40 protein-coding genes (1 of these 40 running past the window's edge) are annotated in these 57,671 nt (G+C 58.6%); 24 read left to right on the top strand and 16 right to left on the bottom strand.

Features of this window, described 5'->3' with window-relative positions; all coding sequences use genetic code 11:
• The 14 genes from pheA to G7Z99_RS17055 all read left to right on the top strand — a co-directional run.
• On the top strand, window positions 1-364 hold the end of the coding sequence (gene pheA / locus G7Z99_RS17120; protein ID WP_181095863.1) for a prephenate dehydratase. Its footprint begins 731 nt before the window's first position; only the last 364 of its 1,095 coding nucleotides appear in the window; the start codon falls outside the window, past its left edge; it ends in the stop codon at window positions 362-364.
• 203 nt (window positions 365-567) lie between these two features.
• Complete coding sequence (locus tag G7Z99_RS17115; RefSeq protein ID WP_181095861.1) at window positions 568-2,808, top strand: bifunctional prephenate dehydrogenase/3-phosphoshikimate 1-carboxyvinyltransferase; 2,241 nt, start codon at window positions 568-570, stop codon at window positions 2,806-2,808.
• Window positions 2,805-3,491 (top strand): (d)CMP kinase, encoded by a 687-nt coding sequence (cmk, locus tag G7Z99_RS17110; protein WP_181095859.1) that lies wholly within the window; start codon window positions 2,805-2,807, stop codon window positions 3,489-3,491. Before G7Z99_RS17115 ends, cmk begins: the two co-directional genes overlap by 4 nt.
• Before the next feature lie 126 nt (window positions 3,492-3,617).
• Entirely contained in the window at window positions 3,618-5,297 is a 1,680-nt protein-coding gene (rpsA, locus tag G7Z99_RS17105; protein WP_060394634.1) for a 30S ribosomal protein S1, read from the top strand.
• Between the two features lie 904 nt (window positions 5,298-6,201).
• Window positions 6,202-6,501, top strand: coding sequence for an integration host factor subunit beta (ihfB, locus tag G7Z99_RS17100; protein WP_181095857.1), 300 nt, complete (start codon window positions 6,202-6,204; stop codon window positions 6,499-6,501).
• Window positions 6,502-6,522: 21 nt separating this feature from the next.
• On the top strand, window positions 6,523-6,786 hold the full coding sequence (locus G7Z99_RS17095; protein WP_181095855.1) for a LapA family protein: 264 nt from the start codon (window positions 6,523-6,525) through the stop codon (window positions 6,784-6,786).
• A 93-nt stretch (window positions 6,787-6,879) separates the two neighbouring features.
• Window positions 6,880-8,310, top strand: coding sequence for an MBL fold metallo-hydrolase RNA specificity domain-containing protein (locus G7Z99_RS17090; RefSeq protein WP_181095853.1), 1,431 nt, complete (start codon window positions 6,880-6,882; stop codon window positions 8,308-8,310).
• 249 nt (window positions 8,311-8,559) lie between these two features.
• Window positions 8,560-10,002, top strand: a complete 1,443-nt coding sequence (locus tag G7Z99_RS17085; RefSeq protein ID WP_181095851.1) for a mannose-1-phosphate guanylyltransferase/mannose-6-phosphate isomerase — start codon at window positions 8,560-8,562, stop codon at window positions 10,000-10,002.
• Window positions 10,003-10,132: 130 nt separating this feature from the next.
• Window positions 10,133-11,494, top strand: coding sequence for a phosphomannomutase (locus G7Z99_RS17080; protein ID WP_181095849.1), 1,362 nt, complete (start codon window positions 10,133-10,135; stop codon window positions 11,492-11,494).
• A gap of 2 nt (window positions 11,495-11,496) precedes the next feature.
• The gene (locus G7Z99_RS17075) at window positions 11,497-12,291 is read left to right on the top strand and encodes an ABC transporter permease (protein WP_181095847.1); all 795 of its coding nucleotides are present in this window, start codon (window positions 11,497-11,499) and stop codon (window positions 12,289-12,291) included.
• Entirely contained in the window at window positions 12,288-13,502 is a 1,215-nt protein-coding gene (locus G7Z99_RS17070; protein ID WP_181095845.1) for an ABC transporter ATP-binding protein, read from the top strand. Before G7Z99_RS17075 ends, G7Z99_RS17070 begins: the two co-directional genes overlap by 4 nt.
• Entirely contained in the window at window positions 13,499-14,908 is a 1,410-nt protein-coding gene (locus tag G7Z99_RS17065; protein ID WP_258197066.1) for a methyltransferase domain-containing protein, read from the top strand. Before G7Z99_RS17070 ends, G7Z99_RS17065 begins: the two co-directional genes overlap by 4 nt.
• Window positions 14,908-17,430: a glycosyltransferase family 4 protein gene (locus tag G7Z99_RS17060; protein WP_181095844.1), complete on the top strand. Its 2,523-nt coding sequence runs from the start codon at window positions 14,908-14,910 to the stop codon at window positions 17,428-17,430. Before G7Z99_RS17065 ends, G7Z99_RS17060 begins: the two co-directional genes overlap by 1 nt.
• A 110-nt stretch (window positions 17,431-17,540) precedes the next feature.
• Entirely contained in the window at window positions 17,541-18,608 is a 1,068-nt protein-coding gene (locus tag G7Z99_RS17055; protein WP_308812299.1) for an acyltransferase family protein, read from the top strand.
• Between the two features lie 27 nt (window positions 18,609-18,635).
• Here the strand turns inward: G7Z99_RS17055 and G7Z99_RS17050 are convergent, their stop codons facing one another.
• The 16 genes from G7Z99_RS17050 to G7Z99_RS16975 form a co-directional block, all read right to left on the bottom strand.
• Window positions 18,636-19,778, bottom strand: a complete 1,143-nt coding sequence (locus G7Z99_RS17050) for an acyltransferase family protein (protein ID WP_181095840.1) — start codon at window positions 19,776-19,778, stop codon at window positions 18,636-18,638.
• A gap of 540 nt (window positions 19,779-20,318) precedes the next feature.
• The gene (locus G7Z99_RS17045) at window positions 20,319-21,428 is read right to left on the bottom strand and encodes an acyltransferase family protein (protein WP_181095838.1); all 1,110 of its coding nucleotides are present in this window, start codon (window positions 21,426-21,428) and stop codon (window positions 20,319-20,321) included.
• Window positions 21,429-21,577: 149 nt separating this feature from the next.
• Window positions 21,578-22,126 carry a dTDP-4-dehydrorhamnose 3,5-epimerase gene (rfbC, locus tag G7Z99_RS17040; protein WP_181095837.1) on the bottom strand — a complete coding sequence of 183 codons (549 nt, stop codon included), beginning with the start codon at window positions 22,124-22,126 and terminating at the stop codon, window positions 21,578-21,580.
• The gene (gene rfbA, locus G7Z99_RS17035) at window positions 22,126-23,007 is read right to left on the bottom strand and encodes a glucose-1-phosphate thymidylyltransferase RfbA (RefSeq protein WP_181095836.1); all 882 of its coding nucleotides are present in this window, start codon (window positions 23,005-23,007) and stop codon (window positions 22,126-22,128) included. The genes rfbC and rfbA overlap by 1 nt, the downstream gene beginning before the upstream one ends.
• A gap of 198 nt (window positions 23,008-23,205) precedes the next feature.
• Window positions 23,206-24,237, bottom strand: a complete 1,032-nt coding sequence (locus G7Z99_RS17030; RefSeq protein ID WP_181095835.1) for a hypothetical protein — start codon at window positions 24,235-24,237, stop codon at window positions 23,206-23,208.
• Window positions 24,238-24,464: 227 nt separating this feature from the next.
• Entirely contained in the window at window positions 24,465-25,070 is a 606-nt protein-coding gene (locus tag G7Z99_RS17025; protein WP_258197064.1) for a capsular biosynthesis protein, read from the bottom strand.
• Between the two features lie 107 nt (window positions 25,071-25,177).
• On the bottom strand, window positions 25,178-26,743 hold the full coding sequence (locus G7Z99_RS17020; RefSeq protein ID WP_181095833.1) for a hypothetical protein: 1,566 nt from the start codon (window positions 26,741-26,743) through the stop codon (window positions 25,178-25,180).
• Window positions 26,740-27,117, bottom strand: a complete 378-nt coding sequence (locus G7Z99_RS17015) for an HAD-IIIC family phosphatase (RefSeq protein ID WP_181095832.1) — start codon at window positions 27,115-27,117, stop codon at window positions 26,740-26,742. The genes G7Z99_RS17020 and G7Z99_RS17015 overlap by 4 nt, the downstream gene beginning before the upstream one ends.
• A complete protein-coding gene (locus G7Z99_RS17010; protein WP_181095831.1) occupies window positions 27,114-28,814 on the bottom strand; it encodes a hypothetical protein in 1,701 nt (566 codons plus the stop codon). The genes G7Z99_RS17015 and G7Z99_RS17010 overlap by 4 nt, the downstream gene beginning before the upstream one ends.
• Window positions 28,815-28,829: 15 nt before the next feature.
• Window positions 28,830-32,756 (bottom strand): CDP-glycerol glycerophosphotransferase family protein, encoded by a 3,927-nt coding sequence (locus G7Z99_RS17005; RefSeq protein ID WP_181095829.1) that lies wholly within the window; start codon window positions 32,754-32,756, stop codon window positions 28,830-28,832.
• 29 nt (window positions 32,757-32,785) lie between these two features.
• A complete protein-coding gene (gene tagD / locus G7Z99_RS17000; RefSeq protein WP_144939136.1) occupies window positions 32,786-33,193 on the bottom strand; it encodes a glycerol-3-phosphate cytidylyltransferase in 408 nt (135 codons plus the stop codon).
• Window positions 33,194-33,203: 10 nt separating this feature from the next.
• Window positions 33,204-35,762 carry a CDP-glycerol glycerophosphotransferase family protein gene (locus G7Z99_RS16995; protein ID WP_181095827.1) on the bottom strand — a complete coding sequence of 853 codons (2,559 nt, stop codon included), beginning with the start codon at window positions 35,760-35,762 and terminating at the stop codon, window positions 33,204-33,206.
• Window positions 35,752-38,244, bottom strand: coding sequence for a glycosyltransferase family 2 protein (locus G7Z99_RS16990; RefSeq protein ID WP_181095825.1), 2,493 nt, complete (start codon window positions 38,242-38,244; stop codon window positions 35,752-35,754). The genes G7Z99_RS16995 and G7Z99_RS16990 overlap by 11 nt, the downstream gene beginning before the upstream one ends.
• On the bottom strand, window positions 38,244-40,697 hold the full coding sequence (locus G7Z99_RS16985; protein ID WP_181095823.1) for a glycosyltransferase family 2 protein: 2,454 nt from the start codon (window positions 40,695-40,697) through the stop codon (window positions 38,244-38,246). The genes G7Z99_RS16990 and G7Z99_RS16985 overlap by 1 nt, the downstream gene beginning before the upstream one ends.
• Before the next feature lie 147 nt (window positions 40,698-40,844).
• Window positions 40,845-42,296 (bottom strand): DUF4214 domain-containing protein, encoded by a 1,452-nt coding sequence (locus tag G7Z99_RS16980; protein WP_181095821.1) that lies wholly within the window; start codon window positions 42,294-42,296, stop codon window positions 40,845-40,847.
• Between the two features lie 17 nt (window positions 42,297-42,313).
• Window positions 42,314-43,132, bottom strand: a complete 819-nt coding sequence (locus G7Z99_RS16975; RefSeq protein WP_181095871.1) for a hypothetical protein — start codon at window positions 43,130-43,132, stop codon at window positions 42,314-42,316.
• 642 nt (window positions 43,133-43,774) lie between these two features.
• Here G7Z99_RS16975 and G7Z99_RS16970 point away from each other — a divergent pair.
• From G7Z99_RS16970 to G7Z99_RS16925, 10 genes are all read left to right on the top strand, one after another.
• The gene (locus tag G7Z99_RS16970) at window positions 43,775-45,601 is read left to right on the top strand and encodes a type I secretion system permease/ATPase (RefSeq protein WP_181095819.1); all 1,827 of its coding nucleotides are present in this window, start codon (window positions 43,775-43,777) and stop codon (window positions 45,599-45,601) included.
• A 13-nt stretch (window positions 45,602-45,614) separates the two neighbouring features.
• Window positions 45,615-46,940 carry an HlyD family type I secretion periplasmic adaptor subunit gene (locus G7Z99_RS16965; protein WP_181095816.1) on the top strand — a complete coding sequence of 442 codons (1,326 nt, stop codon included), beginning with the start codon at window positions 45,615-45,617 and terminating at the stop codon, window positions 46,938-46,940.
• Entirely contained in the window at window positions 46,937-48,352 is a 1,416-nt protein-coding gene (locus G7Z99_RS16960; protein ID WP_181095814.1) for a TolC family outer membrane protein, read from the top strand. Before G7Z99_RS16965 ends, G7Z99_RS16960 begins: the two co-directional genes overlap by 4 nt.
• A gap of 700 nt (window positions 48,353-49,052) precedes the next feature.
• Window positions 49,053-50,084, top strand: coding sequence for a GDP-mannose 4,6-dehydratase (gene gmd / locus G7Z99_RS16955; protein WP_181095812.1), 1,032 nt, complete (start codon window positions 49,053-49,055; stop codon window positions 50,082-50,084).
• On the top strand, window positions 50,084-50,980 hold the full coding sequence (locus tag G7Z99_RS16950) for a GDP-mannose 4,6-dehydratase (RefSeq protein WP_181095810.1): 897 nt from the start codon (window positions 50,084-50,086) through the stop codon (window positions 50,978-50,980). Before gmd ends, G7Z99_RS16950 begins: the two co-directional genes overlap by 1 nt.
• Window positions 50,980-52,125: a glycosyltransferase family 4 protein gene (locus G7Z99_RS16945; RefSeq protein WP_181095808.1), complete on the top strand. Its 1,146-nt coding sequence runs from the start codon at window positions 50,980-50,982 to the stop codon at window positions 52,123-52,125. The genes G7Z99_RS16950 and G7Z99_RS16945 overlap by 1 nt, the downstream gene beginning before the upstream one ends.
• Window positions 52,122-53,243 carry a glycosyltransferase family 4 protein gene (locus G7Z99_RS16940; RefSeq protein ID WP_181095806.1) on the top strand — a complete coding sequence of 374 codons (1,122 nt, stop codon included), beginning with the start codon at window positions 52,122-52,124 and terminating at the stop codon, window positions 53,241-53,243. The genes G7Z99_RS16945 and G7Z99_RS16940 overlap by 4 nt, the downstream gene beginning before the upstream one ends.
• On the top strand, window positions 53,240-54,220 hold the full coding sequence (locus G7Z99_RS16935; RefSeq protein WP_181095804.1) for a UDP-glucose 4-epimerase family protein: 981 nt from the start codon (window positions 53,240-53,242) through the stop codon (window positions 54,218-54,220). The genes G7Z99_RS16940 and G7Z99_RS16935 overlap by 4 nt, the downstream gene beginning before the upstream one ends.
• Entirely contained in the window at window positions 54,220-55,233 is a 1,014-nt protein-coding gene (locus tag G7Z99_RS16930) for an MraY family glycosyltransferase (RefSeq protein ID WP_181095802.1), read from the top strand. The genes G7Z99_RS16935 and G7Z99_RS16930 overlap by 1 nt, the downstream gene beginning before the upstream one ends.
• 141 nt (window positions 55,234-55,374) lie before the next feature.
• Complete coding sequence (locus G7Z99_RS16925; protein WP_181095869.1) at window positions 55,375-57,369, top strand: polysaccharide biosynthesis protein; 1,995 nt, start codon at window positions 55,375-55,377, stop codon at window positions 57,367-57,369.
• Window positions 57,370-57,671: the final 302 nt, after the last annotated feature.

Raw genomic sequence — 57,671 nt, 5'->3', positions numbered from 1 at the left:
CAACCTGTACGGGCTGGAGCGCCTGGCCGAGAAGATCGAGGACCGTCCGGACAACTCCACGCGGTTCCTGATGATCGGCAGCCAGGAAGTGCCCCCGACCGGCGACGACAAGACCTCGATCATCGTCTCCATGAGCAACAAGCCCGGGGCCCTGCACGAGCTGCTGGTGCCGTTCCACCAGAACGACATCGACCTGACCCGCATCGAGACCCGGCCTTCGCGCAGCGGCAAGTGGACCTACGTGTTCTTCATCGACTTCGTCGGCCACCACCGCGACCCGCTGATCAAGGCCGTGCTCGAGCAGATCAGCCAGGAAGCCGTGGGGCTGAAGGTGTTGGGGTCGTATCCGAAGGCGGTGCTTTGATCGCTTGAATGTTGGGAGGTTGTTGGGGCCGCGTCGCGGCCTATCGCGGCACAGGGGCCGCTCCTACAGGGGGATCGCGTTCACAGTCGAAAAACGTGTCGCGGGCTCGACCTGTGGGAGCGGCCCCCGTGCCGCGATGGGCCGCAACGCGGCCCCACCCAACCCCCCGCAAAAACCCGCCGTACTACACAGGGCCCACACTTGTGGTTGATGCAGTCACGAACAAACCCACCCCGCCCATCGGCCGCCTGGTGGTCATCGGCCTTGGCCTGATCGGCGGCTCCTTCGCCAAGGGCATCCGCCAGAGCGGCCTGTGCCGCGAGGTGGTCGGCGTCGATCTCGACCCGCGCTCGCGGCACCTGGCCGTCGAGCTGGGCGTGGTCGACCGCTGCGAGGACGACCTGGCCGCGGCCTGCGTCGGTGCCGACGTGATCCAGCTCGCCGTGCCGATCCTGGCCATGGAAACCCTCCTGGCCAGGCTCGCCACGCTCGACCTGGGCACGGCCGTGCTCACCGACGCCGGCAGCGCCAAGGGCAACGTGGTGCGCGCCGCGCGTGCCGTGCTCGGCGATCACCTGCCGCGCTTCGTGCCCGGGCACCCGATCGCCGGTTCCGAACAGAGTGGCGTGGAGGCCTCCAACGCCGAGCTGTATCGCCGTCACAAGGTGATCCTCACGCCGCTGCCGGAGACCGACGCCGACGCCCTGGCCCTCGTGGACCGCCTCTGGCGCGCCCTCGACGCCGACGTCGAGCACATGGCCGTGGAGCGCCACGACGAAGTCCTGGCCGCGACCAGCCACCTGCCGCACCTGCTGGCCTTCGGCCTGGTCGATTCGTTGGCCAAGCGCGACGAAAACCTGGAGATCTTCCGCTACGCTGCGGGAGGTTTCCGCGACTTCACCCGGATCGCGGGCAGCGATCCGACCATGTGGCACGATATCTTCCTCGCCAACCGCGAGGCCGTGCTGCGCACGCTGGACACTTATCGCAGTGACCTCGACGCCTTGCGCGACGCGGTCGATGCAGGGGACGGGCACCAGTTGCTGGGTGTATTCACCCGCGCACAGGTGGCCCGCGAGCACTTCAGCACAATCCTGGCCCGCCGGGCCTATGTGGACGCTATGAACGCCAACGACTTGATTTTCCTGGCCCAACCGGGTGGCCGCCTGACCGGACGGATCCGCGTACCGGGCGACAAATCGATTTCTCACCGCTCGATCATGCTGGGCTCGCTGGCCGAAGGCACGACCGAAGTCGAAGGGTTTCTCGAGGGCGAGGATGCCCTGGCCACGCTGCAAGCCTTCCGCGACATGGGCGTGGTGATCGAAGGCCCCAGCCAAGGGCGCGTGACCATTCACGGCGTCGGCCTGCACGGCCTGAAGCCACCGCCTGGCCCGATCTACCTGGGCAACTCGGGCACCTCGATGCGCCTGCTGTCCGGCCTGCTGGCCGCGCAGCCCTTCGACGTGACCATGACCGGCGACGCCTCGCTGTCCAAGCGCCCGATGAACCGCGTCGCCAACCCGCTGCGCGACATGGGCGCGGTGATCGAGACCGGCCCGGACGGTCGTCCGCCGCTGACCATCCGTGGCGGGCAGTCGCTCAAGGCGCTCGACTACACGCTGCCGATGGCCAGTGCCCAGGTCAAATCCTGCCTGCTGCTGGCCGGCCTGTACGCCGAGGGCGTCACCACCGTGACCGAGCCCGCACCGACCCGCGACCACACCGAGCGCATGCTGCGCGGCTTCGGCTACAGCGTGGCGTCCAACGGCCCGGTGGCCTCGCTGCGCGCCGGTGGCAAACTGACCGCCACCCGCATCGAAGTGCCCGCCGACATCTCGTCGGCAGCGTTCTTCCTGGTCGCGGCCTCGATCGCCGAAGGCTCGGAGCTGGTCCTCGAACACGTCGGCATCAACCCGACCCGCACCGGCGTCATCGACATCCTGCGCCTGATGGGCGGCGACATCACCCTGGAAAACCAGCGTGAAGTCGGCGGCGAGCCAGTGGCCGACCTGCGCGTGCGCGGCGCCCGCCTGAAGGGCATCGACATTCCCGAGCACCTCGTGCCCCTGGCCATCGACGAGTTCCCGGTGCTGTTCGTCGCCGCCGCCTGCGCCGAGGGCCGCACCGTGCTGCGCGGTGCCGAAGAGCTGCGGGTCAAGGAATCCGACCGCATCCAGGTCATGGCCGACGGCCTGAAGGTCCTGGGCGTGCAGTGCGAGCCGACCCCCGACGGCATCGTCATCGACGGTGGCCAGATCGGTGGCGGCGAAGTGCATGGTCACGGTGACCACCGCATCGCCATGGCCTTCAGCGTCGCCTCGCTGCGCGCCAGCGCGCCGATCCGCATTCACGACTGCGCCAACGTCGCGACCTCGTTCCCCAACTTCCTCGCCCTGTGCGCGCAGGTCGGCATCCGCGTGGCGGAAGAGGGCAAGTCGTGAGCGCCCTGGCACCGGTCATCACCATCGACGGGCCGAGCGGCTCGGGCAAGGGCACCGTGGCGGGCCTGCTGGCACGCGAGCTGGGCTGGCGGCTGCTCGACTCCGGTGCGCTGTACCGCCTGCTGGCGTTCAACGCCAGCAACCACGGCGTGGACCTGACCAACGAAGAGTTGCTCAAGGCGCTGGCCGCTCATCTGGACGTGCAGTTCATCGCGGCCGAACCCGGTAAACTCCAGCAGATCATTCTCGAAGGCGAGGACGTCAGCAACGTCATCCGTACCGAAACGGTCGGGGCCGGTGCGTCCATGGTTGCCTCGCTGCCGGCGGTGCGCGAAGCCTTGCTGCAGCGCCAGCGTGCGTTTCGCGAGGCTCCCGGGCTGATCGCCGACGGTCGGGACATGGGCACCGTGGTGTTCCCGGACGCGCCGCTGAAGGTCTTCCTGACCGCCAGCGCCGAGGAACGTGCACGTCGTCGCTTCCTGCAGTTGAAGGGGAAGGGCGAAGCTGTTAGTCTGTCGAGTCTGCTGGAAGAGATACGGGCACGCGACGAGCGTGATACCCAGCGTGCAGTGGCCCCGCTCAAACCGGCGGCCGATGCCATTCAGCTGGACTCTACCGAGTTGTCCATCGAGCAGGTGTTGCAACGGATCAGAAGCGAGCTCGCCCAGCGCGATCTGCTCTGATCATCAGGAATGGCAGGCAGGGGCTCCAGTCACTGTCCTGTCCGCCTTCCTTTACATGAACGAAACCCACATTGTCTGGAATGTGGCTGATGGGCGTCTGTTTCGCCCTAATCTACAGGAATTAAAATGAGCGAAAGCTTTGCAGAACTCTTTGAAGAAAGCCTGAAAACCCTCAATCTTCAGCCGGGTGCGATCATCACCGGTATCGTTGTCGACATCGACGGCGACTGGGTTACCGTACACGCTGGCCTGAAGTCCGAGGGCGTCATCCCGCTCGAGCAGTTCTACAACGAAGCTGGCGAGCTGACCATCAAGGTCGGTGACGAAGTTCACGTTGCGCTGGACGCGGTCGAAGACGGCTTTGGCGAAACCAAGCTGTCCCGTGAAAAAGCCAAGCGCGCCGAGTGCTGGATCGTTCTGGAAGCTGCTTTCGCTGCCGAAGAAGTCGTCAAGGGCGTTATCAACGGTAAGGTTAAGGGCGGCTTCACGGTCGACGTTAACGGCATCCGTGCGTTCCTGCCGGGCTCCCTGGTTGATGTCCGCCCAGTGCGCGACACCACCCACCTCGAAGGCAAAGAGCTGGAATTCAAGGTCATCAAGCTGGACCAGAAGCGCAACAACGTTGTCGTTTCCCGTCGCAGCGTCCTGGAAGCCGAGAACAGTGCAGAGCGCGAAGCGCTGCTGGAATCGCTGCAGGAAGGCCAGCAGGTCAAGGGTATCGTCAAGAACCTCACCGACTACGGCGCCTTCGTGGACCTGGGCGGCGTGGACGGCCTGCTGCACATCACCGACATGGCCTGGAAGCGTATCAAGCACCCGTCCGAGATCGTCAACGTTGGCGACGAGATCGACGTCAAGGTCCTGAAGTACGATCGCGAGCGTAACCGTGTTTCCCTGGGCCTGAAGCAACTGGGCGAAGACCCATGGGTTGCTATCAAGGCACGTTATCCAGAAGGCACCCGCGTCACCGCACGCGTCACCAACCTGACCGACTACGGCTGCTTCGCAGAGCTGGAAGAAGGCGTGGAAGGCCTGGTGCACGTGTCCGAAATGGACTGGACCAACAAGAACATCCACCCGTCGAAAGTCGTTCAGGTTGGCGACGAAGTGGAAGTCATGGTTCTGGACATCGACGAAGAGCGTCGTCGTATCTCCCTGGGCATCAAGCAGTGCAAGTCGAACCCATGGGAAGACTTCTCTGGCCAGTTCAACAAGGGCGACAAGATCTCCGGCACCATCAAGTCGATCACCGATTTCGGTATCTTCATTGGTCTGGAAGGCGGCATCGACGGTCTGGTTCACCTGTCCGACATCTCCTGGAACGAAGCCGGCGAAGAAGCCGTGCGTCGCTTCAAGAAGGGCGACGAGCTGGAAACCGTCATCCTGTCGGTTGACCCGGAGCGCGAGCGCATCTCCCTGGGCATCAAGCAGCTGGAAGACGATCCGTTCTCCAACTTCGTGTCCCTGAACGACAAGGGTGCCATCGTCAAGGGTATCGTCAAGGAAGTTGACGCCAAAGGCGCCATCGTTACCTTGGCCGACGACATCGAAGCGACCCTCAAAGCCTCCGAAATCAGCCGCGACCGCGTTGAAGACGCCCGCAACGTGCTGAAAGAAGGCGAAGAGATCGAAGCCAAGATCATCAGCGTCGACCGCAAGAGCCGCGTCATCAGCCTGTCCATCAAGTCGAAGGACGATGCTGACGAGCGCGAAGCGATCCAGAGCCTGAAAACCAACGCTCCGGAAAGCACTGGCGACACCACCATGGCTGCGCTGCTGCGCGAAGCGATGGCCAAGCAGAACTAAGTTCGGCTTGCGAAAGAAAAGGGCGACTTCGGTCGCCCTTTTTTTCGTCTATCGATTATCCCTAGGCCTTTCAATGTCTTCGCCTAACCCGATGTAGACCACATCGCTGATCCGGCAGAGCGGTTCATCCCCTCTGTGGGAGCGGGCTTGCCCGCGATGCAGACGGTGATGGGCTGAACGCTATCGCGGGCAAGCCCGCTCCCACAGAAAATAAATTATCTTGTTGATTTAAAAGGAAATAGTTTCAGGGTCCTGTGAGCCCCGCAGGCCCAATCGCGTACGGTCCGGCGTTCCGGCAGGGGCCGCCCATATCCGCCGCAGTGGTACAGGCAATCGCGGTCCCGTGTGGGAGATTCTATGGTTTCTGCCAAGTGCTAATGTGGGCCCTGGCGGGCCCAATCGCGGCACTAGGGTCGCTCCAACACCCGTAGCCCCACTGCGGCATGGCAGGCCATCGCGGTCCCTGTGGGAGTGGCCCCTGTGCCGCGATGGACCGCAAAGCGGTCCCAGAAATCGATCAGCAACACAGCATCTGAGCACTGCCAGCTACCGCTATGTTCTGCACGCGACAGCGCGGCGCCGGGGCGCCGGGCGAACTCCCACAAAAGGACTGCGCTTGCTTGTATCAGACCGGTGAACCTGCGGATGCAGCAGTGACCCTACGTGGACAAAGACGTGCCGGACGACACCGTGGTCTACACCGAGCACCGAGCGATCTACAAGACCCGACCCAGACGCGATCCGGAGGAGGGGACGGCCTGACCAAGCGTGCCCCCGACGCGATCCTGAAATCCTCTCAAACTCGAATTGTCCCCGAAGTCAAGCGCCGCCCTGTTCAAATCCAGCGCGACGTGCTACAACCAATTGAGCAATGATCTAGCTGCTTGATAACGAAGGGAAAAACATGACGAAGTCGGAGCTGATCGATCGGATTGTCAACCACCAGGGTCTGCTGTCCCCCAAGGACGTGGAACTGGCCATCAAGACCATGCTTGAACAGATGTCACAATGCCTGGCCACCGGCGATCGCATCGAAATCCGGGGGTTCGGCAGCTTTTCCCTCCATTATCGTGCCCCTCGCGTGGGGCGTAACCCCAAGACTGGCCAGTCGGTCAGCCTGGAAGGCAAGTTCGTGCCGCACTTCAAGCCTGGCAAGGAACTGCGCGACCGGGTCAACGAAGACGAGCACGAGGCGCAGGCCTGACGTGCCCCAAGGAACTGTCTGATGCGTAATCTCAAACGTGCCCTCGTGGCGCTGCTGGTGCTGCTGTTGGCCGCCGTGGTCCTGTTCTTCGTGCTGGAAAACCAGCAGGACGTGTCCCTGGTCCTGTTCGGGTGGGCTGCGCCTGCCATGCCGGTGGCATTGCCAGTGCTCGCCGCCTTGATCCTGGGCCTGGCCGTAGGTCCGGTGCTGGGCAGCTACGCCGTGCTGCGTTCGCGCCGCCGCATTCGCCTGAAGGCCCGCGAAGCCGCCCTGGCCGAGCGCTAAGAAAATTCCTACGCAATGAACGCTGTGGCCTGATATCCCCGGCGCTCACGCTCTGCCGTAATACCGCGCCCTGTCGCCACAGAGCGCGTATCCATGCCTTATCCCTGCCTCACTCACCACGGCGGAGCCCAGACCGTCACGGGCTCGTGCCACCAACTGCACCTCGACGCCGACACCAGCGTGCTGATCGACTGCGGTCTGGCGCAGGGCGCCGATGCAGCGCTCGGCCAGTCCGCGCTCGGCGCCGCCCTCGACACCCTCCAGGCGCTCATCGTCACCCACGTGCACCTGGACCATGTCGGCCGGCTGCCGGCGTTGTTCGCGGCCGGTTACCGCGGGCCCATCCTGTGCAGCGAGCCCTCTGCCCAGCTGTTGCCGCTGGTGCTCGAAGACGCCTACAAGCTGACCATCAGCAGCGACCCTGCCGAGGTGGCCCGCTACCTGGCCTTCGTGCAGGCCCTCGTGCGCCCGTTGCCCTTTGCGCAGTGGCACACGCTGGTCGAGCGTCAGGGCCTGACGTGCCGCGTACGCCTGCAACGCGCCGGGCACGTGCTCGGGTCGGCCTACGTCGAGTGCGACGTGCATCACCACGCGACCGGGCAGCGCACGCGCGTCGTGTTCTCCGGTGACCTGGGCGCGCCGGCCCGCGGCCTGCTGCGTGCGGTCGAGCCGCCCGAGCACGCCGACCTGCTGGTCCTCGAAAGCACCTACGGTGATCGCCTGCACGCGCCTGGCGATCGGCAGCAGGCGCTCGAAGCCGTGGTGGAGCGCGCGCTCGCCGATCACGGCACCGTGTTCATCCCGGCGTTCAGCCTGGGGCGCACGCAGGAGGTGCTGTTCGACCTGGAAGCGATCCTGCACCGCAAGGCCCTGTGCCCGTCGACCCGAACCGCGCTGCCCGACGATCCGCTGTCCAGGCTGGACTGGTCGCAGCTGCCGATCATCCTCGACTCACCCCTGGCCCAGCGCATCACCCAGGTCTACCGCGAGCTGCACCACCACTGGCATGACGACGCCAGCCAGCGCCTACGCGACGGGCGCGCGCCCCTCGGGTTCGGGCAGCTGATCTCCATCGACAGCCATGCCGACCATGCCCGGGTGGTGAACTACCTCAAGAGCACGGGCAAGCCGGCCATCGTCATCGCGGGTAACGGGATGTGCTCGGGCGGGCGCATCGTGGCGTACCTCAAGGCGATGCTGGGCGACCCGCGCCACGAGGTCGTGTTCGTCGGGCACCAGGTGCCGGGCACGCCGGGTGCGGTAATTCAGGCGAGTGCGGGGGTGGCAGGGTTCGTCAGGATCGACCTGGATGGGCAGTTGTACGACGTGCGCGCCAAGGTGTTCAGTGTACCGGGGTATTCGGCCCATGCGGATCAGGCGGGGTTGGTGGAGTTCGTGACGGGCATGAGCCGTTGGCCATCGCGTATCCGTCTGGTGCACGGTGAGCAGCCCGCTCGCCACGCCCTGGCAGAGCGTCTGCGGGACGTCTATGCAAAAAAAGGCCTGCCTGTGGAGATCGAATGAATCTCATTGTTGTCCAAGGGGGCGGCAACGGATGGCCCGGTACTGCGCCTGTAGGCGAGCCTCGTGGAATGTTCTCTGATATTCTTGGGCGCTCGAATTTAGGGGTAAGCCTGCCTTCACGCGTCGTTGAAGCCAGGCAGCTGGATCAGCAAGGAATTTGAACGTTAAAGGTGCGAAGTGGCAAATCGTTGCTGTAGTACTTTGCGTTTCGTCTACGTGCCATGCAAATGGTGAGCAGGATTATAAGATATGGACTTGATACCCGTAATTTTGTCAGGCGGTGTTGGCAGCCGGTTGTGGCCCGTGTCTCGCGAGGCCCATCCCAAGCCCTTCATGACCCTGCCTGACGGTCAGAATCTGATTCAAAAGACCTTCCTGCGTGCCTCGAACCTGGCCGGTGTTTCGGAAGTGCTCACCGTGACCAACCGGGAGCTGCTGTTCAAGACCGAAGACGAATACCGCGCCGTTCAGCAGTCCGGCCCCGCTCAAGCCTTCATCCTCGAGCCGTTCGGCCGCAACACGGCCGCAGCCGTCGCGCTGGCGGCCCTGCAACTGCGCGACAGCCATGGCGACGACGCCCACATGCTGGTGCTGGCGGCCGACCACCTGATCCAGGATGAGCAGGCCTTCGCCGAGGCCGTGAGCAAGGCCGTCGAGCTGTCCGGCAGCGGCTGGCTGGTGACCTTCGGCATCAAGCCTCAGTACCCCGAGACCGGCTTCGGCTACATCGAGGCGGGCGAGGCCGGCGAGCTGCAGCATGGCCTGAAGGTCGCGCGGTTCGTCGAGAAGCCCACCCTGGAGGTGGCCGAGTCCTACGTGGCCGCTGGCAACTACTTCTGGAACTCCGGCATGTTCTGCTTCCGCGTCGGCACGGTGCTGGAAGAGTTCGAAAAGCATTCGCCCGACGTCCTGCAGGCCGCCGCCCACGCCAAGCGCCAGTCGCGTCTGGCCGAAGGCAAGGGCTACAGCTGCCTGAGCATCGACCCCGACAGCTTCGCCCAGGTCCCGGACATTTCCATCGACTATGCCCTGATGGAACGCTCCGAGCGCGTCGCCACCGTGCCGTGCGACATCGGCTGGAGCGACATCGGCTCGTGGAACGCCGTCAGCGAGCTGACCCCGGCGGATGCCGACGGTAACCGCTTCGAAGGCGAAGTGCTGGCGCATGCGTCGCGCAACAACTACGTCAACAGCGAAGACCGCCTCACCGCCCTGGTCGGCGTCGAGGACCTGCTGGTGATCGACACTCCCGATGCGGTGATGATCGCCCACAAGGACCACGCCCAGGACGTCAAGCACATCGTCGGCCAGCTCAAGAGCAAGGGCCATACCCTGCACCAGCTGCACCGCACCGTGCACCGCCCCTGGGGCACCTACACCACCCTGGAAAACGGCGAGCGCTTCAAGATCAAGCGCATCGTGGTCAAGCCCAAGGCGTCGCTGTCGCTGCAGATGCACCATCACCGCAGCGAACACTGGATCGTGGTCAGCGGCACGGCCGTGGTGGTCAACGACGACAAGGAAATGATGCTGCACACCAATGAATCCACGTTCATTCGTGCAGGCCACACGCACCGACTGGAAAACCCGGGCGTCATCGACCTGGTCCTGATCGAAGTGCAGAGCGGCGACTACCTCGGCGAAGACGACATCGTCCGCTTCGAGGACAAGTACGGTCGCTGCACCGGCTGATCCCCGGCACTTCCCGCGCGGCCCGTGATGCTCGTCTCGAGTGCCACGGGCCGTTCGCCATTGGCTGCCCCCTGCGCAGCCAGCGTCTACATCGATCTCTGCCTGCGGGCGGCTCGTCAAAGTGAGAACCATGTACCCATCTATCCAGACCCGTTGCTTCAAGGCCTACGACATCCGTGGGCAAGTACCTGCCGACCTCAACGAAGACGTCGCCTACCGAATCGGCCGCGCGCTGGTCGCCGAACTGGGCGGCAAGCGCTACGTGGTCGGCCGTGACATGCGTCTGGAGAGCCCCATGCTGGCCCAGGCACTGACCCGCGGCCTGACCGAGGCGGGCGCCGACGTGCTGGACATCGGCCTGTGCGGCACCGAGGAAGTCTACTTCGCCACCAGCCACCTGCAGGCCGACGGCGGGATCATGATCACCGCCAGCCACAACCCCAAGGGCTACAACGGCATGAAGCTGGTGCGCGAGCACTCCAAGCCGATCAGTGGTGATTCGGGGCTGTTCGCCATCCGCGACCGCGTCGAGGCCGGCCACCTGGGTGAGCGGGCCTCGACGCCAGGGCAGGTGCAGGACGCCTTCGACAAGACCGCCTACATCGACCACCTGCTGACCTACGTCGACGTGGCGGCGCTCAAGCCGCTCAAGATCCTGGCCGACCCTGGCAATGGCGCCGTGGGCCCGGTGATCGAGCTGCTCAAGGCACGCCTGCCGCTGCACATCGACGTCATCAACGGCGAGCCGGATGGCGAGTTCCCCAACGGCGTACCCAACCCGCTGCTGCCGGAAAACCGCGAGCTGACCCGCAACGCCGTGCTCGAGCGCCAGGCCGATCTGGGCCTGGCCTGGGACGGTGACTTCGACCGCTGCTTCTTCTTCGACGGTCAGGGCCGCTTCATCGAGGGCTACTACCTGGTCGGCCTGCTCGCCGAAATGCTGCTGCGCAAACACCCCGGCAGCAAGATCATCCACGACCCGCGCCTGACCTGGAACACCATCGAGCAGGTACAGGCCGCAGGCGGCGAAGCCATCCAGAGCAAGACCGGCCACGCCTTCATCAAGGAGCGCATGCGCGCCGAAGATGCGGTCTACGGCGGCGAGATGAGCGCCCACCACTACTTCCGTGACTTCGCCTACTGCGACAGCGGCAACATCCCGTGGCTGCTGGTGGCCGAGCTGATGAGCGTCAGCGGCAAGACCCTGGCACAGCTGGTGGACGAGCGTATTGCGGCGTTCCCGTGCAGTGGCGAGATCAACTACCAAGTGGACGACGTCAAGGCGTCGGTGGAGAAGGTACTGGCCTTCTACCTGCCTCAGGCCCCTGAGGTCGACCGGACCGACGGCATCAGCGTGGCCTTCGCCGACTGGCGCTTCAGCCTGCGCGGCTCCAACACCGAGCCGCTGCTGCGCCTGAACGTCGAAAGCCGCGGTGACGAGGCCCTGGTGACCCAGCGCGTCGCTGAAATCGAACGTCTGATTCAAGGATAACTATGTTTGGCATGATCCGAGGCGTCTGGGACTACCGGGGCTTCATCCTCACTTCCATCAAGAACGAGTTCATCTCACGGTTCGCGCGCAGCAAGCTCGGTGGCCTGTGGATGATCATTCACCCACTGGCTCAAGTCGCGATCTATGCGCTGGTGCTGTCCAACGTGCTTGGCGCGCGCTTGCCGGGTATCGAGAACAAGTACGCCTACGCGCTTTACCTGATCGCAGGCATCCTGGCCTGGAACCTGTTTGCCGAAATCGTCGGTCGCTGCCTGACGATCTTCATCGATCAAGGCAACCTGATGAAGAAGATGCGCTTCCCGCGCATTGCCCTTCCAGTGATCGTGGTCGGCTCGTGTCTGCTGAACAATGTCTTGTTGTTCCTGGCGGTACTGGTCATCTTCACGGCGCTGGGTCATTCGCCCAACATACAGATGCTCTGGCTGTTACCACTGACGCTCGTGATCGTCGCCCTGGGCATCGGGATCGGGCTGGTGATCGGTGTGTTGAACGTGTTCCTGCGCGACATCGGGCAAGTGATACCGATCATCATGCAGGTCTGGTTCTGGTTCACACCGATCGTCTATTCGGTGAACATCATTCCTGAGTATCTGAAGGGCACGATCGGCCTCAACCCGATGTACCCCATCGTCACCGCCTACCACAACGTGATGGTGTACAAGGCAGCGCCAGACCTGCAACAGGTCGGCACGGTGTTTCTGATCGCTGTCGGCCTCATGCTGGTGGGGCTGTTCCTGTTCCGTCGGGCCTCGGCTGAAATGGTGGATTCGCTATGAGCCTTCTTCGCGTCAACAACGTCGGCAAGGCCTACCGCTCCTACCGTTCCGAGTGGCAGCGCATCGCGCGCTGGTTCTACTTGCCGGTCAAGCCGAGCCAGGAGCACTGGGTACTCAAGCACATCAGCTTCGACATCGAGGCCGGTGAAGCCATTGGCCTGGTCGGCCAGAATGGCGCCGGTAAGTCCACGCTGCTGAAAATGATCACGGGCACCTTGCAGCCAACCGAAGGCACGGTGCAGGTCAATGGGCGTATCGCGGCGATTCTCGAGCTCGGCATGGGCTTCAACGGCGAGCTCACCGGGCGTCAGAACGTCTACCATGCCGCTGGCCTGATGGGGTTCAACACCGAACAGATCGACGGTGTGATCGACGACATCGAAGCGTTCGCTGAAATCGGCGAGTACTTCGATCAGGCCGTACGAACGTATTCGAGCGGCATGCAGATGCGCGTGGCGTTCTCGGTGGCCACGGCCTTCCGCCCGGAAATCCTGATCATTGACGAAGCATTATCGGTAGGCGACAGCTACTTCCAGCACAAGAGCTTCGGGCGTATCAAGGAATTCCAGAAGGCAGGCACGACGTTGCTGATCGTGTCTCACGATCGCAGCTCGATCCAGGCCCTGTGCAATCGTGCCATCCTGATCGATGGCGGTACCGTGATCCGCGACGGCGCGCCAGAGGAGGTCATGGACTATTACAATGCCATCCTCGCTCAAAAGGAAAACGCCACCGTCGAAGTGACGACACTGGCCGATGGTGGCGTGCAGACCCGTTCAGGGAATGGCCATGCCAGCCTCGAGCGCATCGCGCTGCACAACAAGGACGGCGCGCCCGTCGAGTACGTGGCGGTGGGCGAAGACGTCTGTCTGGCCATCGATGTCCGGGTCAATGCGCCGCTGCCAGAACTGGTGGTGGGCTACGTCATCAAGGACCGGCTCGGCCAGGATGTGTTCGGCACCAACACCCACCACCTCAAGTGCAGTCGCAGCGACCTCGAAGGCGGCGAGCAGCTGTCCTATCGGTTCCACTTCCCGGCCAACCTGGGGGTGGGATCGTATTCGGTCGCCGTGGCGCTGCATGCAAGCGATAACCACATCGCCAACAACTACGAGTGGCGCGACCTGGCGCTGCTCTTCAACGTCGTGAACATGTCGGAGCAGACCTTCGTGGGCCTGGCGTGGATCCCTCCGACCGTGGAGTGCAAATGATGGATGATGGTTTCTACAGAGGCTTCGAGGACCGCTATCGCGGTTCTCGCGAACTGATCAGCCAACGTCTCGAGGCGTACCTGCCGTTCCTCGCACCGCTCAAGGAGCTGTATACGGATTACCCGGTACTCGACCTGGGCTGTGGGCGAGGAGAGTGGCTCGAGCTGCTGACCCGCGAAGGCTACGCGCCCACGGGCGTCGATCTCGACGAAGGCATGCTCGAAGCCTGCCGCGCCCTGGGCTTGCCAGCGCGCAACCTCGACGCGGTCAGCGCCCTGCGCGAGCTGCCTGACGCCAGCCTGGTGGCGGTCACCGGTTTCCACATCGCCGAACACGTACCCTTCCCGGTCCTGCAAGAGCTGGTGGCCGAAGCCTTGCGTGTCCTGCGTCCGGCTGGCCTGCTGATCCTCGAGACGCCCAACGCCGAAAGCCTGGTCGTCGGCACCAACAGTTTCTACCTGGACCCGACCCATGAGCGGCCGCTGCCCAGCCTGCTGCTGTCGTTCCTGGCCGAGTACAGCGGTTTCGAGCGGGCGAAGATCGTACGCCTGCAAGAACCCGCCGAGCTGCATGACCAGAGCCGACGCCTGGGTGTGCTCGACGTGCTCACCGGCACCAGCCCCGATTACGCCGTGGTTGCGCAGAAGCGTGCCGAGCCCGCGTCCCTCAGTGGTTTCGACGAGACGTTCGACGCTGCCTACGGGATGGCCCTGGACCAACTCGCAGCGCGCTATGACCATGCACTGGAGCACCGATTGGCAGGTATCGAGAACGAAGTGGCCACGGCCCGTGACCAGCTCATGACGCGCGAGCAGTTCAGCGAGGCGCTGGACAGCATTCATCGCCAGCAGACCGAGCAGCTGCGCATGATCCAGGAGCGCCATGCGCTCGACATGGAGGCCCTGCGTCAGCAAGCCGCCCTCATGCAGCAACAGAATGCCGAGCTTGCGACACAGGCCGCCAGCTTGCAGGCCGACCTTGATCAGTCGCTGAACAATGCCCATACCTGGTACCTGCGGGCGAGCCAGCACGAACAATATGCGCAGGCGCTGTACCAGAGCACGTCCTGGCGCATCACCGGCCCGCTGCGTGTCCTAGGCCGCGCTGCACGTACCCCCAAACAGACGGCGCGCTCGGTGATCGGTCGCAGCTTGCCCCATGCCCGCCTTTGGCTGGCCCGTCGTCCAGTGCTGGATCGAAAGGTCATGGCGCTCCTGAATCGTTGCCCACGCCTGACAGAAAAGCTCTACAACCTTTATCGAAGCAATCAAGTGGCTCAGCCTGTACCGATGGCCAACGGCGACGTCGCGCCCATGTCGCCGACGATCGACCAGGCACCTCTCACAGTCAGAGGCCGCGCCATTGAGCAGGCGCTCCAAGCCGCCATCAAGAAGAGCCAGAACTAATGCGTATCGTGATTGACATGCAAGGCGCTCAGACCGAGAGCCGCTTCCGAGGCATTGGCCGCTACAGCATTTCGCTTGCCCAAGGCATCGTGCGCAACAGCGCTGGCCATGAGGTGTATCTGGTGCTCAACGGCATGCTTCCAGAGGGCATCAAAAACATCCGTGCCGCCTTCGCCGGCTTGATGCCACAGAGCCACATCCGTGTGTGGTACGCCGAAAAGCCCGTCGCCAACATCCATGCTGAAAACATTCCACGCAGTGACGTCGCCCAACGCATACGCCAAGCCTGCATCGACGAGCTGCAACCGGATGTGATTCACATCACGAGCCCATTGGAAGGGTTCGTCGACGATGCCGTGATCGGCGACCCTCTGCTCGCCAATGGCGCGCTGGTCAGCGCAACGCTCTACGACCTGATCCCGCTCGTCAGCCCCAACCAGTATCTGACGCATGCTGGCTTCAAGACCTACTACATGAACAAGGTCGAGGCCTTCAAGCACTACGACCTGCTGCTGCCGATCTCGGAAGCGGCCCGTGAAGAGGCGTTGTCGCTGCTCTCGCTGGACGAAGCCACTGTCGTCAATGTATCGAGCGCTGCAGACGAGATCTTCCATCCGATCCCGCTGGGGAGCGAAGAGCGTGATGCGCTGGTTGCCAAGTTCAATCTGCGCGATGCCTTCGTGATGTATTCCGGCGGTGCCGACGAGCGCAAAAACCTGACGCGCCTAATCAAGGCATTCAGTCAGATCAAGCGCGACCTGCCGGATATCCAGTTGGTGTTCGCTGGCAAGTTGTCCGAGCACGTCATCGAACGGTACAGCGCAGAAGCCCGAAGCGAGGGGCTGAGCGATACCGATCTGGTCTTCACCGGGTTCATCACCGACGAGGAGTTGGTGGCGCTGTACAACCTGTGCCAACTGTACGTATTCCCGTCCTGGCACGAGGGCTTCGGTCTGCCGCCATTGGAAGCCATGAAGTGCGGGGCGCCGGTGATCGGGGCCAACACCTCAAGCGTCCCAGAAGTCATTGGCTGGGAAGAAGCGACGTTCGACCCCATGAGCGTCGAGGCGATCGCCGCCAAGATGAAGCAGGCGCTGACGGACGACGAATTCCGTGCAGCATTGACGGTCCACGGTCTGCAGCGTGCCAAGCTGTTCTCCTGGGATCGGACAGGCAAGATTGCCGTGAAAGCGTTCGAAGAGGCAGTGGCTCGCCGAGAGGCGCAGCGTGCCGACGTGCAGCCGGCGACCGACCGCCTGCAAGCGTTGCTCGACTCGCTGGTGGCCACGGGGCACCTGGCCAATGGGGCCATGGATCTCACGCAGGTGTCCAAGGCCATCGATTACTCCCTGCAGGGGCCTACGGGCAAGCCACGGCTATTGGTCGACATCTCGCAACTGTGCCGACACGACGGAAAGAGCGGCATCCAGCGCGTCGTGCGTAGCATTCTGCTGGAATGGTTGAGCCATCCACCAGAGGGATACGACGTTGAGCCGATCTACACGAAAGTAGAAGAACCTTTCTACCGGTACGCGACCGAGTTTGTCGCCAAGTTCCTCGATCAGGCGCCTGCCAAGGATCAGGATGAAGCGCTCGACTATCGGGCTGGCGACGTTTATATCTGCCTGGACCTGCTGCTGGATGTCCTGCCGCAGCGTCAGCCTTATTTCGACACGCTCCATGCCCACGGCGTCAGCATCTTCTTCGTGGTGTATGACCTGCTGATCCTGCAAATGCGTCATTGTTTCTCCGATCACCTGTATGAGCATTACGTGAACTGGATCAACGCCATTGCGCGCTATGACGGCGCATTGTGCATTTCGCAGGCAGTGGCCGACGAGTTGAGCGAGTGGATGGTCGAGCACGGGCCAACGCGTCAACGCCCCTTGCGTATTGGTGCCTTCCACCTGGGCGCCGATATCGAACAGTCAGTCCCTTCCACAGGTATCCCCAAGGATCCGGCACTGCGTATCGAAGTACTGGAAGCCAACCCGAATTTCCTCATGGTCGGGACCCTGGAGCCTCGCAAGGGCCATGCCCAGGCCTTTGCTGCCTTCGAACAGCTCTGGGAAGCCGACGCGAAGGTCAATTTGATCATCGTCGGCAAGCACGGCTGGCTGGTGGACGACCTGGCGACCCGCATCAAGAAACATCCGCAGTTCGGCAAAAGGCTGCTGTGGCTTGACGGAATCAGCGACGAATACCTCGAGCATGTCTACAAGCACAGCCAATGCCTGGTTGCAGCCTCGATCGGCGAAGGGTTCGGCCTGCCCCTGATCGAAGCTGCGCAACATGGCATGCCGATCATCGCACGTGATCTGCCGGTGTTCCGCGAAGTGGCAGGCGAGCATGCCTTGTACTTCAAGGGCGATGAGCCACAGGTACTGGCCGAGACGGTAAACCAGTGGCTCGAGCTGTTCGCCAAGGGTGAACACCCGACGTCGACCGACATGCCCTGGTTGACCTGGAAGCAGAGCGCAGCCCAGTTGGTCGATGAGATCAGCCGCTTGCAGCACATCTGACGGCGCATAGGCAGAGCCTGCCCCAAGGCTGGGGCAGGCTTTATGCTCGTCGTACGGGCTTACCGTCCGAGATCCTCTTCAGATGCCAGCCCCCTCACAATGTCAGTAGAATGCCGCCCTGTGGAAATTTCCTACAAGGCTGCGTGAAAATGGGGTTATTGAGGTTGCTGCTGGCGAGCTTGGTGGCTATAAGCCACATGGGCATCGACTTCAAAGGCTGGAACGTCGGCGTAGGATCGGTAGTGATCTTCTACATGCTGGCCGGGCATGTGGTCGCGAAACTCTGGGCGCGCCGCCCGCATGACCGACTGTTGCCTTCCCTGGGCTGGTTCTACAAGGACCGCGCCTTGCGTATCTTCCCGTTGTACCTGTGCGCACTGCTGGTCAGTGGGTCGCTGTGGGCAATGGGTACGCAGTCCCACTTTCTCAGCAAGACGCCAGGGTTTGCGCAGTGGGTCAGCAACCTGACGATCATCCCCTTGAACTACTACATGTGGACAGGCATCGACCGCTTCATGTTGATTCCGCCTGCATGGTCACTGGGCGCAGAGCTGCAGTTCTACCTCCTTCTGCCCCTGCTCATGCTATTGCCCTGGCTAGGCATCCTGGCAGCAGCCGGGAGTGTCGTGGTGTTCGCGCTCGCGCAATACGAATATTTGAACATCGACATCTACGGTTATCGGCTCTTGTTCGGCGTGCTGTTCATCTTCCTGAGCGGCGTGGCGATCGAAAAACGCTCGCGCCTGGGCAACCTGGCCCTGGTCGCGCTCTGGATCGCCTTGCTGACGTATGTCGTGGTCTTGCAGATGAAGGGTATTCGGCGCCCCTTCGACCATGAGGTGGCGGTGGGTTACCTCATAGGGCTGCCGCTTACCATATGGCTGTCCGGCTTTCGGTTCACGGGGCGACTGAATACGCTTCAACGGCATGCCGGCACCCTGTCGTACGGTGTGTTCGTGTTCCACTTCTCGATGATCTGGTTGTTGGAGCCCTATGCGCTATCGAGCAGCGCGAGGGTAGGGCTGGTGTTGCTGGGATCATTACTGCTGGCCGGTGCGTTCCACTATGGGATCGAGCGGCCTGTGTGGGAGCGCTTCAGGACAAAACTGCCCAGCCAGGCGACGCCCTCGTCGAGCAAGGAAGACAGCTATCCACGTGCCATGGCCGACGAGAAGTAAGCTACGACACGCGGAACGCATGCGAGGCTATGTGGCCGACGTCGTGTGCTCTTGCGACGGTGTGCTAGGCGCAATTGGCTGACGGAAGAGACGTTTGCCCCAATGCATCGTAGGGACCTCCACGAAGCGATGCAGCCCATAGGCCAGTACCAGCACGAAGGCCAGCGTCAGAAGCGCAGACATGAGGAACGACAGACCTTGGTCCATCAGCACGCGCATCGACAGATAGCCAATGATCGAATGCAGCACATAGATGGAATAGCTGATGTTGGCAATGAAATCGAGCGGTGCGATCGGTCGGAAGTGGCGACGGAACATGTAGCTCACCGTGAACACGACGAGCCCGTATACATAGTTCTGCGGAACGTTGGGGATCTGAGCCAGCCATTGGGTATGAGGCCAGCAGATGAGGAACACGGTAAGCAGGATCGCAACGTATGTGGCGAGCTGGCGGTTCGTGTAGGTGCCGGTGTAGTGATGGTAGAACCCGGTGCCGATGAACATGAAGATCACGCACATCAGCTCGGTCTTCAGTGATTCGATCAGGACGACGGGGATCGCCCCCCCGGTTACCAGGTGAGGCAGCGCCTCGCAGGCGGCCAGCACGAATACCGAGAACAGAAAGATGGGGTAGCTGTTGCCGGCTTTGATCGATCGATAAAGCAGCGCGGCGATGAGGTAGAACTTGATTTCGATGGACAGCGTCCAGTTCACCAGGTCGATCGAGGGTGAAGACACGTTGTCCTGAATGAGCAGCAGGTTGGCCAACAGACGATCCAGTGGCATCGAGAAGGCTTGGCCCCAGTAGCGGCTCGACAGGTAGACCAGCGCCAGCATGATCAGTGAGGCGGCGATGTAGGTCGGGTAGATCCTCAACAGGCGCGCTACCAGAAAAGGCCCAGGCGCCAATCGATTGAGCGAGAAGGGGATGACGAAACCACTGATCAAAAAGAATATGGAAACGCCAAAGGGACCATAGTTGAAGGTCGGTGGCGTGAGCCAGAAGATCATGCTCGGAGGCGCGCCTTCCAAGAGAGGTGCATGGATATAGGAGGCCACCGTGTCCCTGGCGAACCAGTAGACGCCGCACCAATGCACGACCAAGACGGCAATTACCGCCAATCCCCTAAGCTGATTGGCGAAGAGAGCCCGGTTCGAAGCGTGTGGCATGGATGTTCCCCCTGAAGTGATGCGATTGTAACATCACCTCAGGACATGGCCTGTTGACTTGGCCGACCATGACCAGGGTTTAATCCGAGTGTGCCCTGCGATAAGACGTAAGCGAGCCACGAAAAACCCGTAGCGTCACTGGGTCTTACAGAAGAACGCGATTGCCTGTGGGAGTCCGCCCGCCGCCTTGGCGCCGCGCTGTCGCGCAGAGAACATGGCGATAGCTGGCAGGATTCGGAGCTTCATTGCTAACCGATTTCAGGGCCGCTCACACCCGTAGCCCCACTGCGGGGTTGCAGGCTATCGCAGTCACCTGTAGGAGCGGCCCCTGCCGGGGCGCCGGACCGGCCGCGATGGGCCGCAAAGCGGCCCCAGAATTCGATCATCAACATAACTTCTGAGCCCTAACGACTATTACCACGTTCTCTGCACGAAAGCGCAGCCCCTGAGCGACAGGAGCTTCTCATCGAGCAAGGTTATGGCTCGCACCCAGGCCACACCAGCGCGACCTCGATGACAGGGCCGCCATGCACCCCAGAACTAGACAGCGCCCTGGGCTGGTCGATGTACACCCGCCAGGCGACTGTTGCGTAACCAGCGTTGCGCCGGACGCTCGACCCACCGATGGCAGGCCAGGCTCATGGGCACGAGCACCATGAAGAACGACAGCATCACCCAAGGCTGATAGAAGACCGCACGATCGAAGCCCAGACGGTCGAAGACCAACGCAAACACGATCTGCAGTGGAAAGTGCAGCAGGTAGGAGGAGTAGCTCACATCACCGATCCAGCCGGTACTGCGCCACAGCCCGGGCCAATGCAGCCCGGCACCTGCCAGCGTGGCCAGGGTGGCAGGAAAGCACAGGCCCATCACTAGGTAGACGTTGAGCGTATCGCACAGCCAGAGTTGCGAGGCCCACGCACCTGACGCGATGCAGCCACACACCAGCAACGCAAGGCCCGAACCGCATCCGCATCGCAGTTGCCAGAGCACGCCATAGGCCAGCCCGCCGGCGAAGAAGCACAGCAACCCACTGCCGATCTTGTAGCTGCCTGGGTACAGCATGAACCCTGCACCACAGGCAATGGCCGCCAGCAGCCAACGCCAACGGCCGGCCAGGCAGATGATGAAGAACAAGGCATACAGCAGGACCTCGATCGAGACCGACCAGATGGGCGCATTGTACGACCAGCCCTGCTCAAAGCCCCAGGCGGGTGCGAGCAGCAGGTTGAGCACGGCATGGTAGGCGTCGTTGAACGGGTAGACGAAATAACTGCCATGGCCTGTGGAGTAGAGGCCTTGGAGCACGGCGACCCCGCCCAGGGTGAGCAGGTGCAGCGGATAGAGGCGGCTGAACCGGTCCACGACGAAGCTGCGCACGCTGATGCGTCTGGCCGCCACGCGCTGGGCGAACAGCCAGAAGAACACGAACCCCGAGATGGAGAAGAACAGCTGCACCGCCAGCCCTCCGTAATGGTAGAGCGGTGTGAGCAGGCTGAAAAAAGGCTGGCGCGCGACCTCGAAGGCGGCCGGGCTGTCACCTATGTAGAAAAAGTGTTGCCAATGCCAGAACACGACACTGAGCGCAGCGAGACCGCGCAGGGTATCCAGGGTATACAGCCGTTCGTTCGAGGGGGATGCAGCAGGCATGTGCGGGGTCACTGGCGGGTACAAAGAGGGAAATGCTGGCACCCTGCGCAAGACCCTGTCAATGCGAGCCCTGAGTTTGTGAAACGGCATAAAAAAGGAGCGTCGCTGATGAAGCAGGGCTGCGACAGATGCCACAGCCCCGCTGCTCGTCACTCGAAGACGTCGGCCTCGGTCAACGCCACGCCCAGTTGGTCCTTGCCGGACAGGCTGGGGGCGTAATCGATGGGCCAGTCGATGGCGATGGTCGGATCATCCCAGGCGATGCAGCGTTCGCATTCGGGCGAGTAGACGTCCGTGGTCTTGTAGAGGAACTCTGCAGTGTCGCTCAGGGTGACGAAGCCGTGTGCGAACCCTGGCGGGATCCACAGCTGGTTCTTGTTCTCGGCAGACAGCACGGCCCCGACCCATTGGCCGAAGGTCGGCGAGGAGCGGCGGATGTCCACTGCCACGTCGAAGACCTCGCCCTGGACCACGCGCACGAGCTTGCCCTGGGCGTGGGGTGCCAGTTGGTAGTGCAGGCCACGCAGGACGCCCTTGACCGAGCGGGAGTGGTTGTCCTGCACGAAGTCCGGGTTCAGGCCCGTGGCGGCTTCGAAGGCGCGTGCGTTGAAGCTTTCGTAGAAGAAGCCGCGGTCGTCGCCGAAGACCTTCGGGGTGAGCAGCACGACATCGGGGATCGCCAAGCGAACGGCCTGCATCAGAACACCTTCTCTTTCAAGATACTTTGCAGGTATTGACCGTAGCCATTCTTGATCAACGGCTGGGCCAGGCGCTCGAGCTGTTCGGCATCGATCCAGCCAGCGCGATAGCAGATCTCTTCCGGGCAAGCGACCTTGAGGCCCTGACGGCGTTCGAGGGTGGCGATGTACTGGCCGGCCTCCAGAAGACTGTCATGCGTGCCCGTATCCAGCCAGGCGTAGCCACGGCCCATGATCTCGACGTGAAGCTTCTGCTGCTGCAGGTAGAGCATGTTCAGATCGGTGATCTCCAGCTCACCCCGTGCCGAGGGGCGCAGGCTGCGTGCCAAGTCGACGACCTGATTGTCATAGAAGTACAAACCCGTGACCGCGTAGTTGGACTTCGGGTGGGCGGGCTTTTCTTCCAGCGACAGAACACGACCGTGTTGATCGAAGTCAGCAACACCGTACCGTTCAGGGTCGTGAACGTGGTAGGCAAACACCGAGGCGCCTTGTTCGCGCGCGTTGGCATTGCGCAGCAGGGATTGGAAGTCATGGCCGTAGAAGATGTTGTCGCCCAGGACCAGCGCGGAAGGATCATTGCCGATGAAGTCAGCACCGATTGTGAATGCCTGGGCCAGGCCGTCTGGGCTGGGCTGTACGGCGTAGGCAAGGTTTAGGCCCCAGTGGCTGCCGTCTCCGAGGAGTTGCTGGAAGCGAGGTGTGTCTTGAGGGGTAGAGATGATCAGGATGTCGCGGATACCGGCGAGCAGCAGGGTGCTGAGCGGGTAGTAGATCATCGGTTTGTCGTATACAGGCAGCAGCTGTTTGGAGACGGAGAGGGTCGCGGGGTGGAGGCGGGTGCCGGAGCCACCGGCTAAAATTAGGCCTTTGCGGCTCATATGGCGTCCTATGTAAAGTGAAAAATGATAACCGTAAGTTATAGTTTGGATGCAGTTTAGCCTATTGAAGGCAAAGGTTTCTAGCACTGAGATCGATGAAAGGTACAAATCTGCTAGCTGGAAATCACGTAATAAGCTTAGTCGATCTCTGCGACGTGCCTTCTATACGAAAGGCACGCCTCCAAATAGATAGAGGAACTAAATTTTAAAGTTGATGAAGAGAATCTCCCCTCCGGGCTTTCCTTTTATCTGAGCAATTTGCATGACTACTAAGCTTCCATCACTAAGACCTTGGATCCCCTCATTTTCAGTTGTATCGGCCTTGATGCCCCATTCCTTGAACTTACTAAACAATTTTTCGGGGGCGACATAATTTGAACTCTGAATGTTTCCTGCCTTGTCAAAGAAATTTATGCCGTAATAATGATAAGGAGTAGCCTTCGAGGTGTCTGACCAATGCCCGCCCATGGACATAACAAAACCGTCATTGACAGCGGCAAAGCCTTGATGTTTAGGGATATTTAGCTTTTGAGATTCTCTATAGCCTGAATACTCTGCTGGGAAGGTAATATCGCCAACATATTTGAATTCATTATCCAAAATAGTGTATTCGCCACGACTCTGTCCTAGTGAATCACTACGGGTCTTGTATTTTTCCAGATACCAGTGTTGATTCAGTCTGGAAAAGCTCTGTGCGACGTTATCGTATAGAGATCTAATTTTCCGTGTGCTGCCTATATGGCTTGAGTCTTTGATGAGTTCATACTGCGCAAGTTTGTTCTCCGATCTTATATATGCAATGAGTTGATCGCCCACATGGTCGACAATTATTGATTCAGAGACTGAATTCTGTGGCTCAGGGATTACATAAGTGTTAATTAATTTGCTAGAGCTCCACTGATATTCTTCAATCAAAGCACGGGAGGGGTGACTATTAGAATATCTTAACAGAAAAATAAGATCATTTTTTTCATCGATGTAGAACCCCTGAGGATACGTAGAGGGGGCTCCAATTTGCTCATTCACGATCTTAGAGTTTGAAGAGATGAATTGAAGAGATTTAAGTATGCGAACATTAGAGTCCATATTATTGGATACGGACTTTTTGAATTGGCTAACAATCTGGGTGAGTTGATTGTTTTCTGGCTGATTTGGTTGGCTAGCGAAGCATCCAGAGTTTGCCAAGAATGAGGCAGCTCCTAAAAAAATGGCGTGTGGAAGTTTCGACATATGTCCTCCTGGGTATCAAATTTTACTCTGTATCCAGTAGACAGCTATGTGCCAAAGTAGTGCAAAAAGATTTCTAAAAAGGTGCTTTATGTTATTTCCCAAAGGTTATTCGGTTGTTATCAGCATATTTAGGGAGATGAAAATCATTTTTAATTTTCAAGTTTTTAATGCGTTGCACCTCAGTGTGTATGTGCTGAGGTGCAATTTGAGAAAGATGAGATATGAGTTTACGAATTTATAATGGCTTTATACTCATCAGGTGTTCCGCAAAATACGATGTCTTCGCTAGGGATTAATTCATATTTTACGGATTTGCCATTTTTTATAAGATGGTTGTAGAGTGGTGCAATGTAAAATTCACCTTTTTCTCGCAAATTATTTCTAACAGAGTTTTCGAAAGCGTCTTTAAATAGTGTAGGTGTTTTAAAATAATAAAGACCATTACTGCAAAGATCGGAAATTCTTTCTTTCTCTGCCGTTTTTAAGACGTCGAAGTTTTCTCCAGGTAGGGCAAACGACCAATGCGCACCCTCTCCGAGGAAAACCTCTAAATAACCATCAGCTGTACTTTTTTCAGACTTTTTGAAATTCGGCCTAAATGTATCAATGTTGAAAATGTAAATCGGCTCTTTTTCGTTACAGAAATCACTTGCTCTGAGAAGACCTTGATACACAGTGTCAGCTTGACCCTCAGTTTCCTCTGAGAACTCAATGATCAAAGAGTTTTTAACTCCTAGTTTATCTAAAGAGTCCTTTACAAAATCTGATGCACAGTAATCTGATCTCACCAAAAATAAAAACTTCTCGGTTTCGAAATATTGCTCAAAGGACATCACGGATCGTTCGAAAACCGTATAATCGCCTATTCGCAACTTGTACTTAGGTTCGAGGTATCCCTCTTTAAAGAAGCGACTGCTTTTGCCGACCATTGGTATTATGATCATAGGTTTTTATCCGAATTAATGAATTCATTATACAGGCGGAATGCGTTTGCAAAGAGCGCCAGTTGTCTTGGTTTGTTGTCGGCGTGCAAAGGTAGCATAGACAAAAATAGTAAAATCGTAAGTGGCATATATTCAAGTGCAGAGAGTCCGGCGACAAGCGGTTCTTGAAGATATGCTGTTTGAATATTAGCAATGCGCTGATCTGTGAGGATTTCTAGCGAAAAGTTTAACTTCCCATCATGTTCTAGATGGTAAGCGCCAGCAATGATGTGGTCATACAGTCCAATTAATGAATGATTCAACTTGGCTACATCGTATGCAACATCGCCGTACATAGTGAAGTTATTTTCAGTATCAATTGCTCTAGGGTCGATTAGTTTTACTGCATCAGCCCGTGAGTCATAGAGTATATTGCTAAAACATAAGTCGCCATGCAGAATGCCAAGGATTGGTTTTTTTGATAAGGCAAGTGCGATGCACTCATCCATGACTTGGCTTATAGAAGGTGTTTTATGCCCATTCACTGTGACTGTGGACGTTAAATCAAAATCCATTTTTTGACAGAAATCAGTTAGTCGTGAAATGGTTTTATCTGCGAATAAGCTTTGACGAGCGTGATTTAATTTTGAAATGTATTGCGAGTCAAAATTCTCAGTGCAGGCCTGAAGCCAAGCGCTAAGGTGCTTGAAAACTTTTCTCCAAAAGAAAACTGGGTTGTTTCCGTTTACTAACAACTCGTTGAGAGGGGCTAAGTAAAGAAATTCCAGCACATAATAAGGGCGGTCTTCATTAAAACCTTGCCCCATGAGTTGAGGGACAAATCCTTTCAGCGAAACCGGTAAGTTTGCAAACCAGTTGCCTTCTGCTGAAATTTTATACCCAGGTGTGCCGCTTTTGTAAACGTGCGTATTAGTGATGGTTAATTCGTTAAATGACCGCTGGGTGGTAATTTTAGCCCGAGTTTTGTAAAAGGTATTAATGTGGCCAAGATCGAACCAATGCTCTGACTGAGATTTCTCCATCATTAAAACCTGATCATACATACGAACAGCTTTAACAAAGTCGCCACGGCAGATGGTGAGATTTTTTATAAGTTCTCTGATGTTAGAGAAAGAAAAATATCCGCACCACACAGATTCGCTATTTGTATCGGATGATTCAACTTCCCAGTTGTAATAGTCTTGAGTAGATGCTAATGCCAGGATATTATCGCCGCTTGGGATTGCAGGAAGATATGTATCCCCATGCAGAATTCGAATCTGTTTGTCTGGGGTTTCGATGACATTAAGACAAAAGAGTATAGAATCTGCCAGCGTCAAACCATCGGGCACGCTTATAGTGCGTACTTCTAGTTCTTGAAGTGTATGATTATCTTGAGCTGAAAGATGATAGCTTTCAGGAGTGCTTAACCAAATCTCTTCATCGGGAAACGCTGAGCTGAGGGCCGCTACTTGAAATTTGAAAAGTCTTTTGTTGCCCACCGGCAAGAAAGCCGGCGGCAATTTACCAAACTCTGCCTGAAATTCAGGGCCAACATATGCTGCTGACGTGATTAGGATCATTTGGATTTCTCCTTCGCAAGTAGGGCTAAAATTTGCTCGTAGGAGTTATCGCGGAACTCTGAAGGACGCACCGCCTTGTCGTCAACGTAGAAGCCATCCATGCCGCACCATGGCTTCGCCATGATAATTTCATCATATGGAACTGAGTGCTTAGCTAGCCAATCTATAATAATAGGCAAAGTGTTGGCATTTATCTTGCCTATGTCGCCTTTATAGGTTCTCATATTGCGACTGGTACTAATCGCAATAGTGAAGCCTAAGTTTTTATAGTAATGCATTTTTTCAATGACATGCAGGTTTGGCGTGCTATTTTTATAGTCACCGTTTTGAGTGGTGCATATAGTGTCATCCAAATCCATGATCAAGCGTTTCATACTTTATTAAAACCCGCCAAAGCATTAAAGAATTTTGCTACTTCTGCATTTTGTCTGAATTCAGCCGCTTCATTTGAGAAGTCTAAATCCAGAGCACCCGAAAAATCTGGAGGGGTGGCTCTTGCTGTTGCCATTTTCATATCGCGCTTAAGAGGCGTATGAACCGGCTGAAGATGATTATCTGCCATCCAGCCGAAAATAAGCCCGTGAGCCCTCATTTGTGGGAACTCAGTGAATGGCGAAAGACTTTTTGCCGTAAGCGATGCGCTCCAGAGCGAAGCCATTGATAAAGCTGATTTTCGAGGACCGTACCAAAATTGATCTTGAGGGCCATACTCCTTAGTGAAGTCCATTCCAACTTCGTTAGGCGACAACTTCTCCAAGACCTCATAGGTTAAGGCGTTATGTATGCCAATATCCGGCCTGCAACGCACGATGTAATCATATCGAAAATTATTTTTCTTTTCATGGGCAACGGCTAGCTCATGAGATTTGTAGATACCATAGAGCATTTTTGCTTGGTTTAAGCTTCCCAGAGACAAGAAGTTATCAGCGTGCTCAGGATGTTCTTCGAACAAGCAGTCGGAATCCTCAAGTAAGATTTTCTCGAATTTGATATGCTTGGGCAGGATTGACTCAGAAAACACTGCCTGTTTTGGAGTGTCAATTATTTCGTAAGTGCGTGGAAACTTTGTTTTGAAGTAACGCTTAGAGCGCAGGGCGTTTGGGCACTTGGAAAGCATGTCTTTATTGAAGATTCTCAGAAGCCAATCATCTCCAGCCCCGCCCAGCCCTGGCCATACCTGCATTTCGGTCCAAGAATGGAAAAAAACATCAGCATTTAAGGGTTCGATTACATTTTTATAAATGCTGTCCAAAGCCAGGTTGCCACAGCGATACATTCCCGACAGACAAACGGCTACACGAGGTTTGACGTCTGCGCCAAGAATCTTGATGCTAGAAGTGCGTTTAAGCTCTGGTTGAATAACGTCAGAGATAAGTGAATACAGACGTGCAGCACCATCTTCCTTTTTTTGTTTTTGTGCGACAACTATACCTAGAAGCTTGTGTAGTTCGTTGTATCCAACTTTGGGGAACGTAATAAGGTTTGTATTGGAAAGGGTATTTTTAGCGATGAGCTGAGTAATGTATGCTTTCCGTAGAACGCTAATTTTCTTAAAAGTCTCAATGTTTTCTAATATTAATTTTATGCATGAGCTTAAAGAGTTGCTTTCCATTAACTCGTTTAAGGCATAAGTCAGATACATCAAGGTTTTAGGATTTTGTTCTGCTTGAAAAATTATTTCTTTCTTACTGACAATAAAGTTAGAAAGTATACTCTTGTCAGAGAAGGATGTATGACGGAGGAGTTCTCCATCTAATCCTGGCGCGGAGTTAATCTGCCGTTCAAAGTTCATGAGCATCTCTTGCTCATATATTTTCAAAAGCGCTTGTGCATTTCCGCGTTTTTCATAGGGATTGCTTTCATCGTCTGCAATAGACTTTAGATTGTACAAGCCTACTTTCGAAACAAAACTGTGCAGTTCGCTCAGTCGTCCAATGTCTGCTAAAAACACACAAAATTCAAGATGCTTTGAGCAATCTTCAGCTTCTTCCCTGAAGAAATTCAACAATGCATCAAACTCCCACCTGCTGGAGAGTCTTTTAACAATCGAGTCAAATCTTGCAGAATTCATTTTTTATCCAATCTATTAATTATTTATCACTTGATAGAATTTATTAATGGCTTCTGCCTGATAGATAGAATTGTTAAATTTCGAGAATTCAAATCCATTTTTTGTATAGTCCACGATTGCTGCTCCTATGTCCTCAGCAGACATGCCTATAATTCTGCCCAGTTTCCCAGATTGTAATACATCATAGGCGCATGGGAAATTGGTGCAAATGACAGGCAGGCCTAAAATCATTGCTTCAAGAATTGCTAAGCCCTGGCCTTCGTGTTTAGAGGAAAACACAAAGCAGGTTGCTTTCTTCAAGTATTTAAAAGGATTGTCTTTACGTCCTAAGAGGAAAACTTTTCCGCTTAACCCTTTGCTTGATATAAGGGTCTGAAGCTTATGCTTCAAAGGTCCATCGCCCACGATGACAAGCTTGATGTTAGGTGCTATTTTCTGAGCTTCGTAAAAGCCTAAAATCAAGTCTTCATGCCCTTTTTCAACAGAAAGACGAGCGACATTAATGAAAATTTCATCACCGCTTGAAAAGATGGATACTTCTTCTGGGGTCGTGATTTTTTCTTCCGCCAGTCGAAGAACCTTTTCTGTATCAATAAGGTTGTCACAGTATGCAAATTTCTCAGGCGTAATAGAAAAGCGCTCCTGCAAATTTTGCTTGTTTAAGTCATTGGTTGCTTTGGATACAGAAAGCAGAACATCATAGGCTTTGTAGTTATTAAAAATGCTTTCCAGGTTAGGGAAGCGTTTGGTCCATTCACCTACCATATCGTTATGCAGATATGCGATGCTTTTCTGATTGTTAGGATAGGGTTTCTGAGCCATGAGTAATGCCCAGAACCGAATATAACCATCGAAGTTAACAAGGCAATCGTAGTTGGCTCTGCCAAACATGCGTATGTTTTCGCGCAAATAACAACGCTGCAGAATCTCATTCATTTCCGGCGTAGGCAGAGAGTGCTCACGCATAAAGTAGTCGTTGAGCCACTTTTCTTCAATGGTCATATTCTGCCTACCCACTCTCGCAATGATATTTACATTGGGGTGTAGGTTTTTCATCTGCTGAACACGTTCAGGATGATTGGCCACAGAACCTGGGTCAACTGCAAGGGTCAGTGAGTATTTCTCAAAGTCTAACGCATTTGATAGATTGGTTATGGAAGTTGTAATTCCGTTTGGAATCAGTGCGCCTGCAAAAGCAACGATATTTATTGTTTCGTTTGGCGCAGCACAAATGCGGCTAATGTTTTTCTCAAAAAAGAAATAATCAATGATTTCTTGCGAAGATTTTCCTTTGTCATGAGAACAGAATTCTTGAGCTGCATTGTTCTTATCTTCCGCTTTAGCATTGTTGATCGAAGAATTCAATGAGCTCTTCAAACTTTCACGCGTTGTGCAGAATACGCCATAAAATTCTTTCAGGTCGAAGTAAAGCCCTCTGTCCTTACGATACTGTTCATAGTCGTAAGCATAGAAAATAATTGGGCGGCCTGTAGGGATAAAGTCTATGGCTACACTCGAGTAGTCGGTGACTAAAATATCCGTCAATGCCAAGAACTGATTAGTGTCAATATGGCTGGGTAAAAAATTAATTCTTGGATTTTTTTCTTGGATGGATTTTTCAAATATATGATGTCCTTTAAAGAACAACACGCAGTTTCCATCTAGGCTGTTTTCAATCAGTTCGATGGCCGTTTCTATCTCGTCTAGCTCTGAGTTGGTGTTACCTATACTGCTTCCTCGGTAGGTAGGTGCATAGAAAATAACTTTAAAGTCTTTTGCTATGCCTAACTCTTCTCTAAGCTTTTGCAGTACCAAAGGCGATGGGTTGATCGTTAAATCAACTCTAGGGTATCCCATTCTTAGGATGTTTGCACTTAGGCCTGGTCTAATGTCGTGCTGATCAATAAGTACTTTTTCCGAATGATTATTGGGTACAATAATATCGGTCGCTTGCAAAAAGTTCCTTGCGGCATTTTTGTGTTCAAAAAGCGAAGTCTGAATGTCTTTGCCTAAAGTTTTTAGCGGGGTTCCATGCCAAGTGTTTAGGTATTTTTGTCCGAGCTTTTTGATGAAGTAAGGTGGGAAGGTGTTATTGTTGATAAGGTACTTGGACTTGGCTAGGTAGTAGAGATAGTTTTCGCTTTCTCTGCTAACAAAAATAACATTTTTAAGTTTCTTAATGTGTTTAGGGATTTTATTTTTATCGTTAATTACCCAGATATAAGTAAAGTCTGAGAAATTCTCAGATTCCAGCATTTTCGTAAATATAGCATATGGGTTGCAAGAGATGGATGCCCCATGGAAACTTTCTAATAGAACCATTCGTTGGTCTAAAGTTTCTCTTTCAAAATACTCTGTGTAGACAGCAGATTTGTTGAAATTCTTATCGTCCTGCAATGGGTTTTCAGGGGCGCCATACGGGGCCTGTATGATGCGTATGTTTCTGAATGCTGAGCAGGCCTCGCTTAGCCTTCCTTCTTTAACAAGCAGGCAGCCCAACATATAATGCCAGGCTGGCACATGTGAGTCATTTCTTGCAATTGCTTGGCGTACATGGCCTATGGCATCGATGTAATTGTGGTCTGCGATATAATTCTGGGCAACTTTCCACCACGTTCCACAATCAGAAGCATCAAGCTCTAAGCTAATAGCCGCTGATGATTTAAGCTTGGCCTTTTCAAAGCTGGCTTTATAGCTTTGGGGAACATTTGTTTTAGAAGTCGAGCCGAGCGGTGCGGCATGGGTAGCTTGGTCCAATACCTTTCTTGCTAGACTGGCAGTCGAATCCTTTTTCAGCGTTTTTATATATTCTTTACACGCATCTTCGATACGTCCACTTTTTTCTAAAGCATACGCGCAACGATAATGCCAATAGACTGAGTGATCACGTCGGGCGCTTGCAGCATACCCGTACGCCTCGGCTGCGCTGGAATATTTATGCTGTCGCTCACAGACAAAGCCTAGCCTGTAATGCCAATATGTATCGCTTGAGTCTAAAGCGATTGCGTTTCTATAGCTTTTTTCTGCTAGCTCCCACTGATAAGTGCGGTCATAGGCCATGGCCAACCGATAATGCAATTTTGCGTTATCGTAATTCTTTTTCAAGGTCTTTTTGAAAGCGCTTATTGCTGCAGTCCACCTGCCGCAACTTTGATGAAATGTGCCAATTCCGTAGAGTGCGCTATCAAATTTATTGTCCAGGCTTATCGCAAGCTCATAATGCTTCGTTGAACCAGCCAAGTGAATGCGGTCATCATGGCCACGGGTTTCCAAAACATACCCGAGTCGATAGTGCAGGTTTGCGTCAGTCGGCAAATACGTCAGTGCTTTTTTGTATGATTTAGCAGCCTCTGTATGCGACTTCATCATTTCCTGAGTTTCAGCTAGCTCTACATAATAGCTAGGATTTTCAGGATCTAGTACGGTCAATTGTTGTAAGGTATCGAGCCTCTGCCACCACTTTGCTTGTTTCCTCAAGACATCAGCATGGAGAGACAAGTATTCTAAATTTTCGGCGTCCTTGGATATAGCATTTGCAATCCACTGTTCAGCATGATGCCATTGCCGCTGCTTGTGAAAGTGTACGGCATGGTAAAAGTTGGTAATTGCAGATCTGGGCTTGGAGATATCGGCTGCGTTCAAGTCCGCAAGATTGCCAACTCTGCCATCTAATATGCCATCTTTGAAAAAAACCATTAAAGGATTTGTATCGTTAGGCGTGTCTTTATAAGTGCTTCTATAAAAATCTGGATCAAACTTTTCACTAGGCTGTCGGTTTTCCAACCAACCATAGGTGAGGTAGTGCTGCAAAGGGTTGATCTTGGCCGCGACGACATCAGCGTATTTTTGAGTGTAGAAGTCAGGGCAGAAATAGCCACTTCTAATAAGCAGGCTCTGCACTGCGGATGTCTTCGGCTCTTCTTTGATGGTTTCTGCGCTCACGTGTGTTACCTGAGTATTAGTCGAGTTTCTCAATTTTTGATAGCGTCGCGTTCGTGGTTCAAAGAAGTTTTGATTTCTGTAGTCGAAATGGCTGCTGTACGTGGCAGATATACTACTTCGCAAAGATCTTTGAGAAAATCAAATTTGCCTTCCCAGTCATCGCCCATGACGAAAACTTGAGCTTCGTAGTTCTTAATGTCCGTAAATTTCTGTTCCCAATTTTCTTCAGGGAATACAAAGTCTACGTACCTGATAGATTCGAGAACAACCTTTCGATTTTCATAGTTCAGTAGAGACGACTTATGCTTGCCAGAATTAAATTCGTCTGACGACAGACCTACGATTAGTCTGTCGCCTAGTGCCCTGGCTCTTTTAAGCAGGTTGATGTGGCCCCGGTGGAGAATGTCGAATGTTCCATACGTGATAACCGTTTTCAATTTTTCTTCCTTAATCTATTAACTGTTTAACTCGTTCAATTAGTCTTGCTGAGTTACGGTCATCACAGTGGTCAAAGAAAATCTTCTTCTTCCAATCGTAACTGGCGATTCTCTCTGTGGTAAGCGCGGTTTCAGTGAGCTTCAATGCCTCATGGAGAGCCTCAAAGCTAAAGCAAACGGCACCCGGGAACACATGCTCAAGCTCATAAAACAAACCACGCTCGACACCCGCGTAGTATTCATAGTCATAAGCAAAGCTCACCATGGGTTTGCCTGTCAGCATGAAATCAATAAAGCAACTCGAGTAATCCGTGATCAGCAAGCGCGCGGACCGGTATAGGACCTCTACGTTAGGGTAATGTTCATCGCTCAGGTCCAGCGCATCCAACCGCTGCAACTGCTCGGCGTAGGACCCTGTCCGGTCAGCCATGTGCTCACGAACCCCGAGCACGAGGTTGTGCTCTGCAAGCCAGCCCGCCAATTGCGCCAGCTCTGCGTCTGTGAACTGGTAACAGGCATTGCCATGGCCGTTACGGAACGTCGGCATGAACAACACCAACCCTCGACCTGCCAAGGCGTCTTCGAGTTTGTGACTTTCAGCTTGCAAGTCGCTTGGCAGCCGCTCGAAGTCCCGCAGGATGAAGTCGTTACGGGGTAGCCCGGTAAGCCATACGTCGTTGTAAGTCAGCGGGTAAAACGCGGCGGCCATGGCCAGCGTATCGATGCTCGAGGAGCTGATCACGGCCCTGCAGCGTGCGTGCTCTTCAGCGATGGCCTCGCGCTTGGTCTGTTGGTCCAGTGAGGCATACCCGATACGTTTGAGCGGTATGCCATGCCACAGGTTGATCAGGTCGTGCAGGTCGCTCGATAGCGGATAGACCAGGTTGCGTGTAGGCGTGTGCTTAATGAAGAGGATTTTAGCGCGCAAGAGATGATATTGGCCTTCAGGACTCTCCAACGGCACGACAATGACGTTGCGGCCCTCCAGTGTCACCGGTTTTCCACGCGTGAGGATGATCTTGCGAATGCTATCGTCGTTCTTCACTTCCTCGAACACGGCCCGCTCGTTGCCCGAGAACACACCCGAGAAGGCGCACACCGGGAAGGCCCACCAGTGGTCGTACTTGGGGACACGGTGATCAGCCTCGATGAACTCGGCATCCGTCAGCAGCGCCGTGGGTACCTGCTCGTCATCGGCAAGCCTTGAGGTGCCGATGTACAGGTTGTGCTCGAGCACGTCCGGATCGGTGATCCGTACCAGGTTGCGCTCCATGGTCTCGACGTCGGCCGCCGACGCACAGGCGAGGATCTTTTCTTTCCACCGGTACAACTTGGGCACTTGGTAGTGATTTGCCGTCAGCAGGTAACGCTTGAAGACGGGAAAACCTGCTTCCAGCAGTTTGAAGTGCTGGTTGCTGTAGATGGGGTGGAAAGGGTAGAGGCTCGGTATGAACGTATCGAAGACGAAACCGCGCGTGATCAGATAGCGGGTAAGGCCGATCTCGTACTTGAAAATGACGTTCTGCTTGTTTGGCTGCTGCGTCACGGCGTTCAGTTGCTTGCGAAACCCTGGGTCGGCGATCACAGGACGGCGATAGGCCACGAAGTACGAGCCGATCAGGAAGTCATACGTGTCGTCTTCTTCGAACCGATCGAGCAGAGAAGCGCGCACGGTATCCATCGGGATCGGGTGCTTGAACTGGTTGCTCGGCTCAGCCTTGGTCTTGGCGATACCCTTGGTTGCCTGGAGGCCCCACCAGTCGCACCGACGCTCATCCATGCGTTTGAACACGGCATCGAAGTCCGTGACCAGGTAACAGCTGTCATTGGCGAGCAGCAGTTCGTCGTACTGCTCAATGGTGTCCCAACCCACCAGCGAGTTGGCCAGTAAGGAATAGGAGCCGAAGTCGTAGCGCTGATGCCGGCCTGCCCAGGCATGCTTGACGACGCTACGCAGTTTTTCCAGCTCGCCGTCCTGCATCACGCAATCGGCCAGGTAGTAGATGTCGGCATGGGCACTAAGGGCTCGCAGATACGCGAGGACGTAGTCGTCGACAAGGCCGTCTGGATCGTAGCCAGCGAACAGGCAGATCCGCTTGATCGGTTGTGTCGGCAGGTAGGCCGCTTGAGCGCTCAACGCGAAGGGACCTTGCGGACGGGGCAGGGCGCCCGCCGCGTGCCCGATATGTAAAAAATGCGCGAGGGGGTTGATCGCGTCACTGGCCGGATCGAGATACGTCGACCAGTACCACCAGACATCAAAGGCTTTGCAAGGCTTGCGCAACTCTTTCCAGCCGACCGTGCAGAAGTGGTACAGCGGGTTCATGTCGCACTGTGCAACGTCTGGATTGGTCGTCAGATAGTAGTGAGTATCGAAGTACGCGTTCGGGTTGCGATTTTCGCGCGCGCCGTGCCGTGCAAAGTGCACCAGTGGGTCGGCGCCCCCGGCTGCAACATCCGGGTATTGGCTGAGGTAGTACGCTGCGTCGAACGTGCCAGAGCGCCACAGGGTCGCGATGACCAGGTCCGATGCTGCTTCAGGTGGCGGCGGTGGAAGCTCAATCGACATGGAGCATCTCCCCGGCATGTGGCCGGAAAGCGGCTTTGCTCAGCGCAGCGCGCCAATCGAGTGGGCTTTCGGCTGCGGGCAGGTCCGCCACGCTGTAGAGCGGGCCGCCACCCTGGCGGACCTCGGTCGTGCGCGGCGGCAAGGCCAGGCCGCCATAAGGGCCGCTGAGGTAATCGTGACTGAGCGCAGGGTGGTAGAAGGGGTCTTGCTCACCCTTGGAGAACCAGCGCTCGGTAAAGTGTTTCTGCTCGCGCTGGGCTCTGCTGCGTTTTTCCGGTGCGATGTCTTTGCCTCGGCTGGCCGACTCGGCATGGATGAGTAGCGCGTTGGCGCACCACACGATCTTCAAGCCGAGCGCACGTACTCGCATGCAGAAGTCCACATCGTTGAAGGCTACCGGGTAGCGAAGCTCGTCCAGGCCGCCCAAGGTCTGGAAGACCGAGGCGTGCACCAACAGGCAGGCAGCGGTCACAGCCGTCTGCTGGCGGGTCAGCTGATTGGTTGCCAGATAGCCTGCATCGTGTTCGGCCAACTGATTGCCGGCATGTGCCGCCAGGCCGTTCACGCCAACGACGACACCGCCATGCTGCACCATACGGTTGGGCCAAAGCAGCTTGGCGCCGACGGCGCCCACACCGGGCCGCATCAACTGGCTGACCATTTCCTTCAACCAACCGTCGTCGAGGATCTCGATGTCGTTGTTGACCAGGCCAATGACTTGCCCGGTTGCATGACGCACGGCCGCGTTGTTGATCTCGGAATAGTTGAACGGGTAGGGGTGCGCGATCACCTGCACGCCCCGGCTCGGCAACTCGGCCAGGTAGTCGAGGGTCTCCGGCAACACCGACAGGTTGTCCATCACGATGATTTCGAGATCAGGGTAATCCGTCTGGCTCAGCAACCCTTCGATGCAGGTGCGCAGCAGGGTGAGCTGGTCCTTGGTCGGGATGATCAGGCTGACCTTCGGCAGCGGGGTTGGCAGCGGCCAGATGACGCGCAACAGGCTAGGGTAGGCAGGCAGTGGTGCAACTTGGGCGCCCGGTGCTAGCGTCTCGCACAGCCAGTGGATTGCTTCCAGTCGGCGCTGGCAAGGCGCCTCGTGCTCGGGACTGGTCGCACTGTGTGCATGACGGTGGTAGAGCACCTGAGGCAGATGCGCTACAGAGGCCTGTGTGTCGTGGGTAGTCAGCACCACGGCGGACATCAGCAGATGCCAATCGAATACGTGATGCCCCGCGCTGTGCAGCCGCGCGATGGCGTGATCGATCGTGTCTTTGCGGAAGACCGAACCACGCGTGAACGTATCCGCACCGATGAAGGCGTCCAGATCCCATGCAGGCTTGAACCACGGATGACCCCGATCCCCGTCAGGCTGGTCCTGGTCGCAGTCCGCGTATCCCCATGCGCTTCCCTCAGCCAGCAACAGACTGAATTGACTCAGCGCATCAGACCTCAGGCGATCGCCTGCCCACAGTGGAACGATGTATTTGCAGCCTTCGTTCAGGAGCGCCTGCAATGCAGGGGCTAGATCGGCTGCGTGAGCCTTGACGAGGTGACGCGTTGTAATGCCAGACATTTCCAGGCTACTGAGGCTCTGTGCTTCGAGTACAGAGTCGCCCTCCGAGATCAGCAAGACACCCACTTCGCCTGCCGCCGACACTTGAATAGCATTTGGTTGCTGGAAGGCGTTGGCCCAGGCGGGGTACAGGTGCCAACCTGCACTCTTGGGCAGACGCAGGCTTTGCTCCTTTGCCACCGCCTCGATCACATCGAGTAGCGCCTCGTCGTGATGCGCAGACAGTTGCTTCACCAAGCCTTCGATCCCTTCCGGGGCGCAGCACAGGGTGACGGGGCTGCCGGCCAAGGGTTCGCCCGACTCGCTTTCGATGCTCAAGGTATGCGGTTTGCCGTCAGCGAAGGCCCAGGGCAGGTCCACTACGAAACCATGATCGCTGCTGTCACGGTAAGCCAGGGCCTGACTGTGCTGGTCGCATACGACCTGCGTCACCTGGCGGTCGCCCTCTCGAACGCGAATCGTCATACGTTGCTGCGGTGCCTGTGGATCCCAGGCCCAGCCGCTGATGCGCAGCCCGCCGGTGTGCCAGACCTGTGAAGCGATCAGCTCAGGCTCTTTGCCGAAGGGGGCGGGCAGGGTGATGTCGCCTGGGAGCGACACAGGTTCGTTTGCGATCTTGACGCTGATATGGCGGGCCTGGTTCAGCCAGCTCTGGCGCAATTGGACGGCAAAACCGTTGAACTGGTCGCCCTCGGTTGCCCTGGCTTCGAACAGATCCGCGCGGGCGATAGCCACGCTTGCGCCGTCGATATAGATCTCGACGATCAAGCGTTGACCAGGGTTCAGGGTATCCAGGGCCCACCCTTGCAGGACGTCGCCATAAAGCCCGGTGATCAGGCCCGTGAATCGGGTCGCGGGAAGCGAAGCAGTGTCCGCTGGAGATTCATCCAAGACGTGTCGTGACATCAGGCCGGCTCGGTAAAAGAAAGAGTAGGAAAAGGGAACACGCCTGGGGCATCGCCCCGCGAGGTGAACGGTGCGTGCAAAGGAAGATCCAGGTCATGGGCAAGTGCCGCGGCACGCCAAGCCGAAACAGGACAGGTTTGCAGGCTCATGACGGCGCCGCACCCTGACATCGTGACGTTTTCGGCCTTCGACAGTACTGCCAGGTTCGGTAAGGTATGCACCGCACCTGTGGCAAGCAGTCGCTTGCTCCACGGCTGTGTCCCTTCGATCAGGAGGACAGCAGGCAATCGCTCTCGAGTGACCCGTTGGGCCAATGCCAACCACTGCATTGCGAGGTGACTGTCGCCCAAGTCGTCGCCGATCAACCATGTGTCGGTCTGGGCATGGTCGTCGAGGCTCGCCATCGCTGAGGCCGCGTCCACCACCAGATTGGCGCCTGGCAACGCTGCCGCATGGCGAGCCAGAAACGTATCCGACGGCAGTTCGATACGCTGCGCCGAGGTGGCGAATCGGAGGCGACGCTCGCGCTCATCCGCGTCGAGCAAGGCATCGTCCTGGCAAAGGATGCGGTAGGGCATATCGATCTGGGTCGGCAGGTCCCAGACAGGCGAAGGGGCGTTGATCAGCTGTTCGAACACAAGTTCGCTCAACGGCAGGCCGCGCAGGTCTTGAAGCAGACGTGGCCATTCGCTCGGCGCATAGTCCAGGGTGATCTCGAGCGGCAGCAGTTGCGCATGAAGCGTGACCCAGTTGCGCAGCCCATCGTGGTGCCACGTCAGGCTGAACGGCGTTTGCGGGCGGCTGCCATCATGAATGTGCAAGGCCGAGCGCGGCTGGTTCGACAGGTCTCGATGCTGGGCTAGCCAGTGATCCAGTCGTGCGCGCTGCAGTGCCTGCCGAGCCGGTTTGATCGGGTCACGCCGGCAGAAGGCCTCGTAACGGGCCTCCGCATCGGGGTAACGCTGACGAAGAAGGGCGTTGTTGTAAGCAACGCGCAAGTTCTTTTCTTCACCGAACGACACGCCGCCCTGATGCGCGACGAATACGTTCGGAGCGCCCAAGTGTTTCCAGCCGAAGCTGCGGGCACGAAGGCACCAGTCGGTCTCTTCCCCGTAACCCCGCGACAGCTCGACTTCGTCCAGATAACCCACCTGGGCGATGGCCTCGCGCTTGATATACAGGCAGAAGCCACAGCCCGTTTCGATCTCGACAGGCGGTTCCGGGTTGAGCTTGGCGAGCGTGTCGAGTTCGGCGTGCTGGCTGGCCGAGGGCATCGGCTGGCTGATGCGGCTTTGCGGGAAGCTCATCAGCTCGCCGTTGTTGGTGAAGGGTGTGACCGAAGCGGTACGCGAGTCGCTGTAAGCCACCTGACGCAGCCGGTCGATCCAATCCCCATGCACGCGGGTATCGGCGTTCAGCCAGATCACGTCCTTGTCCAGGCTCATCGCCATGGCGCGGTTCATGCTACGGATGAACCCGAGGTTGGTCGGGTTCTGCACGAGGGTGATCTTGCTCTTGCCGGCCAGCACCTTCAACGCCTTGCGCAGCGCAGGGAGGGGCGTGGCATCCTCGATCACCACGAGGCGATGAGGCGTACGATTGAGTCGGCGAGCCTCGATGGCGCTGTTGATGCAGGCGAGCGTTTCTTCCAGGCCGTTGTAGACCGGAATCAGCACGTCCACAGCGGTGTGCTTGGCTGAAGGGGCAAGTGCTGCAGGCGGCACCCAAGCTGGCATGGCCTGGACGGGACTGCCTTGCAGGGGCTGGCCTGTCTTGAAACGAGCACTTACCACCGCAGCAGTCTTTGGCAGCTTGGCGCGAATGCCTCCATGGCTGGACGTGATGCCCGCAGCCGTCAGGACAGCGTCAGGGCGGCTGGCAGGTACGTCCACCAGGCGTCCGTCGAGCTCGAACTGTACGACGCATGCTTCGCCCGGATGTTTCAGGTCGATTGCCCAACCTTGGATTTCCTGGGCGCTTGGCTCGTAGCGAACGACACCTACCGGGCCTGAATGATGCGTCTTGGCAGCCAGCAGCCTGAGCACGAAATTCAGTTCCTGAGGCGAGGTGATCTCTGGCAACTGAGCAAGGATGAGGCGCTCGAGGTGTTCGGGCGCGTCCAATTGGCTGCGTGCATGCCACAGTATCTGCCGTAGGCCGGCATCGTTGGGCTGCTTTTGCCAGGCGGCGGCCAGATAGCGAGTGGCAAGCTGGGGTTGTGCTTGATCCAACAGGCAACGGCCTAGGAGCGCGTGCAGGTCTGGCCGCTTTGGCAGGGCCGTGACAGCGTTGCTGAAAAAAATGAACGCGAGCTTGGGATGCGTTGGCAGTGCCTCGATGCCCTTCCAGATGAGCGCTTCTGGGCGGTACTCGGAGACGTGTAAGGCTTGCTCGAGCGCTGAAGCGGCGCTGGCGTGCTCTTCTGCCTGGCGATGCCGATGAAAAATGTCCATGAGCGTTTCTCGCCCATGGTCGAGTTGTCTGGACATAAGCTGGCGTATTCGGGAGATAAATAAAAAGAGGGGCAACTCGAAAGTCGCCCCTTTTCGCATACGTCCCGGCCTTGCGGCCGGGCGTATCCTTCACTACGACAGTGCTAGTTACACGTTACCGTGCAGAACTACCACGTTGTCGATGTGATCAGCAGCTTCCGACGAACCAACGATGCCGATGGCAACGTCAGCCTGCGAAACGCCGCCAGCCAGTGCGCCAGTCCAGGCAGCTTTGCCACCTTCGTCAGCTTCACGGCCCAGGGCCGACTGGTACAGAGCGTCGACGAAGTCGCCGTTGGATTTGTCGATAGCTTCCGACGAACCAACGATGTTCTTAGCGACTTCGGCACGGCTCAGGCCGTTGTACAGAGCCGATACCCAGTTCTGCAGACCGCCTTCTTCAGCGTCGCGACCCAGTACGTTGGTGTACAGGTTCGAAACGAATTCGCCGTTGGACTCGTCCAGGGTCTGAGCTTCGCCCGAAACAGCGATGGTAGCAGCGATGTCAGCCAGCGAAACGCCACCAGCCAGCGCGGCTTGCCAGTTTTGCAGGCCACCTTCTTCAGCGTCGCGACCCAGCAGAGCTTGGTACAGCTCGTTGATGTCGGCAGTGTTGACGACGTCGCTGTACTCGGACGACTTCAGGAAGGTGTTGGCGATGTCGCTCAGCGAAGTGCCGTTGTTGACAGCACCTACGAAGGCTTTGGCGCCTTCTGCGTCAGCGTCACGGCCCAGCACGCCTTGGAACAGGCGCAGAGCAGCAGCTTCAGCATCGCTGTGAGCCAGCGCGATGGTGTCCAGCGAGCCGTCTTCGTTGTTGAAGGTCAGGAACTCAGCGTTGGTGATCGCGGCAGTTTGGTTGCCGGTCAGGTTAACGTTGAAGTTGTTGCCAACGGTCAGTTCGTAGTCGGAGCTCGAACCGTCCAGCTGGACGACGTCGTAGCCTGCGCCAGTGTTGACGACATCAGCGTGGTTGCTGCCGCTCAGGATGATGGTGTCATCGCCCGAACCGGTGGTCACGTTGTTGTTGCCCAGGCCAGCGATAACGGTGTTGTTGCCGTTGCCGGTGACGATGGTGTCGTTGCCGTCGCCCGAGTCGATCAGGGTGTTCTGATCGCCATTGACGGTGATGACGTCGTCGCCGTTACCGGTGGCAACTACGCGCTCGATGGCGGTGGTGTCGACGGCAGCTGGAGCTACAGCAGCAGCGAACGTTTGAACGTCAGCAGCAGCGGCAGTGGATTGACCTTGCAGGTCAACGACCAGGTTGGCATCGCTCTGCAGCACGTAGGCGTTGACGCCAGCGTTTTCAGCAGCGGCCAGATCGACGACGACTTGGTCACCTTGAGCGCCTTCGACTTCGCCGAAGACGATGTCAGCGTTGCCGGAGGTCGGCAGCTGAACGGTGTTGCCAGTGATGCCGGCGATACCAACGGTGTCGGTATTTTCCAGGTTCAGCAGGCTGTTGATCGCTGCCAGGGTAGCGTTGGACAGGTTGGCGCTGTCGGCCGACAGGCTGGTTTGCAGATCGCTGCTCGATTGTGGGCTATCGTATTGCATGAGTAATTCCTGTTACATCAAGCCGGTTGGCTTACACTACTGAGAGTCTGCTCGGTTGCAGAGTTGTCCCACGGAGACTTATAGCGGGCAGCGTTCATCTTCGTCACGGGTTTGATACAGATATGCAGCGCCACCAAAGGTTCCATTCCGGTGGGGCCGTGCATGACCTGGTTGGGCACGATCACTTGCGGTGCATGACCGCTGAACACGATGTGACCCAGTAATTCGTAGAAATGGCGGTTGGGGCCGACCAGGCTGAAGCCTGCGGCCACCAGGCCCAATGATTGGTTGCGCATACCAGTGTAGTTGCCGGTCGCCACGTTCGGGCTGGGGCCGGAGCCTGCGGTCGTCGAGGTGTAGACCAGATCGACACCTTCGGGCTTGTTGTCCCACTCCACGCAGAACCCTTCCAGCAGGCGCGTATCGTCATGCTGACCTACCCAGCCTTTGCTCGAAACCACATCGCCCATGCCTTGCACGTGCGCCGTGAGTTTGAGGGCCGCCGGCGCCTGATCGGATTCGATGGCGGGGGCCGGGGTGGGAGTGGCAACGACTGCGAAGCCACGCATGATGGCAGGCGAGGTGTCGATACGATCGATGCGCAGGTCGATAGGTTCGATGGTGGCATCGAACATGTGGTACTCGGTGATCAGAACGGTGGTGACGCCGCCTTTGACACGCGCCACGATGGTGTCACCCAGCTTGTGCAGCATGTTCTTGCTGATGCCTTCTCCTGGGAAAAAGTCGATCGACCCTTTGCCAAGCGGCGCCTGCTGCAGCGCGATGCAGACCGGTTTGTCCTTCGGAGGCTGCGACGCATAGCGGAAGATGTACATCCCCGGCTCCAGCAGCGTCACACGAGAGCTGATCTTCAAGCCGTCAAGGGTATGCGAAGGCAATGACATGGCTTTTCAAGCTCCTTTGAACGTAAAGCACATCAAGCTGCGATGGAGGCGGACCCTGAGTCCGGCGCGTGCGCAGCTGGCATTGGGTTCCCTCCGATGCCGAAGGGTAAGCGATGGACAGATATTGTCAACCAATGTTCACAAAAAAAATTTTCTTTGTGGGAGCAGAACTTACGTTTATTCACAGGTGTCTGTCAGCGATCTGTAACGCGACCTACGTAAAGCAGACATAAATGAAAATTCATGCAAAAAACGCTCAGATTTCAAGCCGTTAGGTATAGCATCCAAGCCTTTATAGGGCGGTTGTCAATATTCAAGCGCTTTTTAAAAGTGTGACAAAATTCACATTTAGTGTGAACGAACCGCTCTACATCGCAGGTATCACTGTTTTGTTTCGATTTCATTCGAACAAAGCGCTTGCCAACAGGCTGAGTAGGTATTAATTCATGCAGACACCGCTTGTCGCTCCGTCCGGTTGAGCCTTCTTTTTCTCGTCCCCCGTCGAGCGCGCGCCTCCCTTGAAGGGGGTGTTACACTGCGCGCCGTTTTTGCCCTCACGTCAGTACGGATGCCATGAGTCGTATACAGGAAAATAACTTGCGCGCCGCCCTTCGGGCCTGCAAGAGCAGCTTTCTCTCCGTGGGCTTCTTCAGCCTGTTCGTGAACACGCTGATGCTGGTGCCCACCTTCTTCATGATCCAGGTGTCGGGTCGGGTCGTGCCGTCGAGCAGCGAATCCACGCTGTTGATGCTGACGCTGATCATGACGATCCTGATGATCACGCTGGGATCGCTCGAGTGGGTCCGCTCTCGTATCATGGTGCGTATCAGTAACCGTCTCGATGTGCTGCTCAGCCGCGATGTATACCGCGCCAGCTTCCGGCGTGCCTTGAGCAGCGGCGGCGGTGACGCCACCGCACAGTCGCTCAACGATCTGACCTCGTTGCGGCAATTTTTCACAGGGCCTGGGTTGTTCGCATTCTTCGATGCCCCTTGGTTCCCCATCTACACCATCGTGATGTTCCTGTTCCACCCGTGGTTCGGTTGGATAACGTTGGCGTGTGGTTTCATCCTGGCGGTACTTGCATTCGTCAACCACCGTGTCACGGGCGACGCGTTGGCTGAAGCGAACAAGGAAAGCGTCGTATCCAACATCGCGACCACCAAGACGCTGCGCAACGCCGAAGTGATCGAGTCGATGGGCATGCTCGAGACACTCATGAACCGTTGGGCCAAGCGCCAGCGCAAGGTGCTCAAGCTGCAATCGGATGCCAGCGACAAGGGTGGCGTGGTGAGTTCGGTCTCCAAGACATTCCGCATGTGGGCGCAGTCGATCATGCTCGCCACTGGGGGGTACTTGGTAATCACCCACGAGATCAACCCGGGCCTGCTCATGGCCGGCTCCCTGTTGCTGGGACGTGCACTGGCGCCTATCGACCTGATGATCGGCAGCTGGAAAGGTTTCGTCGCCGCCAAGGTGCAGTACGATCGCCTGGACAAGGTACTCGAAGATCAGAATGCCGAGCCCGATCGCATGAAGCTGCCTGCGCCAGAGGGACACATTCAGGTCGAAAACCTTGTACTGGCCCCGCCGGGCAGCAAGACGCCCGTGCTGCGCAACATCAGTTTCGTCGCTCCTGCCGGGTCCATCGTCGGCATCATCGGCCCCAGTGCCGCCGGCAAATCGACCTTAGTACGTGGCTTGATGGGCATCTGGCCGAGCCAGCATGGCGTAGTGCGTCTGGATGGCGCCGACATCAGTACCTGGGACAAGCATGACCTTGGCCCGTACGTCGGCTACCTGCCGCAGGACATCGAGTTGTTCGAAGGCACCATCAGCGAAAACATCGCGCGCTTCGAAAAGGTGGATCCGGAAAAGGTTGTGGAAGCCGCGCAGACCGCTGGCGTTCACGAGATGATCCTCATGCAGCCGGATGGCTATGACACGGTCATTGGCAGTGAAGGTGTCAACCTGTCCGGTGGTCAGCGTCAGCGCATCGGCCTGGCTCGCGCCTTGTATGGCAAGCCTCGTCTGATCGTGCTCGACGAACCCAACTCCAACCTCGACGATGTCGGTGAGAAGGCCTTGGGCGTTGCGCTGCAGAAGATCAAGGAGAGCGGCGCGACGGTCTTCATCGTCTCGCACCGTCCAAACATCCTGTCGCGTCTCGACCGTGTGCTGGTGATGTCTGCAGGTACCATTTCCTTGTACGGCGAACGCGACAAGGTCATCGCCCAGTTGGCGCAACAACAGCAGGGCGGCGCCCAGCCACGTGTCGCCAAAGGGGCACCCGCCGCTGGTCCAGCCGCACCAGGCGCCCCGGCGTCCCCTACACCGCCTGCCGCACCCACAGGGGGCAACCCCGCCGCGCCGTCCCCTGCAACCCCGAACGGCGTGTGAAAGGACCTCATCGATGACCAGCAAAGCCATAGCCCAGTTCGACCACAACTTCGATGACATGCCCACCTCCGATCGCGGCATCCGCCGCATCGGCTTGTCCATCGTTCTGGTGACCTTCGGCATCTTCGGAACCTGGGCCGCGTTCGCGCCCTTGAGCAATGCCGTGCACGGTTCTGGGTACGTGACCGTCCAGAGCTACCGCAAGACCGTTCAGCACCTGGAGGGTGGCATCGTCAAGGAGCTGCTTGTCCGAGACGGCGATAACGTCAAGAAGGATGACCCGGTCATCGTTCTGGACGAGTCCCAACTCAGCGCCGAGTACGAGTCCACCCGTAACCAGTTGATCGTTGCACGCTACAAAGAAGCGCGCCTGCGCGCCGAGCGTGACCAGCTCGATACCATCCCGTCCGTCGAACTCAAAGGCACCGATTCCGGTCGTGCCCAGGAAGCGCTTGCGGGTGAACAGCAGGTGTTCGTGTCCCGCAAGGCATCACGACTGGGTGAGATCTCGGTACGCCGCGAACAGATCAGCCAGCTGAAGGCGCAGATCGTCGGCCTGGAGGAGATGATCCGTACCAAGCAGGGGCTCGAGAAGTCCTACAGCGGTGAAATCAAACAGCTCAAAGACCTGCTGGCCCAAGGCTTCGTCGACAACCAGCGTCTGCTGGAGTCGCAGCGCAAGCTCGACATGCTGCGTACCGAAGTAGCCGACCACAAGTCGAACATCGCCAAGACCAAGTTGCAGATCAGCGAGACCGAGCTGCAGATCGTCCAGCTGGACAAGAAATTCAACGCCGATGTGGCCGACGAGTTGGCCCAGGTCCAGGCGCAGGTCTTCGACCTGCAGGAGAAAGAGGCTGCCCTCCAGGATCGCCTGTCGCGCGTGGTGATCCGTGCCCCTGAAAGCGGCATGGTGCTGGACATGAAGGTGCACACCGTGGGTGGCGTGGTGCAAGCCGGTAAGCCGCTGATGGACATCGTGCCGCTCTCGTCCGACTTGGTCATCGAAGCCCGCGTGGCGCCCGTCGACATCGACCGGCTGGAGCTGGGCAAGACGGCCGATATCCGCTTCAGCGCCTTTAACAACGCGACCACGCCGGTCATCGAAGGCAAGCTCACACGTATCTCGGCTGACCGTCTGACCGACGAGCGTACGGGCGATCCGTACTACCTCGTACGGGTCAACGTCACCGATGACGGCATGAAGAAACTCGCCAATCGCAAGCTGCAGCCAGGCATGCCGGCCGAAGTGCTGATCAATGCGGGCGATCGCACCATGCTCGAGTACCTGCTCAAGCCGGCGCGCAACATGTTCGCTGAATCGATGATCGAGGAATGATTGTGCTGCGTTTGTTACCCGGTGTAGTGCTGAGCCTGGCCATTGCGCAAGCCATGGCCGCTGAACCTGTCGTGCCCAAGGACGTGCCGCCCAAACAGGTGTCGGCTTCGACCTATGCGCTGGACCTGGGGGCGTTGTACCGCGAGGCGCGTCTTGAGGATCCACGCGTCCTGGCCGCTTACCTGCGTGCGCAGTCGGCGTCCGAGCAGCAACGTGCCTCGCTGGGCGGTCTGCTCCCGCAGCTGTCCGCCAACAGCAGCGCCAACCGCATCCTGCGCAAGGACGAAGCCAACCGTGAGATCTACAACAACAAGAGCAACTCGCTGACGCTGACCCAGTACTTGTACAACAAGACGGCCTGGGAAACGTGGCAGAAGTCCAAGAGCGTGACGCGCCAGCGTGGCGAGCAGGCCGAGGATGCCCATGCCGAAGCCACTGTCGAGCTGGCCAAGCGCTACTTCGTGGCCCTGGCGGCCGACGACGAATTGGAGCTGGTGCAGGCCGAGCGGCGCGCGACGCAGAAGAACCTCGATCGTGTGACGATGATGTTCGCGCAGCAGATGGCCAAGATCACCGACAAGCTCGATCTCCAGGCGCGCGTGGACTTCCTCGCGGCCCAGGAGGTCGAGGCGCGCAACCAGGTGCAGGTCAGCCGTGAGTCGTTGTCCGAACTGGTCGGGCGACCGATCACCGAGCGACTGAGCCGGGTGCGCAACGACGTGGCCCTGGAGGCGCCGCCGCGTCCCCTGACCAATTACGTGGCCCAGGCGATCGATTCCAACCCGTTGCTCAAGTCGTACGAGTACGGCGCCGAAGCCGCCAATGCGGCTGTACGTGAAGGGAAGGGCGGGCATTATCCGCAGGTGTCCCTGAACCTTAGCGCCCAGCGCAGTGACGTGGGTTACGACAATACCCAGGCACCGCGTAGCGACAGCTATGTGGCCAGTGTCGGGATTTCGCTGCCGTTGTACAGCGGTGGCTCGACCTCGGCGCGTGTGAGAGGTCTGTACAACGACCAGCTGGCGGCCGAGCAGGATCTGGAAGGTGTTCGTCGCCAGGTCGTCAAGGAGACCACGACGTCTTACCTGACCGCCCAGGCGGCGGTGGAGAAGATCCGCGCCAACCGCAATGCGCTGTCGTCGGCGCAGCAGTCGAGCATCGCGGCGCAGAAGGCGTTTGCGTACGGTGTAGTGAACGCGGTGGACGTGCTGACCAGCGTGCAGAACGAGTTCAAGGCACGTCGGGATCTGCTCAAGTCGCAGTATGACTTCATCACCAACCTGTTCATGCTCAACCGCTGGAGCGGTCAGTTGAACCAGGAGAGCGTCGACAGCGTGAACGTCTGGCTCAGCCCGGAGCCGGACAAGGGGTTGCCGGGTGGGGATTTGGCGAGGGTGGATACCAAGCGTTGACTCAGCAGGGCAGGGAAGGGCAGGTGTCGTCTGACCCGGCCCTGTCGCTGGCGAGGCCCGTATCCGTAGCGGGAGTCGTGGCAGGGCAGGCAAACGTCATTTCTCTGTGAGCGCTTGTTCTTTCTGCTCTATAACATGCGCTAGCGCAGTGACTGGCTGTGTGGGCCCTTCGGGCCCAATCGCGGCACAGGGGCCGCTCCTACACCCGTAGCCCCGCCGCGCTGGCACAGGCTGGCGCAATTCCCTGTAGGAGCGGCCCCTGTGCCGCGATTGGGCCCGAAGGGCCCATGAAACCATTCACCGCACTGTCGCAGGCGAGAGTCGCCCCTAAAACAGCGATGGCATTCGTGCAGCCATACGATTTCTGCCACTGCCACTGCCACTGCCACTGCCACTGCCACTGCCCCTTTCCCCTCCCGCATCCCTACACTCCCTACCGCCCACCGCCTGCCACCAAAATCGGTTTTATCCGACACCTCCGCGAACGAAAAATTTGCTTTGATGTCCCTACCACCTGCACGATCATGTCGCCGAACGCCGCAGGGTGTGATCCTGTTACGTGATGTACGTCGAGCACGACGTGGCGGTAGATGTATACTCACGCACCCACAGTTCACGCCGGCGTGCTTTGCAGCCTTTCGAGGGCCTGCCATCGGCACGTGAATGCCCTTTATCGTACTAACGGAGTTGGTTAATTCGCATGAAAGCAATCGTCACTGGGATCACTGGTCAAGATGGCGCCTACCTGGCAGAACTGCTGCTTGAGAAGGGCTACACCGTCTATGGCACCTACCGCCGTACCAGCTCCGTCAACTTCTGGCGTATTGAAGAACTGGGCATCCAGAACAACCCGAACCTGCATCTGGTCGAGTACGACCTGACCGACCTGTCCGCCAGCATCCGTCTGCTGCAGACCACCGAAGCCACCGAGGTCTACAACCTGGCCGCGCAGAGCTTCGTCGGCGTGTCCTTCGAACAGCCGCTGACCACCGCCGAAATCACCGGTCTGGGCGCTGTCAACCTGCTCGAAGCCATCCGCATCGTCAACCCGAAGGTCCGCTTCTACCAGGCGTCGACCTCCGAGATGTTCGGCAAGGTCCAGGCGATCCCGCAGATCGAGAGCACCCCGTTCTACCCGCGCAGCCCCTACGGCGTTGCCAAGCTGTACGCGCACTGGATGACCATCAACTACCGCGAGTCCTACGGCATCTTCGCCACCAGCGGCATCCTGTTCAACCACGAGTCGCCGCTGCGTGGCCGTGAGTTCGTGACCCGCAAGATCACCGACACCGTCGCCAAGATCAAGCTGGGCCTGCAGGAGACCCTGGAGCTGGGCAACCTCGACGCCAAGCGCGACTGGGGCTTTGCCAAGGAATACGTCGAAGGCATGTGGCGCATGCTGCAAGCCGACGAGCCGGACACCTTCGTCCTGGCCACCAACCGTACCGAAACCGTGCGTGACTTCGTCAGCATGGCCTTCAAGGCCGTCGACATCACCCTGAACTGGAAGGGCGAAGCCGAGGCCGAGCAAGGCATCTGCGCCGCCACCGGCAAGATCCTGGTCTCGATCAATCCGAAGTTCTACCGCCCGACCGAAGTCGACCTGCTGATCGGCAACCCGGCCAAGGCCAAGGAAGTCCTGGGCTGGGAGCCGAAGACCTCGCTCGAAGAGCTGTGCCGCATGATGGTCGAAGCCGACCTGCGTCGTAACGAGCAAGGGTTCTCGTTCTGATGACACAGGCCAGCAAACGCGCACTGATCACCGGTTTGCACGGGTTCACCGGCCGCTACATGGCCGCCGAACTCAAGGCCCAGGGCTACGAGGTGTTCGGCACCGGTAGCCAGGCGTCCGAAGAACCGGGTTACCTTCAGGCAGACCTGACCGATGCGGTGGGTCTGCGCGCAGTGCTGGCCGACCTGCAGCCCGATGTCGTCGTGCATCTGGCTGCACTCGCCTTCGTGGGCCATGGCGTGGCCGACGCGTTCTATCAGGTCAACCTGATCGGCACGCGCAACCTGCTCGAAGCCATCGCCGCCTGTGGCAAAGTCCCGGACTGCGTGCTGCTCGCCAGCAGCGCCAACGTCTACGGCAATGCCTCCGACGGGATGCTGAGCGAGGCCACGCCACCGGCCCCGGCGAACGATTACGCAGTGAGCAAGCTGGGCATGGAATACATGGCCCGCTTGTGGCAAGACCGTCTACCCCTGGTCATCACACGCCCGTTCAACTACTCGGGTGTGGGGCAGGGCGAGAATTTCCTGTTGTCCAAGATCGTGTCGCACTTCCGCCGTCGCGCGCCTGTGATCGAATTGGGCAACCTCGATGTCTGGCGCGACTTCAGTGACGTGCGTGCGGTCGTGGCCGCCTACCGTGGGCTGCTCGAAGCGGCTCCGGTCGGCCAGACGGTGAACGTCAGCTCTGGTGTGGCCCATTCGCTGCGCGACGTCATCGCGCTGTGCGAGCAGATCACCGGTCACCAGATCGAGGTGACCGTGAATCCGGCCTTCGTGCGGGCCAACGAGGTGAAGACCCTGACCGGCGACAACACGCGCCTGCGGGGCCTGGTGCCGGGGTGGGCCACGCCCTCCTTGAGGGACACCTTGGCCTGGATGCTGGATGCGCAATAATGAAAGTCGTGCTTTCCGTCGAGCTTGTCCGCTTTCCGCTGACGGGCATCGGCCGCTATACCTACGAACTGGCGCAGCGTCTGGCTCAGTGTCCTGAGATCAGCGAGCTGCACTACATGGCAGGCCGGCGCTTCCTGCCCGCTTTGCCCAGCCCGCAGGATCAGGCCAGCGGCGGGCATGACTTGAAGCGGTTGGTGCAGAAGATGCCGGTCGCCATCGAGGCGTATCGGGTGCTCATGCCCTGGCTCAAGAGCCAAGCCCTGAAAACCCACGCCGATTTTCTCTACCACAGCCCCAACTACTACCTGCCACCGTTCAAGGGCCCGCGGGTAGCGACCTTTCATGACCTGTCGCCCTTCACCTGGCCGCAGTGTCATGCGCCGCAGATGGCGCGCTTCCTGCGCAAGGAGCTGACGCAGACCACCAAGCGCGCCGATCGGCTGATCACCGACTCGGAGTTCACCCGCCAGGAGCTGGCGGCGTTCTTCGATTGGCCGTTGGACCGAATCGACGCCGTACCCCTGGCCAGTGCGCCGGAGTTTCATCCGCGCGACGAGGCAGTGCTTCGGCCCGTGCTCGACCGACATGGTCTGCAGCCTGGGGGCTACAGCCTGTTCGTCGGTACCATCGAGCCGCGCAAGAACATCCAGACCCTGCTCGATGCCTACCAGCGCCTGCCCTTGGCCGTGCGCACCCGGTGGCCGTTGGTGCTCACCGGTTACCAGGGATGGTGCAGCGAGGCCATCCACCAGCGTCTCGAAAGCGCCCGCCGCGAGGGCTGGGCGTACTACCTGGGCTTCGTGCCCAGTCAGGACCTGCCTTCCCTGTTCGCCGGAGCACGCCTGTTCACCTTCCCCTCGCTGTACGAAGGCTTCGGCCTGCCCGTGCTCGAGGCCATGGCTTCGGGCGTGCCGGTGGTGTGCTCCACGACCTCTTCGCTGCCCGAAGTGGCCGGTAACGCGGCGCTGATGTGCGAGGCGATGGACGTCGAGGCCCTGACGGCGCTGCTGGCCCGCGGGCTCGAAGATGACGCCTGGCGCGCGCAGGCCGTGCCTGCCGGGCTGGCCCACGCGGCCCGTTTCTCCTGGGAGCGCTGCGCGCTCGAAACCCTCAATGTCTATCGCCGCACGGTGGCCTCGCGATGATCAAGGTCCTGCACTTCTTCAAGACGTACTACCCCGAGACCATGGGGGGCATCGAGCAGGTGATCTTCCAGTTGGCCGAGGGCGGGCGTGCCCAGGGCATCGAGGCCGAGGTCCTGTCGCTGAGCACGCGCGGTGCCGGGCGTGACGAGTTGGTGGGGCATCACAGGGCGCACCGTTCCAAACTGGACCTGCAAGTCGCCTCGACCGGGTTCTCGCTGTCGGCGTTCAAGGATTTCGCCGAGCTGGCCCGGCAGGCGGACATCATCCATTACCACTTCCCCTGGCCGTTCATGGACCTGGTGCACTTCGCCAGCCGCCTGAACAAGCCGACCGTGGTCACCTACCATTCCGACATCGTCAAGCAGAAGACCCTGCTCAAGCTGTACCAGCCCTTGATGCACCGGTTCCTCGGCAGCGTCGACCGCATCGTCGCCTCGTCCCCGAACTACGTGGCGCACAGCGAGACGCTGCAGCGCTTCGAGGGCAAGGTCGAGGTGATTCCGTTCGGGCTGGACGAGTCGACCTACCCAACGGTCGACGAAGCACGCCTGGACCATTGGCGTGAGCAGGTCGGCCCCCGGTTCTTCCTCTTCGTCGGTGCGCTGCGTTACTACAAGGGCCTGAACTACCTGATCGAAGCCGCTAGCAAGACCGGGCTGCCGGTGGTCATCGTCGGCCATGGCCACCTCGAGCAGACACTGCGCGCCCAGGCCAGCAGCCTTGGCGCCGATTCGGTGCGTTTCGTCGGCGGCGTCGACGATCACGACAAGGTGGCACTGCTCAAGCTGTGCGAAGGCTTCGTCTTCCCTTCGCACCTGCGTTCGGAAGCCTTCGGTATCTCGCTGCTCGAGGCGGCGATGTACGGCAAGCCGATGATCTCCTGCGAGATCGGCAGCGGCACCACCTACATCAACCTGGACGGTGAAACCGGCCTGGTGGCAGCGCCCCGTGATGTCGACAGCCTGGCCAAGGCCATGCTCGCGTTGTGGAACGACCCCCAGCGTGCGGCCAAGATGGGGCGCAATGCTCGGCGGCGCTTCGAGACGATGTTCTCGTCCACCACCATGATCGACCACTACGTGCAGCTGTACCGTCAATTGCTCGATCGCCCGGCATGAGCGAGACACTGAACGGCGGCGCGGTACTGGTGACCGGAGCCAATGGCTTTGTCGGGCGCGCCTTGGTTGGCCATCTGCTGCGTCGTCATGATCATGACGTGGTGGCAGGCGTGCGGCGTCCCGAGGCCCACGTACCGACCGGTGCCGAGAAACGGACCGTGCCGGCCCTGTGGGCGGATGCGGAGTGGACGGCCGCCCTGGCAGGTATCGACCAGGTCGTCCACACGGCTGCCCGGGTGCATGTGATGGACGAAACCGAGGCCGATCCGCTCACCGCGTTTCGTCGAGTCAACACCGAAGGCACCCTGGCCCTGGCCGAGCAGGCCGCAAAGGCCGGCGTGCGCCGCTTCGTCTTCATCAGCTCGATCAAGGTCAATGGCGAGCAGACTGCGCCAGGCCAGCCCTTCGACGCGGATCAGCCTGTCGCCCCCACCGACCCCTACGGCCTTTCCAAGCATGAAGCCGAGCAGGGCTTGCTTCGTCTGGCCCGCGACACGGCCATGGAGGTGGTGATCATCCGCCCCGTGCTGGTCTATGGGCCAGGCGTCGGCGCCAACTTCGCCAGCCTGATGCGCTGGCTGAAACGCGGCCTGCCGTTGCCATTGGGCGCCGTTCGCAATCGCCGCAGCCTGGTGAGCCTGGACAACCTGGTGGACTTGATCGCCGTCTGTCTCGACCACCCCAACGCTGCCAACCAGGTGTTTCTGGTCAGCGATGGCGAAGACCTCTCCACCACCGACCTGCTGCGTCGCCTGGGCCAGGCCCTGGGGCGGCGTCCTTGGCTGTTGCCCGTGCCTTCGCAGCTGATGGCACTGGCCGCGCGCCTGGTCGGGCGGACGTCGATCACCCAGCGGCTGCTTGGCTCGCTGCAGGTGGACATCGGCAAGAACCGCCGGCTGCTGGGCTGGCAGCCTGTCGTCACGGTGGACCATGCCTTGCGCACCACCGCCGCTTCTTTCCTGGAGTCACGCCCTTGATGCCCTTCGCCTGGCTGCTGGCCGCCGTCGCGCTGGCCGCTTTTCTGCTGACCGCGCTGATCCGTCGTTACGCCCTCGCGCGCAGCCTGATGGATGTGCCCAATGCGCGCAGCTCCCACAGCGTACCGACCCCACGGGGCGGCGGCGTGGCCATCGTCTGCGCCTTCCTGCTGGCGCTGGCCGGGCTCTGGTCTGCCGGGCAGGTCACCCGTGCCAATTTCATCGCCCTGGGCGGCGCGGGCCTGCTGGTCGCCGTGGTAGGCTTCATCGACGATCATCGGCACATCCCGGCGCGCTGGCGGTTGCTCGGGCATGGGCTGGCGGCCGTCTGGCTGCTCGCCTGGCTGGGCGGGGTGCCTCCCGTGGTGGTCGCCGGCCTGGTCGTGACCGTGCCCTGGCTACTCGTGCCTCTGGCGGTGCTGTACTTGGTCTGGCTGCTCAACCTCTACAATTTCATGGACGGGATCGATGGCATCGCCGGGCTCGAAGCGGTCGTCGTGTGCCTGTGCATGAGCCTGCTCTACCTTGCCGGAGGGCATCCCGACGCGACGGTCGCGCCGTTGGTGCTGGTCGCGGCGGTGGTGGGGTTTCTGGTCTGGAACTTCCCGCCGGCCAGGATCTTCATGGGGGATGCAGGCAGCGGTTTTCTGGGCCTGACCCTGGGTGGGCTGTCGCTGCAAGGGGCTTGGGTGGCGCCTGCTTACCTATGGGCCTGGGTGATTTTGCTCGGTGTGTTCATCGTCGATGCCACCGTGACGCTGCTGCGGCGGCTGTTCAACGGTGACAAGGTCTACGAAGCGCACCGCAGCCATGCCTACCAGCACGCTGCCCGCCGTGTGGCCGGTCACCGGCCCGTCACGCTGGCCGTGGCGGCGCTCACGCTGGGTTGGTTGCTGCCCATCGCCTGCCTCGTCGTGCTGGCAGGGCTCGACGGTATGCTGGGCACCGTGATCGCCTACGCGCCGCTGGTCCTGCTGGCCGTGCGGTACGACGCGGGCAAGGCCGGTGATTGACGTGTAGGGAGGCGCGCGCGTGCCAACGGCTTTGTGACCCCATGTCGCGATGGCCAGGCACACGGCGCGGCCTGCCGAGGGATGCCCGTGTGGCGTCTTCTGTACAACAACGATGAGGGCCAGCCGACCGGGTCGGCGGATATGGACAAGCTGCGTACATTCCTGGTGAACCTGTCACGTCGACAGAAGCGCCTGATCCAAGTGACCACCGACGTCGTGTTGGTGTGGGTCGCCCTGTGGCTGGCGTTCGTCGTCCGGCTCGGCTACGACGAGATGTACAACCCGGTCAAGGCCCACGCCTTCCTGTTCATCGCCGCTCCTGTCGTGGCCATCCCGCTGTTCATTCGTTTCGGCCTGTACCGGGCGGTCATGCGCTACTTCGGCAACGACGCGCTGGTGGCGATCGTCAAGGCGGTGAGCCTGTCGTCGCTGCTGCTGACCCTGGTCGTCTATTGGTACAGCCCGCCACCCCCGGTCGTTCCGCGCTCAATCATCTTCAACTACTGGTGGCTCAGCATGGTGATCGTCGGCGGCCTGCGCCTTGCCATGCGCCAGTACTTCCTGGGCGACTGGTTCACCGCCGCCCAGCACGTGCCGTTCACCAACCGGGACAACGGCCTGCCCAAAGTGGCGGTCTATGGGGCCGGCTCGGCGGGCAACCAGCTGGTCGCGGCCTTGCGCATGGGCAAGGTCATGCGCCCGGTGGCCTTCATCGACGATGACCCCGACATCACCGATCGGATGATCTCCGGCCTGCAGGTGTACAAGCCGGCCGACATCCAGCGGATGATCGATGCCACCGGCGCCGAGGAAATTTTGTTGGCCTTGCCGTCGGCTGCCCGGGAACGGCGGCGGGAGATCCTCGGCTACCTGGAAGGCTTCGCGCTGCACGTGCGCAGTATTCCGGGGATCATGGATCTGGCCAGCGGGCGGGTGAAGGTCGACGATATCCGTGAAGTGGACATCGGCGACCTGCTGGGCCGTGACCCGGTCCCGGCCCAGAGCGATTTGCTGGAGCGCTGCATCGTCGGCCAGGTGGTGCTGGTCACCGGTGCGGGCGGGTCGATCGGCTCGGAGCTGTGCCGGCAGATTCTGGAGCAGCGGCCCAGGGTGCTGATCCTGTTCGATCACTGCGAGTACAACCTCTACTGCATCCACGCCGAGCTGGAGGAAACCCTCAGGCGCGAGCCCCGGCCCGTGCAGGTGCTGCCCATCCTGGGGTCGGTGCGTAACCAGACGCAACTGGTCGATATCCTGAACACCTGGAAGGTCGACACCGTCTACCACGCCGCCGCCTACAAGCACGTCCCCATCGTCGAGCACAACGTTGCCGAGGGCGTGCTGAACAACGTGATGGGCACGCTCAGCACGGCCCAGGCCGCCTTGCAGGCGGGGGTGTCGAGCTTCGTGCTGATCTCCACCGACAAGGCCGTGCGCCCGACCAACGTCATGGGCAGCACCAAGCGCCTGGCCGAGATGACCCTGCAGGCCCTGAGCCGCGAGACGGCGCCCGTGTTGCTGGGGGACCCGCACAACGTGGCGCAGGTCAACAAGACCCGCTTCACCATGGTGCGGTTCGGCAACGTGCTGGGTTCGTCGGGGTCGGTGATCCCGCTGTTCCACAAGCAGATCAAGCAGGGGGGGCCATTGTCGGTCACCCACCCGAAGATCACCCGCTACTTCATGACCATCCCCGAGGCCGCGCAGCTGGTGATCCAGGCGGGGTCCATGGGGCAGGGCGGCGATGTGTTCGTGCTGGACATGGGCAAGCCGGTGAAGATCGTCGAGCTGGCCGAGAAGATGATCCACCTGTCCGGTTTCAGCGTGCGCTCCGAGCGCAACCCTACGGGCGACATCGCCATCGAGTTCACCGGGCTGCGGCCGGGGGAGAAGCTGTACGAGGAATTGCTGATCGGCGACAACGTCGAGCCGACCCAGCACCCGATGATCATGTCCGCGAACGAGGACTGCCTGTCGTGGGGCGTGCTCAAGGGCAGGCTGGAGGCGCTGCTGGCGTCGGTCGAGGCGAACGATTACCCCCAGGTGCGCAAGGTGTTGCGCGAGCTGGTGTGCGGGTATGCGCCGGAGGGGGAGATCGTGGACTGGATCTACCAGCAGCGGCGGCAGGATTCCTGATGCACGGAGGTGAGGCGCTGTAGAGGCGCTTCAGCAGGCAGGGTCGGCGGGGCGGGTTTCATGGGCCCTGCGGGCCCAATCGCGGCACGGGGGCCGCTCCTACAGGGGACAGTGCCAGCCTGCCAGATCAGCAGCGCAGTCCAACCCCCAGCGGAACCGCACACCTCTGCCAGATCAGCAACGCGGTCCACCTGTAGGAGCGGCCCCTGTGCCGCGATTGGGCCCGCAGGGCCCACAATCCAGCCCCGCCGTCTCTGATCCGAACCACGCCAAACCAGCCCCGCCCTTCACTGATCCACCCC

The sequence above is a fragment of the Pseudomonas entomophila genome (genome assembly GCF_013523165.1).
In the GTDB taxonomy this organism is placed as follows: domain Bacteria; phylum Pseudomonadota; class Gammaproteobacteria; order Pseudomonadales; family Pseudomonadaceae; genus Aquipseudomonas; species Aquipseudomonas entomophila_A.
The sequence above is the reverse complement of the archived record's forward strand: the minus strand, read 5'-3'. Positions and strand labels throughout refer to the sequence as shown.

Bases quoted from the DNA above. Each gene is read 5' to 3' on its own strand.
- rpsA (WP_060394634.1), top strand. From the start codon at position 3,618: ATGAGCGAAAGCTTTGCAGAACTCTTTGAAGAAAGCCTGAAAACCCTC.
- ihfB (WP_181095857.1), top strand. From the start codon at position 6,202: ATGACGAAGTCGGAGCTGATCGATCGGATTGTCAACCACCAGGGTCTG.
- G7Z99_RS17095 (WP_181095855.1), top strand. From the start codon at position 6,523: ATGCGTAATCTCAAACGTGCCCTCGTGGCGCTGCTGGTGCTGCTGTTG.
- G7Z99_RS17090 (WP_181095853.1), top strand. From the start codon at position 6,880: ATGCCTTATCCCTGCCTCACTCACCACGGCGGAGCCCAGACCGTCACG.
- G7Z99_RS17085 (WP_181095851.1), top strand. From the start codon at position 8,560: ATGGACTTGATACCCGTAATTTTGTCAGGCGGTGTTGGCAGCCGGTTG.
- G7Z99_RS17080 (WP_181095849.1), top strand. From the start codon at position 10,133: ATGTACCCATCTATCCAGACCCGTTGCTTCAAGGCCTACGACATCCGT.
- G7Z99_RS17075 (WP_181095847.1), top strand. From the start codon at position 11,497: ATGTTTGGCATGATCCGAGGCGTCTGGGACTACCGGGGCTTCATCCTC.
- G7Z99_RS17070 (WP_181095845.1), top strand. From the start codon at position 12,288: ATGAGCCTTCTTCGCGTCAACAACGTCGGCAAGGCCTACCGCTCCTAC.
- G7Z99_RS17065 (WP_258197066.1), top strand. From the start codon at position 13,499: ATGATGGATGATGGTTTCTACAGAGGCTTCGAGGACCGCTATCGCGGT.
- G7Z99_RS17060 (WP_181095844.1), top strand. From the start codon at position 14,908: ATGCGTATCGTGATTGACATGCAAGGCGCTCAGACCGAGAGCCGCTTC.
- G7Z99_RS17055 (WP_308812299.1), top strand. From the start codon at position 17,541: ATGCCGCCCTGTGGAAATTTCCTACAAGGCTGCGTGAAAATGGGGTTA.
- G7Z99_RS17050 (WP_181095840.1), bottom strand. From the start codon at position 19,778: ATGCCACACGCTTCGAACCGGGCTCTCTTCGCCAATCAGCTTAGGGGA.
- G7Z99_RS17045 (WP_181095838.1), bottom strand. From the start codon at position 21,428: ATGCCTGCTGCATCCCCCTCGAACGAACGGCTGTATACCCTGGATACC.
- rfbC (WP_181095837.1), bottom strand. From the start codon at position 22,126: ATGCAGGCCGTTCGCTTGGCGATCCCCGATGTCGTGCTGCTCACCCCG.
- rfbA (WP_181095836.1), bottom strand. From the start codon at position 23,007: ATGAGCCGCAAAGGCCTAATTTTAGCCGGTGGCTCCGGCACCCGCCTC.
- G7Z99_RS17030 (WP_181095835.1), bottom strand. From the start codon at position 24,237: ATGTCGAAACTTCCACACGCCATTTTTTTAGGAGCTGCCTCATTCTTG.
- G7Z99_RS17025 (WP_258197064.1), bottom strand. From the start codon at position 25,070: ATGTCCTTTGAGCAATATTTCGAAACCGAGAAGTTTTTATTTTTGGTG.
- G7Z99_RS17020 (WP_181095833.1), bottom strand. From the start codon at position 26,743: ATGATCCTAATCACGTCAGCAGCATATGTTGGCCCTGAATTTCAGGCA.
- G7Z99_RS17015 (WP_181095832.1), bottom strand. From the start codon at position 27,117: ATGAAACGCTTGATCATGGATTTGGATGACACTATATGCACCACTCAA.
- G7Z99_RS17010 (WP_181095831.1), bottom strand. From the start codon at position 28,814: ATGAATTCTGCAAGATTTGACTCGATTGTTAAAAGACTCTCCAGCAGG.
- G7Z99_RS16995 (WP_181095827.1), bottom strand. From the start codon at position 35,762: ATGTCGATTGAGCTTCCACCGCCGCCACCTGAAGCAGCATCGGACCTG.
- G7Z99_RS16990 (WP_181095825.1), bottom strand. From the start codon at position 38,244: ATGTCACGACACGTCTTGGATGAATCTCCAGCGGACACTGCTTCGCTT.
- G7Z99_RS16985 (WP_181095823.1), bottom strand. From the start codon at position 40,697: ATGGACATTTTTCATCGGCATCGCCAGGCAGAAGAGCACGCCAGCGCC.
- G7Z99_RS16980 (WP_181095821.1), bottom strand. From the start codon at position 42,296: ATGCAATACGATAGCCCACAATCGAGCAGCGATCTGCAAACCAGCCTG.
- G7Z99_RS16975 (WP_181095871.1), bottom strand. From the start codon at position 43,132: ATGTACATCTTCCGCTATGCGTCGCAGCCTCCGAAGGACAAACCGGTC.
- G7Z99_RS16970 (WP_181095819.1), top strand. From the start codon at position 43,775: ATGAGTCGTATACAGGAAAATAACTTGCGCGCCGCCCTTCGGGCCTGC.
- G7Z99_RS16965 (WP_181095816.1), top strand. From the start codon at position 45,615: ATGACCAGCAAAGCCATAGCCCAGTTCGACCACAACTTCGATGACATG.
- G7Z99_RS16960 (WP_181095814.1), top strand. From the start codon at position 46,937: ATGATTGTGCTGCGTTTGTTACCCGGTGTAGTGCTGAGCCTGGCCATT.
- gmd (WP_181095812.1), top strand. From the start codon at position 49,053: ATGAAAGCAATCGTCACTGGGATCACTGGTCAAGATGGCGCCTACCTG.
- G7Z99_RS16950 (WP_181095810.1), top strand. From the start codon at position 50,084: ATGACACAGGCCAGCAAACGCGCACTGATCACCGGTTTGCACGGGTTC.
- G7Z99_RS16945 (WP_181095808.1), top strand. From the start codon at position 50,980: ATGAAAGTCGTGCTTTCCGTCGAGCTTGTCCGCTTTCCGCTGACGGGC.
- G7Z99_RS16940 (WP_181095806.1), top strand. From the start codon at position 52,122: ATGATCAAGGTCCTGCACTTCTTCAAGACGTACTACCCCGAGACCATG.
- G7Z99_RS16935 (WP_181095804.1), top strand. From the start codon at position 53,240: ATGAGCGAGACACTGAACGGCGGCGCGGTACTGGTGACCGGAGCCAAT.
- G7Z99_RS16930 (WP_181095802.1), top strand. From the start codon at position 54,220: ATGCCCTTCGCCTGGCTGCTGGCCGCCGTCGCGCTGGCCGCTTTTCTG.
- G7Z99_RS16925 (WP_181095869.1), top strand. From the start codon at position 55,375: ATGGACAAGCTGCGTACATTCCTGGTGAACCTGTCACGTCGACAGAAG.